A 57,671-nucleotide genomic window follows, 5' to 3' on the forward strand; every position below is an offset into this window, starting at 1 on the left:
AAGCCGCCTTTAACCTTGCCATTGATAACACCAGTAACTGTTTCGTTTTCTTCACACGCTTTTTCAAGGCGAATCCACGCTTCGTGGCGCTTCGCTTTTTCACGAGAAAGAATAGTTTCACCGAAGCCGTCTTCGATAGCGTCTAGTGCTACATCTACTTCGTCACCAACGGCAACTTCTAGTTCACCAGCAGTATTTTTGAACTGCTCTGCAGGAATGGCACTTTCTGACTTTAGGCCAGCATCTACAAGAACGATGTTGTTCTCGATAGAAATTACGGTACCTTTTACGATTGAGCCCTGTTGAGCTTCAAAATCCTGTAGGCTTTCTTCAAATAACTGCGCAAAATTTTCTGACATACTTAATACGTCTCTATAAGTTAAATTCTCCACATCGCGTCACTGCTCAGCGGGGTTATTAGTAAAACATCAGCATCCTGCCAATGTGAAATAAATTAGTCTTTTATACTCGTATGCGGGAGTTTGCCGGCTAAGACCGCATCTTCTAAGATCTTATTAACCTGAGCGAACACCTGTTCGGCATTGAGCTGCGTTGTATCAACAGTGATAGCATCATCCGCTGGCACAAGGGGTGCCACGCTGCGATTCATATCACGTTCGTCACGTGCTTTAATGTCCTCGAGTAGACCACCTAGTGTAACATCCAGGCCACGCTCCTTCAACTCTTTAAAACGGCGCTCGGCGCGCTCTTCGGCACTGGCAGTGAGGTAAATTTTCACCTCGGCATCGGGGAATACCACCGTCCCCATATCTCGGCCATCGGCAATTAAGCCGTTTTCGCTGCGAAATGCGCGCTGACGGCGCAGTAATGCTTCGCGTACACGCGGCAACGCGGCAACTTTAGACGCCGCAGCGCCGACTTCTTCGTTGCGAATGCCATGGGTGACTTCTTCACCCTCAAGGATAATCTTGCTCGAGTCGGTCTCGTTATCAAATTCGAATTGCACATCCAAATTCGCCGCCAGAGGAACAAGAGCCTCTTCGCTATCTAGGGCTATTTGGTGGTGTAACGCGGCGAGCGCTAACACCCGGTAAATTGCACCACTATCAAGCACGTCCCAGCCTAATTTTTGTGCAAGTAAGCGACACACCGTACCCTTGCCTGAGCCACTTGGCCCATCAATGGTGATCACCGGCATTGATGCCTGCATTCAAACCTCCTGCATGCACAGCAAACATTAAAATCGGCGGTATTATACGCGAACTTTTCTGCAAATTCGCGTCATTACAGTAGTTTTTTAATATTGTTTTGTAACAGATCAAGTATCAGCCTGCTTGCGAAAAAGCGTAAACAGGCTGCAAAGGCTAGTACTGACTGACGTGTGACAGTGTATCAAAATAGGTAGGGAAAGTTTTCGCGGTGCAATTCGGGTCGTTAATAGTGACAGGCCACCCGCCCACAGCAACCAATGAAAAGCACATCGCGATACGATGGTCGTTGTAAGTATCGATGGCAACATCATTAATCTCTGCTACCGGGGTGATTTCGATATAGTCTTCGCCCTCTATGACCTCAGCGCCCAACTTTTTCAACTCGGTTGCCATTGCATGTAACCGGTCGGTTTCTTTGACTCGCCAATTATAGATATTACGAATTGCCGTTTTACCCTTTGCAAACAGTGCGACTGTTGCCAGGGTCATTGCTGCATCAGGGATCGCATTGGCGTCAATGTCCACGCCTTTGAGTGTACCTTTGCGCACAACCAACTTGGTATCATACCAATCAATGTCAGCCCCCACCTGCTGCATGACCTTCGCAAAGCCGATATCTCCTTGTACACTTTGCGAGCCAACACCATGAATGGTGATTTCACCGCCAGCAATGGCTGCCGCCGCAACAAAGTAAGATGCTGAGGAAGCGTCGCCTTCAACCATAATGCGTCCAGGGCTTTGGTATGTTTGTCCGCCTTTGACATAGAACCGCTGATAATTGTCATGTTCAACATGGACACCGAATTTCGCCATCACCCCAAGGGTGATATCTATATAGGGCTTAGAAACCAACTCGCCTTTAATGCTGATGTTGGTATCCCCCTGAAACAGCGGAGCGGCCATCAATAAAGCGGTCAGAAACTGACTGGAAATGCTGCCATCAATGCTTACTTCACCCCCACTGAGTCCTTGACCGTGAATCTCCAACGGCGGATAGTGGCGCTGTTTGCTGTAGTGAATATCGGCTCCCAGTGACTGTAGTGCATCCACTAAGTGACCAATCGGACGCTCTTCCATGCGCGGCTCGCCTGTGAGTGTGAAAGAGCCCGAAGTGGCTGCCAGCACCGCAGTCAGTGGTCGAAATGCGGTACCCGCGTTACCGAGAAACAAAGCATCATCTGGGGTATCCAGTTCACCGCCCCGCCCGTGCACCACAGCCTGTGTTTTATCATCGCTCAATTCAACCTTAACCCCTAAGGCCGAGAGCGCTGCAAGCATATGACGAATATCATCGCTGTCGAGCAGATTGGTCACTGTGGTGTTGCCCTGTGCGAGCGCAGCAAGCAATAAGATGCGGTTAGAAAGGCTTTTTGAGCCTGGGAGGGTGACCTCGCCATTGACGCCTTTAATTGGCGTTAATCGTAATGACTCCATCACCCATGCTCCTTGGCAAACTCATCCATAAAGGTCACTAGCGCTTCAATACCAGCGACCGGCATGGCGTTATAGATGCTCGCGCGCATTCCGCCAACAAAACGATGCCCTTCTAACGCCAGTAAGCCCGCTTGTTTAGACAGCGCTAAAAAGCGCTCGTTATGGCGCTCATCGTTCAACCAAAATGGTACATTCATCAATGAGCGGCAGGCTTTGTCCACTTTATTATTGTAAAACGATGAGCTATCGATGTAATCGTACAAGATTGCCGCTTTATTTTTATTATGGCGCTGCATGGCTGGAACACCACCATGCTCTTCAAGGTACTTAAACACCTCATCAGCCAGATACCAAGCGAAGGTCGGCGGCGTGTTATACATACTGCCCTGCTTGGCCTCCACCGCGTAATCCAATATTCCTGGGCGCGGCAAACCTTGACGTTCAAGCAGCGTCTTACGGACAATCACAATAGCAAGCCCTGACGGACCAATATTTTTTTGCGCACCAGCGTAAATAACATCAAAGTCATCAACATTGATTTCCCGCGATAGAATCATCGACGACATATCGGCCACGATAGGCGCACTAGGGTGGCGAGGCACATCAAATAATTCAACACCATCAATGGTTTCATTAGGGCAATAATGAATGTAGCTGGCTTTCTCAGGCAATGGCCATTGCGCCACCGGTGTGACGCCAAACTGACCATCACGGTCATCACGTACATTCAGCTCAACCACATCGGTGTACTTACGCGCTTCTGTCGCCGCGCCGTCAGACCAAATACCGGTATTAACATACACCGCTGGTGCATCGTCCAAATGCAGATTCATTGGCACAGCGGCAAATTGACCACGACCGCCACCATGCATAAAGAGCACAGCAAAATCATCGCTAATGTTCATTAACCGGCGCAAACGCGCCTCGCACTGTTGCGCCATAGTTAAGAACGGTTCAGCTCGGTGACTCACTTCCATCACCGATACTCCGAGATTTTGCCAATCTAAAAATTCACTCTGTGCCTTTTTCATAACCTCGGGTGGCAACATGGCAGGGCCTGCACAAAAGTTGTATACGCTCATTACTTCTATTTCCTCATTCCATATGCGTATGGATAACACCTAGGACGCTATGCACCACGATTAGGTGCTCGAGAGGTGTTATCAACAAATAAAAAAAGCGGCCGAAGCCGCTTTCATATACTAAGAGATTTACTCAGGCGTGTCATCGCCTGCAGTGGGTGCCTGTGAATTTTCTGGCACCTCATTTTGCTCTATGTCGACTAGGTCTTCATCATCGATTTCTTCGATACGTTGTAACCCAACCACAGCCTCACCGTCAATGGTGCGGATCAAAATGACCCCCTGCGTGTTACGGCCAACGCGAGACACTTCATTAACACGGGTACGTACTAAGGTGCCGCGATTAGAAATGATCATGATTTCATCATTGTCATCGACCTGCACCGCGCCGACCACCGGGCCATTACGCTCGCTCACTTTAATTGAGACCACGCCTTGTGTCGCTCGACTCTTAGCAGGATACTCTTCTAATGGTGTGCGTTTACCATAGCCATTTTCAGTCACGGTCAGGATAGCGCCGTCCCCTTGCGGTACAATTAACGATACCACTTTGACGTCGTCTGGCATCTTAATGCCACGAACACCTGTCGCAGTACGGCCCATAGGACGCAGAGCGAGCAGTTCTTCGCCCGTTTCAGGGTCACGTTTAACTTCACCCGTTTCAGCATCGCGTTGTTTCTCATTGAAACGCACTACTTTGCCGTGCTCGGTAAATAGCATGATGTCGTCTTCACCAGTGGTGATACGTGCACCGATTAGGCTATCCCCTTCATTCAGGTTAATCGCGATGATGCCGCTGGCGCGTTGACGGCTGTAGGCCGTCAGTGGCGTTTTCTTAACAACACCACTGGCGGTCGCCATAACAATAAACTTGTCTTCTTCGTATTCACGCACAGGTAATATCGTGGTGATACGTTCATCAGCTTCGAGCGGTAGCAAGTTAACAATCGGCTTACCACGCGCTGCGCGGCTGGCAAGTGGCAACTGATAGACTTTCAGCCAATACAAACGCCCTGCGCTGGAGAAGCATAAAATGGTGTCGTGGGTATTGGCAACCAGTAAGCGCTCGATGAAATCTTCATCTTTCATCTTCGTTGCCGACTTACCCTTACCGCCGCGACGCTGGGCCTCATAATCACTCAAAGGCTGGTACTTAACATAGCCTTCATGTGACAAGGTCACCACCACATCTTCTTCGTTGATTAAATCTTCTAAGCTGATGTCGTGCGCCGCAGCACTGATTTCAGTACGACGTTCATCGCCATAGGTGTCTTTAATCAATACTAACTCGTCACGGATCACTTCCATCAACCGTTCAGGTGAACCGAGGATATGTAACAACTCAGCGATAAGCTCAAGTAGCTCTTGGTATTCATCAAGGATCTTACCGTGCTCTAGGCCTGTCAGCTTATGTAAGCGCAGCTCCAAAATAGCCTGAGCTTGGGGCTCTGATAGATAGTATTGACCATCGCGAATACCTAGGCCATCAGCAAGCCAGTCTGGGCGCGCAGCATCATCACCGGCTTTTTCCAGCATGGCTTTTACATTGCCGAGCTCCCACGGGCGAGATACTAACGCTTCTTTCGCCTCGGCCGGTGTTGGCGACTTTCGGATCAGCTCAATGACCGGGTCGATATTCGCCAAAGCAATAGCAAGACCTTCAAGGGTGTGTGCACGGTCACGGGCTTTACGTAAATCGTATACAGTCCGGCGAGTGACCACCTCGCGACGATGCAGAATAAAGGCTTCGAGCATCTCTTTGAGGTTGAAACAACGCGGCTGATTGCCATCTAGGGCAACCATATTCATGCCAAACACTGTTTGCATTTGCGTTTGTGCGTACAGGTTATTGAGGATGACTTCGCCGACTTCGCCTCGTTTTACCTCGATAACAATGCGCATGCCGTCTTTATCAGACTCATCGCGCAGCGCACTGATCCCTTCAATCTTCTTGTCTTTAACCAGTTCGGCGATTTTTTCAATCAAGCGCGCTTTGTTAACCTGGTACGGGATTTCATGGACAACGATGGTTTCGCGACCGGTTTTTTCATCCACTTCGACATCAGCACGAGCGCGGATATAAATCTTACCACGGCCGGTTTTGTAGGCCTGCTCAATGCCCTTTTTACCATTGATAATGGCTGCAGTAGGGAAATCAGGACCAGGAATGTAGTCCATCAATTCTTCAATCGTGGTTTCCGGCTCTTTAATAAGCGCCAAACAACCATTGATCACTTCGGTGAGGTTGTGCGGCGGAATGTTAGTGGCCATACCGACGGCAATACCCGAAGAGCCGTTGACCAGTAAGTTAGGCACTTTAGTCGGCAACACATCTGGGATTTGCTCGGTGCCGTCGTAGTTCGGAACGAAGTCTACAGTCTCTTTTTCTAAATCAGCCAGTAGTTCTTGTGATAGCTTTGCCATACGTACTTCGGTGTAACGCATCGCCGCCGCTGAGTCACCATCTACCGAGCCAAAGTTACCTTGACCATCAACAAGCATGTAACGCAAGGAGAATGGCTGCGCCATACGTACGATGGTGTCGTACACTGCACTGTCGCCATGGGGGTGGTATTTACCAATTACATCACCGACTACACGAGCCGATTTTTTATAGGGTTTATTCCAGTCATTGCGGAGTTCATTCATGGCGAACAACACACGACGGTGAACAGGCTTAAGCCCATCACGCACATCGGGAAGCGCACGCCCTACGATTACACTCATGGCGTAATCGAGGTAGGAATTTTTTAACTCATCTTCAATATTAACCGGAAGGACTTCGTTGGCGAGATCAGTCATTGATTCCACTTTCCTTCTTCATTGACAGCCTCCGTCCCCAACAAAGTGAAGGAGAATCAGCGACTGTCATTTGTCGTTATTATCTGCGTTCATGCTATCACATTATTTTTGATTTTACAGGCGCTAAATCTTTGCGATTTGCGAAAATCCCCCCGTATAATGGCCTCATAAACACGAGGAAGTTTTATATGACCGAACATCAAAATGTAGACCACAGTGAAATAGCTAAATTTGAAGCCATTGCCGAACGTTGGTGGGATTTCGACGGCGAATTCAAACCACTGCACGATATCAACCCTCTGCGACTGGATTTCATCGCCCAGCACGCACAAGGACTGGCGCAGAAGCGGGCCGTGGATATAGGCTGCGGAGGCGGAATTTTAGCTGAGAGCATGGCCAAGCTTGGCGCCCAAGTCACGGGAATTGATATGGGCCAAGAGCCGCTAAATGTCGCCAAGCTGCACGCGCTGGAGTCTGGGGTAAAAGTGGATTATCAGTTAAGCACTGCCGAGGCATTTAGCGAGCACCACAGTGAACAGTTTGATGTGGTCACTTGTATGGAAATGCTTGAGCATGTGCCTGAGCCCGAGTCGGCTATTGCCGCCGCCGCCCGCCTCGCTAAACCAGGAGCAAACGTGTATTTCTCTACGCTCAATAAAACCACTAAAGCCTATTTGCTGGCAATAGTGGGCGCGGAGAAGGTGCTAAAAATGGTTCCTGAAGGCACGCACGACCATAGTAAGTTTATTCGCCCCTCGCAACTTATAACGTGGGCTGAGCAACAGGGACTCAAAGTGCGTCACAGCGCCGGCTTAAGTTATAACCCGCTGACAAAACAATTTACCCTTAATAACGACGTTAGCGTTAACTATTTATTGCACTTCGAAAAATTGCTGTGATCGAAAATGATCCGCGCATTGTATTGGCAAATTCGCGGATGACGAATACACTATATCTGGTGGCTTGTTAATTTTTGAACACCAGATATAGTGATTTAAAATGATCGTCACGAATACAATTTAAGCGTATTGATGATAAAAAAATCAGTCGCTATCGGTACAAAAATTTCGTTTAAATTGTTTTTTTTGGCGTTGATTTTCATCTAAATACAGCTTTAAAAATGCTATAAGGTTAACGATCACTAACCCCTTGTAGTTATCCACAGATTGTCAAGGTATGCGCCTCTTGCAAAAGCATCGCTACCCCACTATCTTGTGAGTCGCTGTGATGAAAACACCATATATAGTGTTTAAATCTTGGCCAATTAGGCCGTGCTTTAATCTGCTGTACTCATAAATAGGTGATAGCGAAGCACTATCCTGGCAGTAAAGTAACATCCGCTGATGTAAATACGGGCGGCAACACGTATTTCTCAGCCGTGCGCTAAGACAACTAATTATAAATACGGGCAATAACTATGAACCAACAGCTATCTGTTAGTAAACGCGACGGACGTAAGGAAGCGCTGGATTTAGATAAAATCCATCGCGTTATTACTTGGGCGGCAGAAGGTCTGAATAATGTATCTGTCTCACAAGTTGAACTTAAGTCCCATATTCAGTTCTATGACGGTATCCGCACCGAAGACATTCATGAGACAATCATTAAGTCAGCAGCAGATCTGATCTCAAAAGACACTCCTGACTATCAGTTTTTGGCAGCTCGCCTTGCTATCTTCCATCTAAGAAAGAAAGCTTATGGCCAATTTGAGCCACCGAAGCTGTATGACCACGTAGTTAAGCTCGTTGAAGATAAACGCTACGATCAACATTTACTCACTGATTACACTCAGTCTGAGTTCGAGCAAATGGATGCCTTTATTGATCATAGCCGAGACTTAAACTTCAGCTACGCCGCAGTAAAGCAGTTGGAAGGTAAATACCTAGTCCAAAACCGTGTGACTGGCGACATTTACGAGAGCGCGCAATTTTTATATGTATTAGTGGCTGCCAGCTTATTCTCTGAATACCCAAAAGAAACGCGTCTTGACTATGTTAAGCGCTTTTACGATGCCGTTTCTACATTCAAAATTTCGTTGCCAACACCGATTATGTCGGGTGTGCGCACACCGACTCGTCAATTTAGCTCATGCGTACTGATTGAGTGTGACGATAGCCTAGATTCCATTAACGCGACCTCTTCTGCAATCGTTAAATACGTATCACAGCGGGCCGGTATTGGTATTAACGCCGGACGCATTCGTGCCCTAGGCAGCCCAATCCGTAACGGTGAAGCCTACCATACAGGTTGTATCCCATTTTATAAGCACTTCCAAACGGCAGTAAAAAGCTGCTCTCAAGGTGGGGTGCGCGGCGGCGCAGCCACACTCTTCTACCCACTGTGGCACTTGGAAGTGGAAAATCTGCTGGTCTTGAAGAATAACCGAGGTGTCGATGACAACCGGGTACGCCATCTAGATTATGGTGTGCAGTTTAATAAACTGATGTATACCCGACTCATTAAAGACGGCCACATTACCTTGTTCAGTCCATCGGATGTGCCAGGCTTGTACGATGCCTTTTTCGAAGACCAAGAAAAGTTCGAACAGCTATATGTGCAGTACGAACAAGACGAGAGTATTCGCAAAAAACGTATCAAGGCCATTGAGCTGTTTTCGATGTTTTTGCAAGAGCGTGCCAGCACTGGGCGCATCTATCTGCAAAACGTGGATCACTGTAATACTCACAGCCCGTTCGATGCGAAAGTCGCGCCTATTCGCCAATCTAATTTATGTTTAGAAATCGCGCTGCCGACTAAGCCGATGAATAATGTTATGGACGAAGAAGGCGAAATTGCCTTGTGTACGCTATCGGCATTTAACCTCGGTGCTATCAATTCACTCGACGAGCTCGAAGAGCTGGCCGAACTAGGTGTCCGCGCCCTTGATAGCCTGTTGGATTACCAAGAGTACCCTGTTCCTGCTGCGTATAACGCCACCATGGGCCGTCGTACTTTGGGTATTGGCGTCATTAACTTTGCCTATTACTTAGCTAAAAATGGCAAACGTTATTCCGATGGCAGTGCCAACGCGCTAACACACAAAACTTTTGAGGCGATTCAATATTACTTAATGAAAGCGTCAAATGAGTTAGCGAAAGAAAAAGGCGCTTGTCCTAAGTTTAACGAAACAACCTATGCTCAAGGCATTATGCCTATCGATACTTATAAGAAGGATCTCGATAGTGTATGTGACGAGCCGTTACACCTTGATTGGGATGGTCTACGCGAAAGCATTAAAACCCATGGTATGCGTAACTCGACGCTATCAGCGTTAATGCCTTCTGAGACATCATCGCAGATTTCTAATGCCACGAACGGCATCGAGCCGCCGCGTGGGCACATCAGCGTTAAAGCATCCAAAGACGGTATTTTGAAGCAGGTAGTGCCTGAATATGAGCGTTTGAAAGAGCAGTACGAGTTACTTTGGGATATCCCTTCTAACGATGGCTACCTGCAACTTGTTGGCATTATGCAGAAGTTCGTTGATCAAACGATTTCAGCCAATACCAACTATGATCCAAACAAGTTCGAAGGCGGTAAAGTACCTATGAAGTTACTGCTTAAAGACTTATTGACCGCGTACAAGCTGGGTGTCAAAACGTTGTACTACCATAACACTCGTGATGGTGCAGCTGACTCGCAAGACGAGCTTAAGCCAGAACAAGCCGATGACGGCTGTGAAGGCGGCGCGTGTAAAATATAATTACAGCATGCGGCTGTGTACAGCCGCATTCCTTTGTTGTTCTACCAAGTAGATTGAGACCCCACGACTATGTCATACACCACTTTTAGCCGTAATCATAACGACCAATTAAAAGAACCGATGTTTTTTGGGCAAACGGTGAATGTGTCACGTTACGACCAGCAGAAGTACCCTATTTTTGAGAAGTTAATTGAAAAGCAACTGTCTTTCTTTTGGCGCCCGGAAGAAGTGGATGTCAGCAAAGACCGTGTTGATTTTCAATCCTTGCCCGATCATGAACGTCACATTTTCTTGAGTAACCTGAAATACCAAACCCTGCTAGACAGTGTTCAAGGACGCTCACCCAACGTTGCCTTGCTACCTATCGTGTCGCTGCCTGAGTTGGAAACCTGGATAGAAACATGGGCGTTCAGTGAAACCATCCACAGCCGCTCATACACTCATATCATTCGCAATGTAACGCAATCCCCTGAGCTTATTTTTGATGACATTGTCACCAATGAAAAAATCAATGAACGTGCCGACGCGGTGACTCGTTACTATGATGACTTAATCCACTTAACATCAATTTATAACCTGTACGGCGAAGGTCAGCACACCGTTAACGGCGATGTCATTGATGTGAGCCTGTACGAGCTTAAAAAACGTTTGTACTTAGCGATGATGTCGGTGAATATTCTTGAAGCCATTCGCTTCTATGTGTCGTTTGCATGCTCGTTTGCGTTTGCAGAGCGTGAGCTGATGGAAGGCAATGCAAAAATCATTAAGCTTATCGCTCGTGATGAAGCCTTGCACCTCTCTGGTACGCAGCACATGCTCAATATTATGCAAGAAGGTAAGGACGACCCGCAAATGGCAGAGGTAGCAGCCGAGTGCCGCGAACAAGCCATTGCGATGTTCGTCGATGCCGCGCAACAAGAGAAAGAGTGGGCTGAATATCTCTTCAAAGATGGCTCTATGATAGGCCTCAACAAAGACATTCTCTGTCAGTACGTTGAGTACATTACCAATGTGCGTATGAGCGCGGTGGGCTTGCCAACTCAATTTGAAACTCAAAGCAATCCGATCCCATGGATCAATGCTTGGTTGGTATCTGATAACGTGCAAGTCGCTCCGCAAGAAGCGGAAATCAGCTCTTACTTAGTTGGCCAAATCGATTCGCAAGTGGATGCTAACGATTTTGGTGACTTTGACCTTTAATATAAGTGGGGCCTCTTTGGCCCCTACTCTTCCTCATCGTGTCTAACAAACCCGCTATCATCACACTTAATGGCCAGGCCTTGCTTCACCCAGAGCAGAGCCCCAGCTTGTTACATAGCCTAGAAAGCCAAGGTGTCGATGCGCCATATCAATGCCGTGAAGGGTTTTGCGGCGCTTGTCGAGCCAAGCTATGTCAAGGCAGCGTGGTGTATCGCCACGAGCCGCTTGCTTTTATTCGTGATGGTGAAATATTACTGTGTTGCTCCACCCCTGAAGGCGACATTGCAATCAGTTTTGACGACTAAAACCAACTCACCTGCAGAGCTGAACGAACAAATACATCATTGGCAGTAATGCTGATTTCATCACTGTCAACACTCACATGCCATGCCAAAGAGCGCGCCAACATGGCCTCTAAGCGCGCAATAAAAGCGTTTTCGATAGCAATTAGCTCAACTCGCTGATGTGCTAGTAACCAGTGCTGTAGCTCACTATCAACTGGCATTACGGTGATCACATATAATTGTTGAGCCTCACGATACAGTTTATTTAAGACCTTAATATCACCTGTAAACACTTCGATAACCAGCTCATAATCATCGAAATCATTTTTGGCATAAACATCACGCTGTGGTTTTTCACGGGCGTCACATAACCTAAGGTCATGGCGATAAGCAAATAAGCAAAATCCAAGCAGTCGTAGGATAAAGTGATGTAGGGATTCGTTATCTCGCCGCGCGGTTGTAAAATGCTCATTCAATTGGCAGTGATGAACGTTGTCATTAATTGTAAAGTGTGCTTTAAACACCCTTCCTTTATCGCTCATAAGTCCCGCTTCCTGATCCTTGATACTTAGTAAGTATAGAGCAAGGCGCAGGGTAACAAGGAATAAACTCGAGGTTATAGTATAACATTGTTGAGTTTATTGATTTGCTAATGTTATATTATAGCCAATGTCAGTAACTGGAAGTATTCTTATGTTCAAACCTGCGCCTCTTTCTCTCACTATTGCCGCGCTATTGAGTGCGCCCAATGCGCTCGCGGGCACTGTGACCGGAACCGTTATCGACCCTCAACAACAACCAATCGAGAACGTTATTGTCCACTACCATGGTAAACAGCAAAGCGTTCGTACCAATGCCAATGGTGAGTTTTCAATCACCCTAGATGCAGCGGGCGAGCTACATTTCAGTAAAGACGACTATATTGATAAGCGCGTGGCGGTCAATGAGCAAGACCAGACTGTTCAAGTCAACCTCACCCCCTCCGCAATTGAAACCGTTGTTGTTTACGCTTCGGGACTGGATAAAAATAACCTCGATATGGTATCGCCAGTATCTGTGCTGAGCGGCGATGCACTGCGTGATAGCGCGCAACCAACATTGGGTGAGACCCTCAAAGGGATCCCGGGCATTAACGCCAGTTATTTCGGCCCTGTTGCATCGAGCCCTATCATTCGCGGTTTAGATGGCCCGCGTGTAAAGATCACTCAAAATGGTTTAGACAGCAGTGATGCCTCTCGCGTCGGTCCGGATCATGCTGTGACTACCGAGTCTATTGCTGCTGAGCAAATAGAAGTACTTCGTGGCCCAGCGACTTTGTTGTATGGCTCTGGTGCTATCGGTGGTGTAGTGAACGTCGTTGATAACCGTATCCCCACCGATCGTATTGAAGGTTACGAAGGAGCTGCTGAATACAGCCATGATACCGTATCGACTACCAACACCTATGCGGGTATGTTTGCAGCGGGTCACGATGGTTTTAATGTGCATGTCGATGGCACTGACCGTGTTGGTCATGATTATGAAACTCCACGTTTTTATACCCAAGAGCATGAGGGCGAATTAGAGGCCCACGATAAAGTGGATAATACCTTTATCGATAGTGCGACGGTAAATTTAGGCACCAGTTACGTTGCTGATCATTGGACCCTTGGTTTGTCTTATGGCCGTATTGAGAGCGACTACGGAATTCCAGCCCACTCTCATGACCATCACGCTCATGAAGAGCACGGACACGATGAACATGGCCATGAAGACCATGGACACGATGAACATGGCCATGAAGACCATGGACACGAAGATGAGCATGACGGTCACGATGAACATGCCGGCGAAGAGCAAGCCCACAATGTATTTGCGCGCGTTGAGCAAGACCGCTGGCAAGCGTTAGCAAGTTACTCATTCCACGACAGTATCATAGAAACACTGAGCGTTCGCGCAGGTTACACAGACTACCGACACGCTGAAGTGGAAGAGCAGACAATCGGTACCTTATTCGAAAATACCACCCATGAAGCACGCATCAATGCCAAGCATCGCGTTGGTCAATGGCACGGTACATTGGGCTATCACTACACAGACTCTGACTATGCAGCTTCGGGTGCCGAAGCCTTTACACCTGCGACAGAAACGCAAGTACACGCCCTGTACTTGCTGGAAGAGCGTGAATTTGGTGACTGGACATTAGAGCTTGGTGCTCGCGTCGAAGATTACCGTTTGTCTAGCGACATAGCTGGTACATCAGAGCATGAAGATGAACATGAAGATCATGGCCATGAACAAGAGCATCATGATGAGCATCTTGAAGACGCAGAGCTTATCGCTTACGAGTATGATGAAACCAACCTAAGTTTTTCATTAGGTGGGATTTGGCAGTACCAAGAAGGTTACAGTTTAGCTGTCAGTTTATCTCATTCTGAGCGTGCTCCGCTCACGGCTGAGCTGCTATCTAATGGTGAGCATATCGCAACATCAACTTACGAGTTAGGTCTTGCTTATGATATAGAAGACGGTGAAGCACACTTTAACGGCCAAAATGTGCAACAAGAAGTGGCAAACAACATCGATGTCAGCTGGCGTAAATACATCGGTGATTTTGGCGTTAACCTCAGTGTATTCTATAACGACGTTGAAAACTTCTATTATCAACAAGATACTGGCTTGGTATATGAGCATGATGAAGGCTTCATTGCTGCACAGCTTGGCGATGAAGACGCCATGACAGTGTATCAATATCAGTCTCAAGACGCCGAACTTTATGGCTTCGAGTTAGATATGCACTACCAAATTAGCCAGCAATGGCGTATCAAGGGCTTTGCCGACTCGGTCAGCGCAAAACTCGATAACGGAGAGTATATTCCTCGTATTCCTGCCGCCAAGCTTGGCACCCAGCTTGATTACACGCTACAAAATTGGGACTTAGCACTTAAAGCCACGCACTATCTCGAGCAAGATGATATTGCCGCCTCTGAGACGGTCACCGACGCTTATACCTTAGTTGATTTCACCGTTGACTATAACTTCGCTGTGGGGTCGTTTGATGGCGTGGCTTACATGCAATTAAATAACCTGACTGATGAGCTTGGCTTTGTTCATAGCTCCTTTATAAAAGAGCAAGCCCCGTTACCTGGCCGTAATCTGCGTCTCGGTATTCGCGCTTACTTCTAATTCGGTTAGACATAAAAAAGCCCGCAAATGCGGGCTTTTTTATGTTTGTAACCTTAACCGTGTTTACGGCGCCAGCCTAGCAGTGGTAACGCCAATAAAGCGAGCCAACCTAGACTTCCACTTTGACGCTCGTAGGTTTCTGCAGCCTCAGGTGGACACTCTTCAACCTCACCGCCGGCGATAGGAGTGAGTTTCACTGGTTTGGCTACACTCTCGTATAGCGTCTCTCCATCACTATCGACCTCCACTTCACCGAAAGAATTCAACTTAGGTTCGGTTTTAGTAGCAACACCATAAATGATGTTGTCATCATCAATGGCCGTTGCTTCAGCGAAGGTATATGGATAATTGCTTTCACCATCCACGTCGTAGCATGGCAATAAATCGTTAATATTGGCGATTTTGTCATCACCTAAGGTGTAGATGAAGCCTTCACGACGACGACTGCCTGAGTTAACAACATCGACTTCACCTTCGCCGACAATGACGCCCTGCTCGTTTATGTCACGGCCCACTGAGCTTGAACTGGTAAAGTAGTCTGTAGGGAACACTGTGGTGCCCGTTTCAATGTTATGGTAGAAGAACTTGGTCGTGCGTCGCCCTTCGATGTTTTTGGTGGCATAGCCGGTGACGATGCCATTATCAGTAATCGCCGTTGCCTTACCAGAGTACCAATCATCTTCTTGGTCGATGATTTCTAGTACTTCACCATCTTTAAACAGGGCTGGCAGGGTATTAATGCGATTATCGTTGTTATTATCACGAATATGTGAATAACCAACGGCAATTCCTTGAGCATTAACGGCCAACGCCGTAGAGACGAATGCACTGTTTTCGTCTTCTTCAATGCTCAACCCTAAACCAAGGTTCTTCGTATCAACCACATTTAAATCTGCATCCAAGGTCCACAGCGTGGCTCGTCGGTCATACAAACCGTTGCGGGTATTGCTGGCGCTGCGATTTTCGATTTCCCAAACGCACACCGCAACCGGCTCATCTTCACCGTCGCAGCGATCGTCATAGTTCTCTTGGCGATCTTCAGGCACCCCAGTTGAACTGTCACCAACCACATAGTAACCGCCATCAGGGCGCATAACGATATCATTCGCAGTCCCTTGACCGCCGTATAAATCACTGATCACTGGCAAGGTGACAACAGTGCCATCGACACCGACAACCACCCCGCGAGAGCGAAAATCGCGCACAAAATAGGTTTGCGCCTCATCATCGCCACTCGGCGTGAATTCTATTTGCTCATAAGGTGCTGATGACCACCCTGCGCGCACCCCATCTTCACTAATAGCGTTATATAAGTTAGCGACGCTGCGCGTCAAACCGTCGTAATGATCGCTTTGCTGGTCTAATAACACCTGCTCTGTTGCTGGGCTCGGTGTAAAGTTTACAGCCACGCTATCAGCAATTTTCTGCCAGTTGGCATCGCTGTTAACACTCGACGTTGATAGGAAGCTGAGCATAAAACGATGCGCATCAGCATTGAGGTTACCTGCTTCGATATCGTCCAAAGTAAAGGTAATTTCTTTATCAATGGCTTCGAACTGACTACGCTCCCAATCATCGTATGCGTTGGTGATCTGGCTATCTCTAAAGTCTATGTAACTAACATCGATTGGAAGATTGTATACGCCACGAGCTTGGCCAATAACCTCGCCATTATTATTAGCATCAGTAACATAATGGTGTTTCGCAATATCTAAGGTACTCAGCTCCTCCACCTGATAAACGGCACCATGGACATGGGCGCTCAAGCCGGTAAGGATGCTCAATGCGACTAAGGATTTTTTCATGTTCTTCCCTACTACTGATTTTGTAATTCTTCGAGTTCTTCCCAACGGGCGAACGCAGCTTCAAGCTTCGACTCAAGCTCGGCTAATTGGTTCAATTTAGCGCTGGTAGTTTCGTTATCTTGCTTAAAAAAGTCACTACTATTGACCTCTTGTTGCAATGTGTCAATAGCTTGCTCAAACTGTTCCACCTGCTCAGGTAAAGTTTCGAGTTCGCGCTTATGCTTATAAGACAGCTTATTACTGGATTTAGGCTTGCTAGTTTTGCTCTGCCCTTGTTGCTGCTCGGCCTCGGCACTGGCTTTACGCTGCGCCTCTAATGCCGCCAACTGTTGGGCGCGATAAGCTTCATAATCGCTGTAACCGCCCACCACTTCGGTAATTTTACCATTGCCGTCAAATCCCCATACGCTGGAGCAGGTGTTATCGATAAACTCCCGGTCGTGACTAACAATCAACACCGTGCCTTGATATTGGTTAACAATATCTTCTAATAGCTCGAGTGTTTCAATATCAAGGTCGTTAGTTGGCTCATCGAGCACTAATACATTCGATGGCTGCAAGAAAATTTTCGCTAGTAACAGGCGGTTCTTTTCTCCTCCAGAGAGGGCCTTCACTGGCGTGCGAGCGCGCTTAGGGGGGAATAGAAAATCTTGCAAGTAACCCAGAACATGGCGTGAGCGCCCGCCTACATTGACTTCCTGCTTACCGTCCGCGACGTTGTCTTGCACGCTTGCCTCTTCATCAAGCTTGGCACGGTATTGGTCAAAATAAGCTATTTCTAAATTAACGCCTTGTTTAAGTTGTCCTTTGGTGCTTTGCAACTGCCCAAACAGTAGCTTCAACAAGGTCGTTTTGCCGACCCCATTAGGGCCGACGAGGCCAACACGGTCACCACGCATCAATAACGTGGAAAAGTCATCGACGATGACTTTATCACCAAAGGCATGGCATAAATGCTTTGCCTCGGCAACTAACTTGCCTGAACGTGCTGCGGTTTCGATATTTAAATCAACTTTGCCGACTTGCTCTACCCGTTGTTTACGCTCTTGTCGCAGTGCTTTAAGCGCGCGTACGCGGCCTTCGTTACGGGTGCGTCGCGCCTTAATGCCTTGGCGGATCCACGCTTCTTCTTCTGCCAGCTTTTTATCAAACTCGGCGTTTTGCTGTTCTTGCACTTTTAAATCGTGGGCTTTGCGCTCTAGGTAAGTTGCATAATCCCCTGGGTATGAGACCAACTGGCCACGATCAAGATCTAGAATGCGGGTTGCTAAGGCACGGATAAAGGCACGGTCATGCGAGATAAAGATAATCGCGCCTTTAAACTCTTTCAAAAATTGCTCTAGCCACTTAACCGATGCGACATCCAGGTGGTTCGTAGGCTCATCCAATAGCAGTAAATCGGGTTCACCAACCAGGGCCTTCGCCAGCGCCACTTTTCGCAGCCACCCTCCTGAAAGAGTGGCTAATTGCGCATCTGCATCTAATTCTAATTGCCCCAGTACGAGCTTAATCTTGGAATCAAATCGCCAGCCATCTTGGGCTTCAATATCGGCAGAAATACTTGCCAGACGCGACAATGCTTTTTCATCATCGGCATGCTCAGCAAGCTGTGCGTTTAAGGCATGAAACTCTTTAAGTAATTTAGCTACGGTGGGCAGGCCATCGGCCACATAGTCGAATACGCTGCCCTCACTATCACGGGGTGGATCTTGCTCTAGGCGCGCGATTTTAAGCTCACCGACCTGATTAATGTCACCATCATCAAGGATTACATCACCGCTCAGGACTTTTAAAAAAGTCGATTTTCCCGCGCCGTTACGGCCAACGACACACACACGCTCGCCCTGCTCAATAACGGCATTGGCACCGTCAAGTAACGGGTGGGTTCCATAGGCCAACTGGCCGTTTGTTATTCTAATAAGGTCCATACTGCTCTATTAATTGATTGATTGCCTGCTGGTCAAAAGGCCACCCCAGCTCGGCCTCGGGTCGATGTGCCAACGCCATAACGGGAATACGCACTTGGTAGGCGCTCAGCCATTCGGGATCATCGATGATGTCACGCAATTCAATAGCACTGACTTGTGGATGCTGCGCCAACATTGCTTGCGCCTGCTCACACAGGTGACACCCCTCGGTGTGATATAACACCACCTTAGCCACGGCGAATAACCCAGGCATTGTGAATATGTTTGTTACGAGCAAAATCTGCAGACTGCGTCTGCGCGGTGATATTTTCAACACGCAAGCCTTGTAAAGCCAAGGCGTCTTCGTCCATCTTAAAACCACGTTTATTGTTCGAAAACACTAGGGTGCCATTTTTAGCCAATAACTTAGCTGTGTCTACCAATAGGCTGACATGGTCACGCTGTACATCAAAACTTTCCTTCATGCGTTTTGAGTTTGAAAAGGTTGGCGGGTCGAGAAAAATCACATCGTACTCACCGCGCGTACGTTTTATCCACTCTAAACAATTGCCATGCTCAAAACGATAGCGCGGGCTCTTTAATTTATTCAATGCGAAGTTACGCTGCGCCCATTGTAGATAGGTTTTCGACATATCCACGGTGGTCACTGATTTAGCTCCGCCCAGCGCCGCTTGCACCGAGGCAGTGCCTGTATAGGCAAATAGGTTCAGTACCCGTTGATCTTTGGCGATATCGCGAATGTACTTACGTGCTAAACGGTGATCGAGGAAAATACCGGTATCAAGATAGTCATATAAATTCACCTCAAATAGCGCGCCATACTCGCTGATCACTTGGGTGCGACCTTGATTCGCTTGCGCTTGGTATTGACTGTCACCTTTTTGCCGCTGTCGCACTTTCAAGGCAACATTAGCTGGCGCCAGCGACAGCGTCTCACAGGTTAACATCAATACATCCTGCAGACGTTTCTGGGCGACGCCCTCATCGATATTCTTCGGCGCAGCATACTCGTAGATCACCGCGCTGTCTGGATAGACGTCCACGGCAACATTGTATTCAGGAATATCGGCATCATAAATACGATAAGCTGTGATTTTCTCTTGCTTGAGCCACTTTTTCAGACCTTGGCGGTTCTTTTTCAGGCGATTGGCAAAGGCCACCGACTGCTCAAAATGCAACGGTGTTTTATCGCCTTTGTGCCCTTGGGTCTGTTCTTCGGTAATGTCGTACAGTGCCAATACCGTATCGATGGGGCCATTTTTAAACTTGTATTGCTTGTGCTTAACTAATTTAAACAGCTTGAATAGTTCTGCATCACTCACTAGCAAAGCGCTGCGCCAGTGGCAAAAGCCCTGTTTGAGTTGATGACCCAGCTGGCGATACAGGGCCAAAATTTCGGCCATCGATCCCAAGCGTTCACCGTAAGGTAAGTTCGCAATGACCACACCAGGGCGTTTACACGGCGCCTTCATATTGGCCAAGTCACCGGTGTCAAAATCGATATACTCAGCGACTTCGGCGCGCGCAGCATTGTCTTTAGCCTTAGCAATGACGTTGGAATTAATATCATGACCAATCAGCCAAGGTTTAGCGCTGTCGTTAATCTCATCGCGCAGCGATTGCTTTAATTCTTTAAATTTGACCGCTCGGTGACTGGGTAAACGTTCAAAGGCAAACTGCTCACGTTGCAAACCCGGAGCAATGTTTTTTGCCATTAGCGCCGCTTCAATGAGTAAGGTGCCAGAGCCACAGGTGGGATCAAACAGCGGTTGCGTGGTGTCATCTAGCCAGCCACTGCGCATAATCAACGCGGCCGCTAGGTTTTCCTTTAAGGGAGCTTTACCCTGAGCGCTACGGTATCCACGCTGTGAAAGACGAGGACCTGAATAATCAATGTGCAAAGTCAGCTTATCACGATTAAGCTTTGCCACCACGCGCACGTCAGGGTGCTCTTTGCTGACATTTGGGCGGCGCTCATATAAGTCATGGAAGTAATCACAAATTGCGTCTTTAATAACAAGGCCACCAAACTGACTATTTTTCAGCTGGCGGTTAGTGCCATTAAACTCCACGGCAAAAGACTGATCCGGCCCAAAATACTCTTGCCAAGGCTGAAAGCGGGCAAAATTATATAACGCGGTTTTGTCTTCAACACCACTGCCCTGTTGCAATTGCAGCATGACCCGAGTAGCAAGGCGCGTCGTTAAACAAATGCGTTGAGCAGTAAGGCTATCAGCACTGAACTCCACCGCGCCAACACGCTGTTTTTGTACTTCGGCGCCAAGCGCGCTGAGCTCTTGCTCGAGTAACTGTTCAATGCCTATGGAAGTAAGGGCAACAAATTGCAAAGTGACTATCCTATCTCGTAAATTCGCCGAGATTGTATCATAGCCGAGGAAGGTTAAGCGCGCTTTTGTTGGTTCTGAGCGGATAAAATAGGATGAATTCGGTTGTTCAGTACCTTGATAACCTCAAACTGTTTGAGGCTAAGATTTTCATCAAGTGCGAAGTGTGGTTCCAAGCACAAACAAACACTGGCGCCATCGGCACAATCAACAATGAGAAACTGGCCGCTTTGGCACTGAGAAGTCAGGCTAACAATGGCTTCTTGATTGATATCTCGCCCGGTGTATGGCGCAAAAAACCAACTTTTAGCGAGCACAGGCTTGAGATAGTGTTTTACCGCTGTGGCGTTAAGTGCTATCTGACAAATCTGCGCATCGCTCCACAGATTAAAAGTACTCAAATACTCACCCACTTGCTTATAAAAGTCGGCGTCAAGGAGGTTAAATTGGGGCTCACTCAAGGCTTCATCTGTCAGTTGGCGCGGCTTATAGGGCGTGCAAAACTGCATCTCTCCCATATCGAGCACTAAGCGATTTTGCTCACTCGAGATTTGCCATTGCCAATGTCGTTGTGCCTGTAACATGTTGCCCTCTAAATCCGTAAAAGCCTTTGTACACCTACCTTATAACTTTGGATTATAGCGTTAGTTGATCCCATGTAAAATAGATTCTAAGAATATTTTATGAGGGATCAAACACTAACATAACTGATCCTTATAAGGCGCGAACGATCCTTTTCACTAAAGCCGGGCCTTCATAGATAAAGCCAGTATACACTTGCAGTAGATCAGCACCGCCATCAAGCTTTTCTTTAGCGGCTTCGGCACTGTCAATGCCACCGACACCGATAATAGGTAAACGCCCTTGCGACAACCGTTTGATCTCTTTAATAACCTCTAGAGACTTAGCCCGCACCGGGCGTCCTGATAGGCCGCCAGCCTCATCGGCATATTGTAAACCCGCAACAGCGCTGCGCTCTAAGGTGGTATTAGTCGCAATCACCCCGTCAATGTGGTTGTTCAATAATGATTGGGTGACCTGCTCGACTTGAACACTGTCTAAATCCGGTGCAACTTTGACCAGCATCGGGACTTGTTTATGATGTTTGGCTGCCAAGTCTAGCTGTTCATTTTTCAAACTCGATAACAAGTCATCGAGCGCTTCGCCGTATTGTAAGTCACGCAGCCCTGGGGTATTTGGCGAAGAAATGTTAACGGTTATGTACGAGGCATGTTCAAAGACTTTACGCATGCAATGGATATAGTCGTCCTTGCCCTGCTCATTAGGCGTGTCTTTGTTTTTACCTATGTTGATCCCTAAGATGCCATCATAATTGGCGGCTTTGACATTCGCCACTAAGTTATCAACGCCTTTATTGTTGAACCCCATACGGTTGATCACCGCATGTTGCTCTGGCAAACGGAAAATGCGCGGCTTGTCATTTCCTTGCTGAGGTCGCGGGGTTACCGTCCCCACCTCAATAAAACCAAATCCCATCTGGGCGAAGGCTTCAATGCATTCGGCATTTTTATCTAATCCAGCCGCCAACCCCACGGGATTTTTAAATTCAAGACCAAGGAAATTAACCGGTTTGTCTGGAACTGACTGGGACCACGCCATGGATAAGGGCGTGTTGGCATAGCGGCTTAAATTAGACAATGCGAAGTCATGCGCCCACTCAGCGTCTTTAGTGAACATAAACCGACGCGCTAAATCATAAAACATGGAACCCCCAAAAAAATACCCCAGACAAAAGCTGGGGTATTCTACAGAGTTTTACTGCTTTTTAACAGCGGCGCTTACGCCCGTTGATCACAGTTGTGTGCAAGCAACATCAATTCCCGTAGTGCTACTGAGAACTTAGCAAAGTCATGGCTTTGCGACGTTTTAAATTCGCTAAGCATTTGCTGCCAGCGATGCAATACAGCATTATTTGCTTCCATCCACGCGTCAATTTGCGCATCCACATCTTGCTCTTTGTCATCGAAACTACGCAGTACCACATCGGTTAATGTGCGTTGCTGCCAATCGAGCTCTTCGCGATAAGAAGCACGCGCCAAGGCTTGCCAATGGTTTTGCACTGGCTGATGAGTGATTTGCGTTAAGAACCAGTGCAAGCCCATGCGCGCACCCAGCTTGAAGTAGGTGTTTGACACCAAGGCTGTGTTGCGCTCGGTTTGCGCGGCCACTTCGGCCAGGTCCATGGTGGAGAACAAGCTCGATAGTGACACAATACGCATCGCCAATTGAGCGGGTACGCCTTGATCGGCCAGACTCTTGGCGTTTTCGCGGATTTGCTCGCTCTCATCACTTACCATGTAGCTGTGTAAGTTATCCGTCAAGTCTTTAAAACAAGGGGCAAAATGAGCGATGGTTTGCTCAATAGTCCATGCCTTATTACGGTGACGTAAGAACCAGCGTGTTACTCGACGTACAGTACGACGTAGCTGGTACAGCATTTCTGTTTGCACTTCAGCATCTATCTTATTGTCGAGCGCTTCGATTTCCGACCAGGTCTGCGGCATATCGAAAATCTCGCGAGCGATGGAATAACATAAGGCGATTTCAGCGTCTGATGCGCCCGTTTCTTCGTGCATACGCACCATGAAGTTTAAGCCCATGTCGTTGACGATGTTATTGGCCAATTTAGTAGCAATAATTTCGCCACGCAACGGGTGGTTATCCATGGCTGAATTGAACCGCTCACGCAGTGGTACAGGGAACGACTGGACCAGCAGCTGACGGTAGTACGGGTTCTCAGTGATCTCGTCGGTGACTAAGGTCTCTTTGAGCACCATTTTCGCATAAGACACCAACACTGACAGTTCTGGACGAGTCAAATCTTTACCCGCTGCAGCGCGCTCAGCAAGCTCTTCGTCAGTAGGTAAGAACTCAATAGCACGATCGAGCTTACCGTCTTTTTCAAGCGCGTGGATAAAGCGGATCTTCTCTTTTAATGTCGATGCGCCCTTAGATTGCGTCACTGAGATAGTGTGAGTCTGACGATAACAATCTTGTAGTACTAGCTCTGACACCTCATCGGTCATCGCGTACAACAGCTCATCACGTTGCTTTTTAGTGAGCTCTCCTTCACCCACTAAGGAGTTCAGTAGGATCTTGATGTTCACTTCGTTATCAGAACACGCCACACCGCCTACGTTATCGATAAAGTCGGTATTAATACGCCCACCTTTGGCCGCAAATTCAATACGACCAAGTTGAGTAGCGCCTAAGTTACCGCCCTCACCGAAGATTTTCGCGCCCAGTTCACCGCCGTTGATACGCAATGCATCATTTGCACGGTCGCCAACATCTGAGTCTGTCTCAGACTTAGCCTTGACATAGGTGCCAATGCCGCCATTCCACAACAGGTCGACTGGCATCTTCAGTAGCGCCTTGATTAACTCATTAGGCGTCATCGCCGCTTTCTTAGTACCCACCATCTTCTTGATTTCAGGCGTTAAGGTAATCGACTTAGCACTGCGGGCAAAGATACCACCGCCTTTGGAGATGAGCTCACTGTTATAGTCTTCCCAGCTCGAGCGCGGTAATTCAAACAAGCGCTTACGCTCGTCCCAAGATGTAGCAGCATCTGGGTTCGGGTCGATGAAAATGTGCATGTGGTTAAAAGCCGCCTGCAGACGTGTATGCTTCGATAGCAACATGCCGTTGCCGAATACGTCACCGGCCATATCACCAATGGCAACTGCTGTGAAATCGTTGTTCTGGCAATCAATACCAATTTCGCGGAAATGACGTTTCACAGACTCCCACGCGCCTTTTGCGGTAATCCCCATCTTCTTGTGGTCATAACCAATCGAGCCGCCCGAAGCAAAGGCATCACCTAGCCAGAAGTTATATTCACCAGCGATCCCGTTGGCAATATCAGAGAAAGTGGCGGTGCCTTTATCGGCGGCAACCACTAAGTACGGGTCATCTTCGTCATGACGTGTGACGTTCTCTGGCGGAACAATGTCGCCATGTACGATGTTATCGGTGATATCAAGCAAACCACGGATAAAGATTTTGTAGCACTCTTGCCCTTCTTTAAAGAAGGCTTCACGCTCACTAGGCAGTTGCTTACAAACAAAACCACCTTTTGAGCCAACAGGCACAATAACGGTGTTCTTAACCTGCTGCGCTTTTACAAGGCCCAAAACCTCGGTACGGAAGTCTTCACGGCGGTCTGACCAACGCAATCCGCCCCGCGCTACTTTACCGCCGCGAAGGTGAACACCTTCAACACGTGGTGAGTAGACGAAAATTTCAAACGCCGGCAATGGCAATGGCATCTCTGGAATCAAGCTTGGCTTGACCTTGAAAGAGATATACGACTTGAATACGCCGGTGTCGTCTTTCTGATAATAGTTAGTGCGCAGCGTGGCGTTGATCATATCAACGTACAAGCGAATAATGCGGTCATCATCAAGGTTGGCAACATTCTCAAGCGATTCATACACCTGAGCAACGAGCTTCTCCAAGGCTTTTTCGCTGCCTGGTGCTTTCACTGAGAACTTTTTCGCAAACAGCTTCACGATTTGTGTCGCAATATTTGGGTAGTTAGCGAAAGTGCTCTCAATGTAAGTCTGCGAGAACGTCACTCCGATTTGGCGCATGTACTTGGCATAAGCACGCAAAATCGACGCTTCGCGGCCCGTTAAGCCACCATTGAGCACTAAACGGTTAAAGCCGTCGTTCTCTAGGCGATTATTCCAAACATCGGTAAGCGCTTTTTGGAAACGCGCAGATACTTTGTCAAAGTCAGCGATCTCTTTGTTGTCGAGCAACATTGAGAAGTCCATAATCCAGTTCACTTGGCCGTCAGAGGTTTTTACCGCATACGGCGTTTCACCTATAACGCGTAAGCCAAAGTTTTCTAACATCGGCATCACGTCAGACAAATGGATAGGCTCGTCTTTGTGGAACAACGACAAACGAACAATATTCGAGCTCACTTCTTCTTGTGGGCGGTAGAACAACATCTCTAGTTTGTTGTCGTCATTGAGCAGCTCAAGTTTTTCAATATCAACCACAGCGGCACTTGGCAACACTTGGTCTTTATACGAGCTGGCGAAGGCATTGGCATATTTACGGTTTAATTCATTACCGCGCGCTTCGCCATTGCTGCCTAATAGCGCTGATTGTAGTTTGTCTTCCCAAGTACGGGCTGCTTCTACTAAATTATTTTCGATTTCTTTCACGTCGTAATCTACGTCACTGTTGTTAACTCGCACAATATAGTGGGTACGAGCAAGGCTGGACTCGGAGAAATAGGTGGTAAAGCTGACTTTCTCATCGGAGCCAAAGGCATCAGCAAGAATTTGCTGCGTTTCACGGCGCAGTGCAGTGTTATAACGCTCACGTGGCACATACACCATGCACGAGAAAAAGCGTCCGTAAGTGTCTTTGCGCACAAACAGGCGACACATGTCGCGCTCTTGAATATGTAAAACCCCCATGGCCACATCCAGTAGCTCTTGTTCACGGGCTTGGACTAGCTCATCACGAGGATAGGTTTCGAGAATATTAAGGACCGCTTTGTAGGCGTGGGTGCCCTCGGCAAAGTCGCTCATCTCTAGAACACGACGAATTTTCGATTTTAACACGGGTACATCGGCCGCACTGTTGTTGTAGAAACTGGATGAGAACAAGCCAATAAAGCGGTCCTCGCCAATAACGTTGCCGTCTTTATCAAAGCGCTTCACACCGATGTAATCAATGTGTGCAGGGCGATGCACTCGCGATACCGAATTGGTTTTCGTTAATACCAATAAATTATTGCTGCGTGCTTCTTTGCGTGCGATTTCTGGCATGTTAGAGAGTAACCGCACTTGCTCTTCGTCAGAGTTCTTCATTAACCCTAAGCTTGTGCCTTTCACACCGCTGAGCTGATGATCACCTTTTACCGGCTTAAGTTCGTATTGACGATAGCCCATCAAGGTAAAGTTATCGCTGGCCAGCCACTCTAGAAATTCAACCGTTTCGTTTAATTCGGTTTTATCGACATTATGTGGACGCTTAGGGAGATCGTTAATCACATCCAGCAACTGCTGACGAATGGGTTGCCAGTCTTCAACAGCCACCGACACATCATTAAGCACAGAATCAAGCTCTTCTTTAAACGCTTTAATTTCCGCGTCATCGGTCTGGCGATCGATTTCAATAAAGAACACGGTTTTGGTCGAGCTCGACTCTTGTTCCGCTTTTAAGTTTGAGAGATTAGTAATCGTGCCATCTTTATCGCGCTGAATTTTCAATGGCGTATGCAGTAATAAGTGAGAAGCGATGTTCGCGCGGTTAAGTGCCATGCGAACTGAGTCAACGAGAAACGGCATATCTTTAGCAATGATCTCGACAATGGTATGCGAGGACTGCCAGCCGTGCTTAGCAACTTCGGGATTGAATACGCGGATAACAGCATCATCGCCTTTTTTACTCTCTAACGAGTTCCAAAGGCTCAACGCTGCGCCGTAGAGGTCACTGTCGTTTCGGTGTGTCAGATCTTCATTCGACATGTTGCGATAAAGCGCCTTGGCGAATTTGTCGACCAGTGACACTTTGTCTGCGTGAACTTTGCTTTGAATAAGCTTGCTGACGTTATTAAGAATAACAGAAGCGTGACCATCATTTTGTGTCATTGTGTGTTCCTTAATCTATACCGCCTTGTGAACGGGTGACTGAATAGCGTGGAGTCAGTTAAATTCTAACGCTTTTGCAGCTAATAAAAAGCCTTTTCGATGAAATCAGACCAATGATTTCAGCATGTTGGCATTCTATTCACAAAATATAGATAGAAATGGCCGGTTAAGGCCATTTCTGTACACAAGTATTCACATTATTTTTTCTGGTCAGACCAGAGGAAGGCGCCGATTGCTGGCAAAATGAGCACTGCACCGAGCATATTCACCAAGAACATGAAGGTCAGCAAGATGCCCATATCAACTTGGAACTTCAATGCAGAGAAGATCCAAGTGCTCACTCCCACTGCCAAGGTGATACCAGTGAAGAGCACGGCACTGCCCCGCTCTGCTAGGGCATTTCGATACGCTTCACTTAAGTGCACGCCTTGTTTGAGCTGAGTCATCATTGACGAGAGTATGTAAATACCATAGTCGACACCGATACCCACTCCCAATGCAATGACGGGTAAGGTCGACACCGTTAGGCCTATTTCCAGCCCCACCATCAGTGCCTGCGCCAACGTTGAAACAATGTATAGCGGCAACACCACGGCGATAGTGGCGCGCAGCGAGCGGAAGCTCAATAAACACAATACGATCACCGCCCCGTAAACGTACAGCATCATCGGCGTTTGCGCTTTAGATACCGACTCATTCGTTGCCGCCATCACCCCAATTGGTCCGGATGCCAGTCGGAATGACACTTTGTCTGTGCCAAATTCAGCACCGTATTCTTTCACTGCGGCCACTACGCGCTCTATGCTCTCAGCCTTGTGGTCTTCCATAAAGATGATCACTGGCATCACCGAGCAATCGCCATTGAGAAGACCTGAACTGGTTTCCACCCGTGAAGTCGCTTGCACGAGAGAAGCGCTATTGCGTGGCAGCGTTTGCCACTTCAAATTGCCTTCGTTGTAACCAGCATTCACGGCTTTAGCGACACTGGCTAGGGAAACACTGCTTTGCACCCCAGGGATATTATCCATACGCCATTGGAATTGGCTGATACGGTCCATCACTTCGTGCTCGGTACACGCTGCTGGGTAGGCTTCCACAATCACTTTTAAAATATCGACAGATATACTGTAGCGATCGGAGATAAGGAAGGTGTCTTGGTTGTAACGCGCCTCTTCGTGTAGCGCTGGTGCCCCAGCGTGTAAATCGCCTATGCGCATGTTTTGTGACTGCCAGTAGCCAAATGCAAACAACACAGCGGTGCAAATTAAAATAGCCGTCGCATTTTTCTTGTTAGTGGTGGCAACCAACAATTCACGGAGCTTAAATAGCGCGTTCTTATTGGCATTATCGGCTTCTAGTACCGCGAGCTTCGAAAAGGTCAGATAAGACGCTATCACAGGCAACAGAAGCAAGTTGGTGAAGATGATCACCGCCACACCTAAACTGGCTGTAATCGCCAACTCGCGAATAATACCGATGTCTATCGCCAGCAGCGTTAAGAAGCCCACCGTATCCGATAGCAAAGCAATGCCGCCGGGGATCAGTAAGGCCTTAAAGCTTGATTGCGCAGCGGTTTTGGCATCGCTGCCTAACTGCACTTTCTTGGCAATGCCGTTGATCATCTGCACACCGTGGCTCACGCCAATAGCAAATACCAAGAACGGCACTAAAATCGACATTGGATCTAGGCCAAAGCCAAGTGTTGATAGCAGCCCCATTTGCCAAACCACAGCAATAATCGAGCAGCCTATTGGCAGCAGTGTGAGCTTGAAGCTTTTACAAAACAGCCAGACCATCACCAAGGTAATTGCGATGGCGATAGCGAAGAAAAGCACCACGTCTTTGGCACCTTCAGCAATATCACCAGCCATTTTTGCAAAGCCGATAATATGGATGCTGACGTTGTCAGTGCTTAAAGGTGTGCGAATTTTACTCTCTAATTGCTCTGCAATATCAAGAGTGTCGAGCTTTTCACCAGTTTGTGGGTCAAACTCCATAAGCTGAGCGCTGACCATGGCACAGGAGTAGTCCGAGGCCACCATGCGCCCTACAACTTTGGCCTTTTCAATATTTTCTTTTACTCGTGCAAGGCCTGCTTTGTCGGCACTGAAGTTTGCAGGAATAATAGGGCCACCGCTGAATCCATCTTCAACCACCTCAACAAAGCGCGCGCTTGGAGAGTAAATTGAGTTAACCAGGGGGCGGTTAACCCCGGGAATGAAATACAGCTGGTCGTGGACTGCTTTTAATTGGGTAAAAAATTCCGGGTTAAAAATATCACCGCGCGCATCACACACGGAAATGAGGATGCCGTTGGCACCACCAAACTGCTTCTCATGTTTGGTATACACCTTCATATATTGGTGATTAAGCGGGATATTCTTATTGAACGACGCATCTAATTGCAGTTTAGTCGCCTGCCACGCCAAGGCCACGGTGGCGATAATAAAGGCCAAGATCACCCACATGCGATGGCGGAATAAACTGCGCTCTAATAATTCCACTAAAGTTTGCATGATTAGTTTAACTCCTTGGTTTGAATGCCCGCTTCCGTTGCTAGAATCAACTTACCAGCAAACTCCGCACCATCCATCACGGCTTTACCATCAGCGCGTTGACGCGCCTTGAGCTGGTTTTGTTGCATGTTTTCTAAGCGGTAAATCACAGCGGAGTTACCAAAAATATACACCCCACCCTTGTTGCTCTCGACGATGCTGTTCATGGTTGCTTGCTCTTGCGTGCGCAGTGCTTGCCACTGGCCGCTATCGCCTTGTTTAAATGCATTGCCGCGTAACCCGGCAACCAGTATTTCGCCTTCGACCTCAGCAATATCGAAAAAGGAGCCATGATATATCTCCTGTTCCCGTTGCCAGCTTTGACCCTGGCTGCTGCTGTGCGCTATCAGTCCCATTTCACCTGCAATGTAAAGCCCTTTGGAAGTCTCAGCAATGCGGTTAAAGTGCGGCAAGATGGAGCTAGTTTCTATCTCATAACCTTCTGGATCGTTGACCTTCAAATCATTGAGGTAGTCCCTATCTTCGGGGTAAAGAAGGCTATCTAAAAAGCGTTTAGTCCAGTTTTGGCCACCATTTTTGGTCTCGAAGTACATTCCATAGGCACCCACAGCAACGCCGTTTTGCTTATCGAAAAAGTGAATGTCCAAGCACGGTTTATCAAGATCAGGACGATACTGCAGTAACTGCCAGCTGGCGCCGCCATCGGTGGTGCCTAAGATGCTGGCATCGTGGCCACATGCCCAGCCTTGTTGATTATCAATAAAGAACACCGCTGTCAGCAGAGTATCAATAGGGCTGGTGGCCTGCTGCCATTGCTCGCCATCATCGCTGTATACAATGGTGCCATGTTGGCCAACGGCGATAACGCGTGATTCTGTGGTGGTGATATCGGTAAATAACGTGCGCGTGGCACTGTCAGCCTGATAAGCCGGTTGTGGTGTCTCTTGTTGCGCGCTGACGCCAAGGGGCAAAAGCAACACCGCCCAAAGCAAGTACTTCATATCTAATTGAGCCTATAGAGGGTTAACGTGAGAGCCTCAGGCCTGCGCCAGCAGACCTGAGGAGTTCCGAGGAGATTAACGGCGCCCTTCGCGACGAAGTGCATTAGATGTAAACTCGTTGTCTTGGAACGACTCAGAGAAGTCGTACATTTTCTCTTGGTTATCCAAGCCAATAGCCAAATAACGACGTGAGTTTAGGTCGTGATAAACATCCAACGTACTCCAGTGCGTTGGTACTTCGTAATAGTTCACACCGTGAGCCATGGCTACACGATACATTTGGTCGCGGTTATCGTATAAATCGGCGACCGAAATCTGCCAGCTGTCCTCATCGATGTAAAACACGCGTTTCTTATAAATGTGGCGAGTGCCTTCTTTAAGCGTCGCTTCAACCACCCAGACGCGGTGTTTTTCATAACGCACATGTTCTGGATTAACGTGGCCAGGCTTAAGAATGTCATCGTACTCTAGCTCATCGCTATGCAATTTATAGCTGTTATACGGAATGTACATTTCTTTTTTACCTTTGAGCTCCCAGTTATAACGGTTCGGTGAGCCGTTGAACATGTCGAAGTCATCGGTAGTACGCAAGTTATCGGACGCTGTTCCCGGTGCATCGTATGCAACATTAGGGGCACGGCGAACACGGCGTTGGCCGGTGTTATACGTCCATGCTTGGCGTGGTGTTAGGATTTGGTCCATGGTTTCGTGCACTAACAACGCGGTGCCTGCAAGGCGCGCAGGCTCGGTGACACGCTGTTTAAATTTAAACAGAATATTCGACTCTTGCAGCTGCTCCGGTGTGGCCTCTGGATCCGAGTATTTCACTAACAACTGCTCATCAAAACCAATCAGGTTGTACGAACCCGAGGCTGTTGGCATGGCTTGACCACCATAACGAGCAATCGATAAACCACGGTAGCGCAACAAGTGGTTCCACACCGCCTCTAAGCCGTTTTCCGGAATTGGAAATGGCACACCGATAGCGGTGTTTTTGATGCCGTTACCGCCTTCAATCAACTCCGCTTCAGTGGCGTACTTCTTCGTTGCATCGTAATAAAACTGCGGGAAAGAGGCACTACGGCGAGTCGGATAGATATGCATTTTGAAGGTGTCAGGGTACGCCTCAAATAAGGCTATCTGACCCGGGCTCAAGAATTCCTTGTGCTGTTCCAAGTTCGACTTATCAATGGTGACAAGGACCTGATCATCTGCATAAGGGTCAGGGTGATGCATCCCTTGCTCATAATTCTCTGGTGCTTTAGTAATACCACCATCCCAAGCAGGGATAGAGCCATCTTCATTACCTGCTTTAAGTGCACCAATAGGTGTCAAATCCGCGCCCAGGCGTTCGGCCTGCTCGGGTGTTATTTTTGCCTGTACTGCAGAAGTAGCAAAGATGCCACAAAAGGCTGCTGCAATGAGGGTAGGTTTAGTTAACATGCGTGTACCCTTTTAAATTGAATATTTAATATTAAACGACACAAAGTCTCGGTCTGAGAAGTTATTCGTCGCACCACCGCCCCAGAAAGAGCTATAGCCTACGTCGAAAGACCAAGTATTTTGATAATTAAAGTTCAGGTTAATCCCCAACGATTTTCTATCTTCAATAAACAAGTACATTGGGTCAGGTGTAATGCCATTGACGTCGTGGGAGAATACGAACTTAGGTGAAAAGTTTACGCCTGAGAAGAGATTGAAGTAATCCCCCTTGGCAATAAGACGATATCCCCACGCCGAAGCCGTTGGGAATGGATTTGTTTCAGGGCCATTGGAAAGCGCCATTTGCAACGCGGTATAATCAGCCGCTGGTCCTTGAATGACGCCACTGCGTCCAGTCCCCGCCACATTCAAACGCAGCTCATCGTACTCTGGCATGTTATTAACACGCACCCCGCCGACTTCACCAACAACGGCCCAGCTGTCAGCACCTAGATGAGGGCCAAACAGGTGTGTGGCGGTAAATTGTAGCTGTGCCGTGTTGCGCAAGATATAACCCTGTGCCGTTTCACCTGGGCCTACAACCGACGTCGCATCGCCTGGGCTCAACTGTGAAATACCCGCAAATTCTGGACGTAACCCGGCAACAGCTAGTTGCTCAGGCATACCAGCATACAGAAGCTCTACGTCATCCACTTGCAGTGGTTCATCCTGACGAAACGCAAATTCGCCAGAGAACGCGGTCTCGCCTAACGCCGTGTTAAAGCTCAAACCATACAGTTTAATGTCTTCTGGATAAGCTAATACCGCTTTGGTAAACGCTTGCAGATCGGTGACGTTGTCTTCTGTGATTTCCGTCGTCGCCAACATCGCTAAATCATCGCCAATGGCGGTAAAGTCCGATACTTGTCCAGAGATAACTGGGCGGCGGCTATGATAATTGATGTAGTAAAGCGCTACTTCAGTATCATTAAAGTCAGGCATAAACATACCTAGGCGCAAACCATACTGGCCGCCATCATCGGGCTCAGTCTTACCTTTGTGACCTTTGCCTTTAAGTGCCACCTTAGTAGGGTATGCCAGGTACATATTAGCCAGTAACTGTTGCCCCGCTGCTGAATTAGGGTCAATACCCTGCGCCGCTGCGGCCATCTGCCAATCACTGCCAAGGTTGTTGAGGCTCTCGGTTAAAAAGGCAAGGTCAATATCTGGGTTGGAGGTGAAACCTAACTGTACGTTTTGGTTAAAACCGTTTTCCGAGGCAAAATCGTTGGTCGAGAAATAACTTCCCGATGCTGGTAGACGAGTTTCATGCCACTCGTACTGATAGAAACCTTCCAGATAGATGTTATCGGTAATACCTAGTGAGGCCCATAACATGCCGACAGGAATAAAGGCTTCTTTTACTTCAGCACCCGGAGCCTTCAGGCGGTCGATATCTACAGGGTTAACATTGATACCATGTGATATCAGGGTACTTTCACCCCAGTTTACAACTTGTTGACCTAAACGCACAGAGAGCGGGTTGCGACCTTCGTTGAAATCGAAATCGGCCCAAATAAAGGCATCAAGCAAACGAAAATCGGCACAAACTTGCTCTTTGGTTTCGTCATAGTCACAGGGATCAACCTGCTCCCCTGAGGTAGGGTTGGTGTAAGCAAAGTCACCATCCATCAAAGCGAAATCATAAAAATACATGAAGCGCGAGAAGAAGCCGTACATGTCGCCATTGATGGCTAACTCATGTGTGCCTTTTAGCTGCTGTGAAAAGGTATCGCCACTATCAAAGTTTAAGTTACCCGCATCACCGTTATTAGAGTAAGCGCCTGGCTGGGCCCACACATCTGCAGATGAATAGATTGGATTCAAAGCGGCGTTATAACCGGTCCAGTCAAAGCGTGGATGGTTACTTTTACCTATGTTGGCGTCGAAGTTTCTATCTTCCGTACGAATGCTTTGTCCGTATGAAAAAGTCGAGTCGAAGTTAACGTCGAAGTCCCCGACTGTAAAACTGGCACTGTGTGCGGCGCTACTCATGCCGAGCATCGCTCCCCCTACACAGAGCGCTAAACGATGCTTAGCAAATAGTGGCTGTCTTATCATTGTTGCTTCCCCCCTTTGCGCGGGTAATTAAGATCAAGTTATTGTTTTTAGTGTAGTCTTATACATTAGAAAGGATACGCGAAATTTACAAACAATCTAGATTAATGGCCTGTAATAAGCGTTAATTTTCCTTTATCTGCGCTAATGGTATGACATCCTACCACTATTTTTATACATGACAATAACGTTAACGACAAATGCAATTTACAACTGTTTAAAAATAGCGCACATAAGCAGGTTGAATTAGTGAACGCGCTCTAAGCGAATAAACTTATTATTCGCATCCAATAACAAGCGAAAACGCCCACGGATGCCGATTTGTGACATATAGGGAAGCAGTTTGTTAGCCGGGAAACGAATTTTTCGCCCGGCGTCATCAATGACTTGTACAGCAGAAATCCGGCCTTTGTAATAGGCCAGACACTGGCTGTAACTCATAGAAAGCGTGAAATAAAATTCTTTAATCTCATTCACTGAGGGCTTTATCTACCTTTTCAAATAAATCTTTGCTGAGTTTTGGCAATACCTTTAAACGCTCTAGTTGCTCTTTCATCAACTGCTGACGCGTACTATCAAAACGTCGCCATGCCAACAACGGCGTGATCAAGCGCGAAGCGTTCTGTGGATTGATATCATTGAGCTTCACTAAAGCATCACCCAATAGCGCGTAGCCCTGCCCATCTTTGGCATGAAATTGCGTTGGGTTACTCATCGCAAAGGCACCAATAAGAGCACGCACTCGATTGGGGTTACGCCAACTAAAGTGAGGGTGTTGGTATAAACGAGTCAGATTGGCGAAGCTGTCCGAGCCTTTGCGCAGGGCCTGAAGATTAAACCATTTATCCATCACAAGAGTATCATGCTGCCAACGCGCCGCGAACTCGTCTAACATAGCGCCACTGCGGGGGTGTTGAGCAAGGATCAACGCTTTTATCGCCGCCAAAGATAAAGTCATTGAGCCCTGATGTGCCTGAGTCTCAATAAATTCAAGCTGCGTATCTACGCGCGCTAAATATCCCATACAGGTCGCGAGTAACGCTCGCTTGGCAACGCTTTTTTGCGATTGCTGCTTATCGTCGCTGAGTTGGGTCACGACTTTGCTCAGCAGCACGTGCAAGTGCTCGGCAATTTGTTGCGCAAATGCCTCAGTCACCGCCGTTATGGCATCAACAGGAACTGGCTCAAATTGAGCGCTCAAGGTATCAAAGCTAGGCAGCTGTAATAGCTCTGCGACTAAGGCCAGATCATGTTCTTGACCGGCTAATGCAGCATTAAGTAAGTCACTCAACGTGGCTAATACTGCTTCATCAAGCTGAGCTTTTTCGCCCTGTCCAAGCTCGTCTAGGATACACCCGCTTAATGCACTTTGCTGCGCATCCCAGCGGGAGAAGTCGCTGCTCGCATGGCGCACTATATGCAATTGATCGTTAAGGCTCTGCTCAAACTGAACTTTAACCGGCGCGGAGAAGTCCTCAAACAGCACCGCGACAGGTCGCTCGGTGATATTGTCAAACACGAACTGCTGTTCTCTTTGGTGTAACTGCAATACGTTGTCAGCGACGCCATGCGCATTTAAGCTCAATGCCTTACCTTGGCTATCAAGCAGTTCAATCGCCACAGGGATGAGCAAATTATCTTTGCTTGGTTGATCTGCTGTCGGGCTATGATGCTGACTCAGGGTGAGTACATATTGCTGCTGTTGTGCGTCGAACTGTTCCTGAACATGCACTTGTGGCGTACCCGATTGGCTGTACCAGCGTTTAAACTGTGAGGCATCAAAGCCATTCGCATCACTCATAGCGCTAATGAAATCATCACAAGTCACCGCTTGGCCGTCATGACGCTCAATGTAGCACTGCATGCCTTTTTGGAAGCCTTGCTCACCCAGCAATGTATGCAGCATACGGATCACTTCGGCGCCCTTATCATACACTGTCACGGTATAAAAATTATTCATTTCTAATACCTTCTCAGGGCGAATAGGATGAGCCATTGGCCCGGCATCTTCAGCGAACTGATGTGTGCGCATCACCTTAACCGCATCAATTCGGTTGAGGGCTCGTGAGCCTAGATCACTGCTGAACTCCTGATCTCGAAACACCGTCAACCCCTCTTTCAAAGAGAGCTGAAACCAATCCCGACAAGTCACCCGGTTACCGGTCCAATTATGGAAGTATTCGTGACCGACAATAGATTCAATCAAATGGAAATCGCGATCCGTTGAGGTTTCTGCATTGGCGAGCACACATTTCGAGTTAAAGACATTTAATCCTTTGTTTTCCATCGCTCCCATATTGAAAAAGTCGACCGCGACTATCATGTACACATCGAGGTCGTATTCAAGATTAAAGCGCTGTTCATCCCATTGCATTGCCCGCTTGAGCGACGCCATCGCATGCGGGGCTTTACTTAAATTACCCTTATCTACATAGAGCTCTAATGCCACTTCACGACCCGAGACGGTCGTGTAGCTATCACGTAACACGTCGAAGTCCCCTGCCACCAAGGCAAATAAGTAGCTCGGCTTTTTAAAGGGGTCTTGCCAAGTTGCAAAGTGGCGGCCATCGGCTAAGTCACCGCTAGCAATCTTGTTGCCATTTGAGAGTAGATAGGGGAACTGGGCTTTATCCGCTTTGATGGTGACCTCATACTCGGCCATAACATCGGGTCTATCAAGGAAGTAGGTAATTTTACGAAACCCCTCAGCTTCACATTGGGTGCAATAAGCACCGTCTGATAAATACAGACCTTCTAATGAGCTATTGGTTTGTGGCGAACAGGCCGTTGTTATCTCTAGTACAAAGTGTTGTGGCACACCGCGCAGCAGTAATTGCTCATCGTTAATGTCGTAATTGGTGAACGGATGGCCATCAACTTTTACCTCTTTAAGAGTTAAATCTACACCATCTAGCACTAAGTCGTTTGCCGGGTTTGCCTCATTGCGACGCACCTTGGAGCGGGCATACACTGTGGTTTGCGTCGGCTTTAAATCAACGTCCAAGGTGAGGGTTTCAATAAAAAAGTGAGGGGGTTGATAGTCTTTTAAATACTTCGCATTGCCATGCTGGGAGGTCATATAGGACAGTCCTCTGTTACTCAGAGTGGGCATCAGGTGATGCCCACATTATAGGTTATTCGCTACGTTGCGCTTGTGTTTCAGGCTGTAAGTGTTTTGGCTCTAGCTTTAAAATCTTAATACCGAAATAAGCATAGATCACTGCTAACACTGGATTAATCAAATTAAAGAAGGCGTATAGAGCGTAATCAAATGGGTTAATTAGCAGTACACTTTGCATGTAGGCACCACAGGTATTCCAGGGGATAAGTGGGCTGGTTATCGTGCCGCCATCTTCTAACGTACGTGACAAATTCACTGGCCGTAAGCCCCGTTTTTTGTACTCTTCTTTAAACATTCGACCCGGCACGACAATAGCAATGTACTGATCAGCAGCGACTAAATTGGTGCCGATACATGTGGCGATTGTGGATGCGATAAGCGAACCTGTGGATTTCGCTATTTTTAAGATGCTGCGCACAAACACATCTAGCAGGCCGGTCTTTTCCATGATAGCGCCGAACATCAACGCCATCATAATGAGCCAAGTAGTAGTCAACATCCCCGACATGCCGCCGCCAGAGAGCAAGCTATCCATTTTGGCATTGCCAGTTTGAATAGCAAACCCATCAAAAAAGGTTGCCCAAACTAGCTTAAAATAGCCAACTAATTGGCCTTGGGAAACATCAACTTGGCTGGCTAATAATTCGCCTTGGAACAACAGCGCCCACACCGCGCCTAATACTGCCCCAATAGAAATTGCCGGGAATGCCGGCATTTTGCGAATAGCCAGTGCCAACAACACCACTAAAGGCACCAAGTTGACGATGCTAATGTTAAAGTTGTCCTGCAACAGAGCGACCATGTTATCTATACCTGCGGTATCGCTGCTCACATCAGCGTTAAAGCCCATAAAGATGAAAATGATCACGGCTATCACAAAACTCGGAACCGTGGTCCAGAGCATGTGGTGGATATGAGTAAATAAGTCGGCCCCTGCCACTGCTGGCGCTAAGTTAGTGGTTTCCGACAGTGGGCTGAGCTTGTCACCAAAGTAAGCACCGGATATAACCGCACCGGCGGTGACCACAGGATCTAAGTCTAACCCATTGGCTACCCCGAGTAAGGCCACACCTATGGTGGCTGCGGTAGTCCAAGAACTGCCGATACTCATCGCCACAATTCCGCATATAACGCAGCTTGCGGCATAAAACCAATGCGGGTTAATAATTTGTAGGCCGTAATAGATGAGCGTCGGCACGGTGCCCGATAGCAGCCAGGTGCCAATCAAGGCACCGACCATCAACAGTATTAATATAGCGCCCAAGGAGATGGTGATGCCTTTAATCATCGCTTCTTCTAGGGTTTTCCAGGTATAGCCGTTTTTTAAACCGATCAATGCTGCGGTGAACGTCGCAAACAGTAAGGCTATTTGATTGGGGCCTGACGACGAGCTGTCACCATAGAGATACACCGCTGCGCCGAGCAAACAAATAAGCACGACGATGGGGATCAATGCATCAAGAAACTTGGCTTCTTTGGTGGTTGTCACAATGATTCTCCTGCCCTCGCCTTAAGCACGACACACGAGGGTTATTGTTATTATCAGCGCAAAGAGTACCAGAGGAAAACATTTTTAACACCGTCTAAACGACAAAAAGGGCGCTCAAAGCGCCCTTTTTCGTGGTTTTTGGTTACTTATTGTTCTTCGCCAAGCGCCCTTGTTTAATATAATCTTGGGTGATCAACGCCGCCTCTTCTAAGAATGGGTCGAATTCATCTAATACCTCAGGGGCATCATCAACGTCTTCCACTTTTTCCAATCCTAGACGCGCAAGCCGCTCGTTGGTGCGTTTCAAAGCAAGCTCTTTGCGTTCATCACGTTGGTCTAGACGCTCTTTCTCATTCAAAGAGATGAATTTACGATCTTTCTCTTCTTTGTACTTTTTGATGTCTTGCATCACGTAATTGAACTCAGGCTCACTGGCAACACGCTTATCGTGCTCCTTCGCCAAATAATTGATGGTGTCATCAAGGGTATCGACCATCGCGTAATTAGCACGGACAATGCTATCCCATGGCAACGCGTTGTCTTCTTGGCTCTCTCCCCACTCTGCAGGGTCTATCGGAGAAGGCAACTCAATATCAGGGACCACGCCTTTGTGCTGGGTACTGCCACCATCAATACGGTAGAACTTAGCGATGGTGTATTGCACGCTACCCAGTGGGTTGTCGTACAAGTCGTAGTTGCGTCCCAAGCCTCGGTGTTGCTGCACCGTGCCCTTACCAAAGGTTTGCTCACCAATGATCACCGCACGACCGTAATCTTGCATAGCCGCCGCGAAAATTTCCGATGCCGATGCACTGTAACGGTCCACTAGCACAGTCAATGGGCCATCGTAATAGGTCACGCCATCTCGGTCTTTTTGCTGCTCAATTCGCCCGTTAAGAGTATGAATTTGCACCACCGGCCCTTGATCGATAAACAAGCCTGTTAGCTTGGTGGCTTCGTACAAGGAGCCGCCACCATTTTGGCGTAAATCAATAACTACGCCATCTACTTTTTGCTCTTTTAACTTGACCAGCTCGCCTTTAACATCCTCAGAGAGGTTGTTATAGAAGCCTGGAATTTCAATCACGCCAATTTTGCTGGTCAGTTCAGAATAGCTGGCTTCGAACACACTCGATTTCGCAGCACGGTCTTCAAGACGCACTTTATCACGCGTGATCTCTACTACTTTGGGCATGCCGTGGTCGTCTTTTCCCTCTAGGTACTGCAACCGCACCACAGTGCCTTTAGGGCCTTTAATGAGATCAACGACATCATCTAAACGCCAACCGATGACATCAACAAAATCGTCTTCCCCTTGAGCAACACCGACAATGCGGTCTTCGGGGCTGATTTCACCGGTTTTATCCGCTGGGCCGCCGGGCACTAGAGAGCGAATAACGGTGTAGTCTTCATCGTAACTGAGGACCGCGCCAATGCCTTCGAGTTCAAGATCCATGTCCATCTTGAACTGCTCAGCACGTCGGGGTGATAAATAGGAAGTATGAGCTTCAATAGAACGCGCGAACGCGTTCATAATAATTTGGAAAGCGTCTTCGCTTTTTGTTTGCACTAAGCGTTTTAAGGTGTAGGTATAGCGTTTTTCCAATACCTCTTTGATGCCTTCCCAGTCTTTGCCGGTCAGCTTCAAACGCAGCGCATCGTATTTGACCTTTTGTCGCCATAACTCATTGAGTTCTTCCTGCGTTTTCGCATAGGGCGCCTGTTCACGGTCAAAGTAATATTTGTCGTCCTTAGTGAAGTCAAATTCATTCTCAAGTAAAGACAATGAATAGTCGTAGCGCTCGAAACGGCGCTTCATACTAAGGTTAAATAAATCATAGGCAAAATCGAGTTTGCCGGATTTCAACGCATTATCAAACTTATCACGATATTGCTCGTACTTATCAATATCCTGCTCTAGAAAGATAGTGCGATTGAAATCCAACGATTCAATGTAACGGTCGTACATTTGCTCCGACAGTTCATCATTGAATCGTATTGGCTTGTAGTGTGCACGTGTGAAGAGATTCGTCACTCGTTTACTTGCTGTACTGTGTTGCGACTCCTGCTGTAGGGTCGGCAAATCAGCCATGGTGACCTTATCCAGTGAGGCTAAGGCCGGTGCTGCTACAAGGGCAGCGACCAGTGGGATGAGTGAAAACGACTTACTCATGCACAACTCCTTCTTTTTATACTAGGTATAAGCTATCTGCTTTAGTTTTTACCTGCATGCCGGTGACTAATTCAACGTGGATATCATCTTTGTTGACTTCAGTGATAGTACCGTTGACTAGCGCCTGACCTAGTTTAACTTTAACTTTGGTATTAGCCTTGACCTTGTCGCTTGGCAAAGGTTCAACTTTGTTACTACGACGCGGTGCAGGTTCTGCATTCTTTTTGACTTTAGCGCCTTTAGGGTGAGGCTTACCAGGTCCGCTTGGACGTTTTTTGTAACCCTTTGTATCACCGTCTTTAGCACCACGAACAGGCTTTTTACGTTTAGCCATTTTTGCGCGGCTTTGCTCAAGCGCAGTTTTTGCATGCTCAACGTGCTCTTGCTCTACTTTTTCTGCTTGGTTGCCATCTAAATCAACGCGGTATTCATTGTTAACAACCGCTTCAAGGTAGCGCCAGTGTGAAGTGTACTTTCTCAACGCTTGACGAACTTGCGTTTTGCTGACCTTTTCACTGCCTTCAATACGCTCAGCAATGTCTTTAAATATACCAACTTTAAGTGGCTTAATGCCTTCTTTTTGTTTAAAACAATTGGGAAATTCCTGGTATAGGAATTCCAATACTTCGTTTATGTCTTTTAGCTTGTTTGTGGTTTCCATTTCTAAACCTTAAATTTACATCTGCTCGTCTTGCGCCGAGTCGACATAGTGTTCAACCCAGTCCATTAATTCTTCGTGTTCAGCATCGAGAAGCGCGGTGTCTCCGCGTAATTGCTCCCAAATACCGTTAATTATTTCATCTATGCGTTCGCAGCTTAGATCATCATCCAAGCATTCCCATGCATGGTGGATTAGTTCGTTGTAACGCTCAGTAACGAATTCCTCTTCCCCTTCCCAGTCGCCAATATCGGACTGTGCGAAAAGGTAGTCATGTACACTAAGTAAGTCTTTCATTACAGGTATTGTTCGATGCTGTGAACTAGCTTCTCAAGGCCCTGCTTATCTTGCTCATCGAACCGTCCCACTGTAGGGCTGTCGATGTCAAGAACGGCAATGGCATTTCCTTGCTTTTTCACCACCACCACAACCTCAGAGTTTGACGCCGCATCGCAGGCGATATGCCCGGGGAATTGATGAACGTCAGTTACCAGTTGAGTGGTGTCTTCAGCAACAGCAGTACCACACACACCTTTTCCAACTTCAATGCGTACACACGCAGGTTTCCCTTGGAACGGCCCTAACACCATTTGTTGTGGCGACTCCAAAATGTAAAACCCTGCCCAGTTTATATCCTCTAAAGACATAAATAACAGCGCACTAATGTTCGCCATATTAGCAATTTGATTGGTTTCATCACTGACCAGCGCGAGTGCTTGCTGTGTCAGGGATTCATAAAAGGCTTCTTTACTCATTCACACTACTACTTCACATAGAATACGCAGTGTTTAAGGTACTCTTTGTGGCGCGCAAATGAAACCTTTTATCATGAAAAAAGTGATGCAGTCGCTTGAAAAAACGCTGATTGATTATTTTTACGCCATGAAGATAGGTAAGATTAAGCTTCGCGGGCGCTGCCCCGGCGCAGGGCAAACAAGAACAGTCCACTCCCAAGTGCTGCCATCAGTGCGTTGACAATGAGTAAAAACCCCGCCTGCGCGCCAAAAGCATAACTGAACAACGCCCCTCCTAGTAGACCTAATGTGAGTACGCCGCTGTAATGCACTTTATTGTACTTATACATCAGCAAATAGCCCGGGACCACGAACACAGCCATCGCCAATCCCAAGATATGGGCATTAGCAATAGCAGATAGCAATACGGCAAAAAATAATTGCGCACCGTTTTGCTGTGCCCCTAAGGCGTAATAAATGCCTAACACCACACCAATCAATACCGGTGCTAATAAGGAATATAAAACTGCTTTTGCGAGGGTGTGTTTCATAATAGTGACTGCTGAACATGGTTTATGAAAGCATTGCAGATCTGCAAAACCCTGCCAATAGCGACGTTAGTCGTAGAAAGTAAAAAGGCCTCAGCATATGCTGAGGCCTTTAATAGTGGCGGAGAGATAGGGATTCGAACCCTAGATGGGCTATTAACCCATGCCGGTTTTCAAGACCGGTGCATTCAACCGCTCTGCCATCTCTCCTGAAGCGGTACTTAGATAACTGCGTCACCTAAATAAAAATTAAGTGGCGGAGAGATAGGGATTCGAACCCTAGATGGGCTATTAACCCATGCCGGTTTTCAAGACCGGTGCATTCAACCGCTCTGCCATCTCTCCGCAGCGGCGTGCATATTAGTGAAATGCCTGACGTTTGTGAAGTGTTATTTTAAAATAATGTTCTAAATGGCTATTTTTTATCACAATCGCACAGCAATCGAACAATTTGCGAATTTTGCAGTCTATTGAAAGGTAAAGGTTTGCCCATATATAGAAGACTTGGTAATCTTTAACTCAGGTGCCCTCGGGTACTTCGAGGATCGATTTCAATTTAAGGAGTTTCACAATGGCGTTTAATAACTCGTACAGCTCGGCTAAGCCGATGATGTCGACCATTGAGACAAATAAGGTTTTAAAAAACACTTACTTTTTACTCGCGATGACGTTGGCATTTAGTGCTGTGACAGCGGGTATTTCAATGGCGCTTAACCCACCGTTCTTTACCGGTATCGTTTGTTCACTGATTGCCCTAGGCATGTTGTTCATTATCAACAAAAAAGCAGACTCTTCAGCGGGTGTGCTACTGACCTTTGCCTTTACCGGTATTCTTGGTTTCGGCCTCGGTCCGATGTTGAACCACTATGCTGCGATGGCAAACGGCCCAATGTTGATCATGCAAGCACTTGGCTCAACGGCGCTGATCTTCTTTGGTCTTTCTGCTTATGCACTCACGACTAAGAAAGACTTCTCCTTTATGGGCGGTTTTTTGATGGTTGGCTTGGTTGTTGTGATTATCACCAGCATCGTAAATATCTTTATCGGTAGCTCGATGGTATTCATGGTCACTAATGCAGCCGTTGTTCTTATCATGTCAGGTCTCATCCTGTTTGATACCAGCCGCATCATTAACGGTGGTGAAACTAACTACGTGCGTGCAACTGTGGCGTTGTACCTAAACGTATATAACTTATTCACTTCGTTACTGCACCTCCTCGGCGCAGCTGATGACTAATTAGCAATATTTGCTAAAATGAGCCCCATTCATTGGGGCTTTTTTGTGGATGTAATTTGGCCAGCTTCGTATTATCACTGCATAGCGCACCGAGTGATACCATCACTTTGGTGGCGCTCAAACGCTTTGTTGACAATGCCCTTTCGCTTGGGCATCAAATAAAAACGATTTTTCTCTATCAAGATGGGGTTTATCATGCGCTGGATCAGTTCGATGTCAGTAGCGATGAGTTCGATGTCGCAGCGCTGTGGCAGCAGCTCTTTGATAGCGGAATTGAATTGAGCCTGTGTATCACCGCAGCCAATAAGCGCGGCATTGACACCGAGCAGGTTAAACTATTTACCGTCTCGGGACTTGCAGAGTTTGCCATGCTCGCCACTGACGCCGACAGGTGGATACAATTTAAATGAATAACATCTTAGTCATCTCTAAACACGGGCCCTATCATCAGCAAAGTCTGCGAGAGTCCTTAGATATGGTCCTTATTTTTGCCGCTATTGATCAGCATGTTACCTGGTTACTAGAAGGCGCAGCGGTACTCTCACTAGTGAAAAATCAACGCCCCAGCGCGCAGCAACAAAAAGACTTCACTAAAGCCATCGGCATGTTGGAAATCTATGATATTGAATCTGTCTATGTGTGCGCCGATGCGCTGAACGAGCATGGCTTGAGCACCGATGACTTGGCGATAGACGTGCAAATCGCCCATGACAATGACAAGCGTGCACTAATCAAGCAAGTGGATAAGGTAGTGACTTTATGAGCAAAGGTACATTATTCATGGTGCGTAGCGCACTTAGCGAGCACCCTGCTCTGAGCAGCATCATTAGCAAGGAAGACGGCGTGTTACTGCGCGCTGAGGCCTGTTACAATGCGTCGGCGTTTGTAGGGCTGGGTGTGGCCACTTATGCCCTTGAACAAGATGTGAATGCCTGTGGCGGGCACCATCGCACAACAGGTGTCACCGTGATTAACGATGCGCAATGGGTCGAATTGACCTTACAATACCAACGAACAATCAGTGAGTAAATCAGTGAGTAACATGATTGAATTCAACGGCCAAGAAATAGCAACAGACAAACAAGGCTATCTGCTCGATAGTAGCCAGTGGCATAAAGAGTTAGCTCCAGTTATCGCCGCGAAAGAGAATATTGAACTCACAGAGGCGCATTGGGAAGTGGTGATGTTTGTCCGTGACTTTTATCAGGAATTTGATACCAGCCCAGCGATTCGTATGCTGGTAAAGGCCATGGCAAAGAAGTTGGGTGAGGACAAGGGTAATAGCAAATACTTGTATAAACTCTTTCCCAAGGGGCCGGCAAAACAAGCGACTAAAATAGCCGGTTTACCCAAACCGGCTCGATGTATTTAGCCTTACCACCAACAAGCTATGCTGAGCTTGTCAGGATCATCTGGCAGGCTCAGAAACTTTTCTTTTGAGCCAACATACCACCTTTTAAAGTTTCTTCGCTTTGCGCCGAAAGGGAATAGTCCAAGCACCAAACTTATACCTTCCTGAATATCTTCGTTTCCGTAATCGGCCCCACCCTTAAGCTCCTTCTTAATTCGGGGAACTACCACACGATAGGTTTTCTCTGCTTCTTCTTTAGCAAATATCTGCTCCACACCCATTGTTATTAAGGTGGTAAGGGGCGATGCAGTTCTCAAGTCCTTTAGGAAGGCAGCGAAGCGTCCCTATTCGGTACTTTTAAGTTCCATTTTGAGTTCTCCATTATCACATAAAAAATGATTAGGTCCGTCAAGGTGAAAACGATGATATCTATCGTTATGTTTGCCTCCTGCTCCCAATAAATAATAACGGGCGCAAAAATCAAACAAATACTGGAGGCAAGATAACAACACCCTATTAGCTTCAGCTTACCCCCAGTGAAGATTTTGCGTTCATAGCCTATACTGTATAAAGCAATGACCGCAAAAAATGTCGCTACTGTAGATGCAGTATTAACAGCCATAGAAAAGTAAGACTGCTCCATTCCTTGGTAAGCTGAAAACGGTACTGCGGTAGCCAATGAATTTCCAATTATGAGTAACCAAAAAAATAGCTTCGCTAAAAATTTGAACCTCATAGAGCCCTACTCTAGCTTAATCTAAGCCATTAAGGGCGCCACGCACACTGCGATACAGGGCTCCCATGGTCGAGTCAAAGACCCACTTAATCATTTTATAAGTTAGCTCAAACGCTTTGCCCACAACCTTGCCCGCGAAAACCAGCATATGCCCTAATAAACCCAAGGTTTGCTCGGCAAAACGCGCAGACGCCTTCGCTACTTGTTCTAAGGTACGCGCGACCATATCGTAAAATGTCAACGAGCTGCTGATCGCCGCTTGCGTTACCACTGCCGTGTAATACCCGGAGTCTTTCAACAAGGTAATCAATGCTGAGCTTATTTTATCCGCCCAATGGCTTGAGAATGACGCCTGAGCTCTGTCTTCAAAACGAAGGCGCACAGGCTGGCTCAAGAAATTATCTGAGCGCTGCTTTAAGGTGGACCAGTCGCTGGCACTAGCGGTATTTAAGTAACCTGGAGTGCCATCGAGCTTATGGGCCGACACGTTAAGGCCTTGGCCATCGTCGAGGCGGAATTCACTGCCATTAAACGGCGCGTGAATAAAAGGCCAAAGCGGCACTTTAGGAACCGGATCGGCACCATGAGTAGAGCGGTATATATTCTCTAGCTTCGTAGTAGTTGAGCGGGCAAAATCGGTCTTGCCTACACGCGGTGCGCCAAACGTATATAGTTTAGTTGGCAAAGAGTACTCGGTATTCACCCAATCAGCGGTCAATTGTGCCAACGCCCCGCCTAAACTGTGGCCAACGCAATGCACAACTCCTGTGTTGCCAGCTTTGCGGTTACTATCAACAAACTGAGCAAATGCCTGCTTCATGGAGTTGAAGGTTTTATTAAATCCGGCGTGCACCATTTTATTACTGCTGCTGGCGCTGAGACCACAGTTTAAGTCTGTCAGTCCATCACGTAATGAGGCAGTACCTCGAATCGCAATAACGCTATCGCCGGCAAACTCGTTGATGCCTTTACCAACAAAAGCAAAGCCCGTGCTTAAGCCGAACAGATGAGAGAAAAAACCACCTGAGACACCGTCAACAACACTGTCACCGGTGACAAACTCAAATGAGTTACGTAGATTAGGACCAACGATAGAGCGCACATCTAGCACCTTACTTGCACCTTTAGCACGGTACGCCATGGCGGCGAGTTCAGAGGCCTGACGCGGGGAAAGAGTGTTCATAATTACTTAATTCCTTGTATGAGTATTTTTTTGCGTCGCTAAACCGCAGCGATCAGTCTAAGTTGCAGACACCATAAATAGTTTGATATCTGCCCGGTACATCTTTAAATTCAAAGTCGTATATTTTTTCTTCACGCCCTATATCGCAGTGCAAATCTTTAAGTTTGGCGGCAACAATGTCATTTCCTTCAACTTGACCAATCAACGTGCCCCAGAGCGTGTATTTCTTATCGTCAACAATGACATAAATTGCTTGCGCGATGCCTTCGTTGTCGAACATATTGCCCGGCTTTGACGATTCAATATTCTTTTCTTCAAAGTGAAAACGGCCCTGCTCGTCAGTGGTCACACTGTCACTGTAAACGTCGCCATAACTAATATCACGGTGAATGGTCATGTGCGCCAGCGCGTCGCCGTTGTGTTGCACTTGGCCATACACTTCGGGTGATAACTGTACGGTGTGTTTTTTAAAAATTCCGAACATAGCGAATACCTTTATAGAAAGTACTAACAGTGATATACCAACGAGTACAGTGGCAGAGAGCTTAAGCTGTCGGTACCACGACCCAGATTCAACATTGGAATTATCTATCAAAGCGAAGCTCCACATAGTGAAGCGCAACGAGGAAGGGGAACATACCTATGCAGTATGGCGATTCTTCCCTGAGCGCAATTCATTCCTTGGCTAAATGCAAACAACGCATATAACCTGTTTGAGTATGTTCACATATTGTAAACAACACAGTGAGCAAAACTCAATCACTATTTGGCATAAAAAAAGGCGCTCTTATAGCGCCTTTCAATACTTTTCATACTAATGACTTATTTGGTGTAAGCCCTTGGCATCTCGCTGTCCGTGGTATAACGCTCACGTAATTTATCATGACGCGACTGAGTTGAGACCTCAGTACCGTTTATCCACACTTTGTCAATGCGTGTACTGAACTCGAACGGATCAGCACTCCAAAGTACCAAATCAGCGGGTTTACCCGGCGCAATTTGCCCTACATCTAAATTAAATGCCGAGGCAACATTACTGGTGATCGCTGCCAGTGCTCCTTGCGATGTCATGCCATATGACACGGCATTACCCGCATCAAAGCGCAATTGATACAAGTTGTGAGCACTATCTCCAGCAATGGTCAGGATCACGGTGACGCCTGCTTGCTCTAACTTAGCAGCGTTCTCTAAATGAGCGTGCATCGAGTCAAAACTACCTGGCAGGTTATCCATGGCACTGATCACCACAGGTGTATCACTGTCAGCTAGCTGCTCGGTAATCAATACCGCATCTTGCGCACCCGCAAAAACCATGTCGACATCAAAGCGTGCTTTTACTTTGAGCAGCTCTAACATATCCGATGCCCGCGACACATCGATCACTAGCGGGATCTCTTTGGCAAAGACTGCATCGAGGATTTCTACCTCTTTACCTTTGGACTTATCATCGTCTTCATCGCGTTCACTGTGCTTTTCTAGTGTATCAATCAGTGTTTGCAACGACAGCGCACGTGAGCCTTCATGTTTAGCTCCAAGCTTTACATATAAAGCCACGCCTTGGCGGGTCACACTGTCAAATTCGCCTGATAACGACACCAATGACGCCAGGCCTGCAAAAATATCATCGCCACCGTAGGGTGCAATGACATTGCTGGTAATACCGCCTTTGCGTGCATAAGGGATTAAGCTTGAACGCGGATTGAAGGCTAAGCTTGGGTCAAAAGTCATTGTCGCTTTTTTGTCACCGCCATCACGCGAGTCTGCAACAGCACTGACCTCCACAAGGCCTAAGCCGTTCAGCGAGCCAATAAAGCCCGGTGTGAGAATTTTATCCTCAGCATCAATAATGGTATCGGCGCTCACTTCACTGGGGTTCACAGCAACAATGTTACCGTTTTCTATTACCACTGTTGCGTCTTTTAATACGCCCTGCTGTGCTGCGGTATAGACCGTGGCATTGGTAATCGCCAGGCTTTCAGCGTAAGTTTGCGTGCTCATTACGAAGGCGGCGCTAATTGCTGTCAATTTAAATAAGTTCATCATACAACTCCTTAGCGTTGGCCTAACATAAAGTCACTTTGTGCTTGGTATTTTGCATCGTTACGGTCATACACTTTGGCACCGTCGATAAACACCTGCTCTGCTTTGGCATACACACTGAATGGGTTTTGATTCCAAAGTACCACATCGGCTTGCTTGCCTGCGCTTAAAGTACCCGTTTTATCTGCTACGCCCAATGATTTTGCAGCATTTGAGGTGATCCACTTAATCGCATGCGCTTCATCAATGTCGAAGCCATTATCATTGGCGCGATACATCACTTTCGCCGCTTCTTGGTTTAGGCGCTGAATTGTGGTGTCAGAGTCTGAATGCACAATAGCGCAGGAATTTTTAACCGCATCTACGATGGCAACATTCTCTTGTACCATGTCATAGGCTTCCATTTTGAATCCCCACCAATCTGGCCACAATGCGGCACAGTTGCCATTTTCAGCGAGTAAATCAGCGATTTTGTACGCCTCGATACCATGGTGGAACGTGCCTGAGTGGTAGCCAAACTCTTTACCTAAGTCGATCATCATCGCCATTTCTTCAGCTTTATAGCAATGATTGTGAATGAGAATGTCACCGTCCAATACCGCACTGAGCGTATCTAACGTAATATCACGCTCAGGCGCTTCTACGTTTTTACCCGCATCGTAATCCGCTTCATACTTCTCCCAAGCACGCTTGTACTCAGTTGCGTCAATCCACGCCTTTCGGTAACCCGCCATGTTGCCCATTCGCGTTGATGGCAACACACCTTTACTGCCATAAACGCGCTTAGGGTTCTCACCACAAGCCATTTTTAAGCCATAGGGTGCCTCAGGAAACTTCATTCCCTGCATGGTGTGCGACGGTACATTTTTTAGCGTCACGCTACGCCCACCGAATAAGTTCGCTGAGCCTGGCAAAATCTGCAAAGTGGTGATCCCGCCTTCACGGGCACGATTAAATCCAGGGTCTTGCGGCCACACTGAATGCTCTACCCACACCGCTGCGGTGTTAGGGCTGGTCATTTCATTACCATCTTGGTGTGATTCTACGGCTGGACTTGGATAAGCACCCAGGTGGGAGTGGACATCAATGATACCAGGTGTCACCCATTTGCCTTGTGCGTTGATGGTGACATCGGCTTGCACGTCCAGGTCTTCGCCTACCTGCTTAATTTGTCCATCAACCATGTACACATCGCCGGCATCGATGCGCTGACCGTCACCCGTTAATACTGTGGCATTGGTGATCAACGTCGATTGACGTGGCATAGGCTGATAAGTGCTTGGATAGGGGTTCTTTTCGATAGATATTTTTTCGCCTTGCGGACCGTCACTTTGCTGGCAACCGGCTACTGCCAGCGCCACTGCAACAGCGCTTAGGCTTGCTGTGTATTTACGCATTGTTTTCATCACTCCGTTTTTTGCGTAACTTTAACCAATCATTGCGCAAAATGCGAAAATTTAAGGTTAATGAACAGTAAACTGAGATAAAAAAGAGAGGGTTATGGGTACACGCTTGGCAAAAATGATTAAATAAAAAACAACAGTGCCGACGCCTTGAGGTGGGTTATCCTGACATCCGCAGTCACATCTGCGGTGACACAATCCCAGCGGCTAATGGGAGTGAGCCATTAAACTCGAATAAGTGTCACCCTTTTCAACAAAAAAAGTAAAAAAAAGTGTGTCCAAAGAGGGTCGCCAATACCTTGAAAAATAGTGCGCTTTGCGCCCTTCGACACACTTGACACAGATGCTTACATTCGGAGACACCTTATTCATGCTATGAACAATTATGTGGCGCATACTTACATTGCACCCGACGAATGTACTAAGGAGAATACAATGAAACGCACCGCATTATTAACCAGCGCCTTGGCCCTTGGCCTACTTTCAACTATAGCCTCTGCAGATAACTCGAAATTTGTAGCTGCCGATAACAGCGCTGGCACCGAGTTGTGTATGGCAATTACTAAAAACAGCCCACTGAAACTGCGCCGCTCTATGAAAGAGCATTACGTTAATACCTACACCATGGAAAACAAATTAGCGTGTAATGATTTAACTGTTCGCCAATTTGCTAGCCTTTACGGCTTCGATCGCAGCCTCAAAGTACTCAACATAGAGCGCTTAACTGAAACCTCTATTCGCGATTTAGCAGCCAAAAACGACACCGATTCTTTTATGGTGTACGGCTCAAAGTAATATCACCTTTGATTCCATCCCTGGAAGTAAAGCCCGCCAATGCGGGCTTTTTTTACAGCCAATAAGCGAGCGCACCGAACGCACCGCCAAAGACCCCTCCCCATACGACTAACCAGCCTAAGTGAGCGCGGATCATCGTTTGAATAATCTCTTTGACCATTGCTGGGGTTAACTCATCTAAGCGCTGGCTTACCAGTTGCTTAACCTGAGCCTGCAAATCGCTACCACCGCCTATTTGCGCAATAATTTGCTCGCGTGTTTGTTCATCTTGTAGCATTTCTGTGATGGCCTCACGCATTTTATCAGCAAACGGCTCACGCATCGGCTCAAGCGCTGCTCGGCCACCAAACATCCCTAGCATGGAGCCAAACTGTGACTGCTCTATCACCTGTACTAACTTATCAAAAGCCAGCGACATATCCAGATGGTTAATTAGTGCATCCATTTGCGGCGCTGGCATCTGCGCTGAGGCCTTTTTAAGGTTCTCAGGAGATAGAAACTGCTCTTCAATGAGCTCATGTATTCCTTGCTTAAACGCATTAAATTTAATCTGCACCACACCTGAACCGTACAATAATGGCACTTTTTCGAACAGCATATGCACAGCAAGCCAATTGGTTAGTGCGCCTGATAACGCAAATAACCCCATGCTCAACAACAATGGCTGCGCTAGGTGCCAACCGACTAATGTAACAATGAGGGCAATCAATGACGTTACACTGCTTTTATTCACGCGTTCACTCCTTCTAAAATCGCTGCACGCTATTTTAACGTGGGATTAGACTTTGCGGAAAATTTTTGCATCAATCAACAACTTTGCCATACTCATATCACCGCACTCTAAATTTGCTAACTTGCCATGTGGAACGCCGTCGCCCAAGTAATTAGTGATACCTTAGCTACTCCTTTCGAAATCACGCAAAAACAGCAATTAAGTAACTCCTCGGCCGATATGCTATTTCGTATCAGCGATGGGCAACATACATTTTTTGTTAAAGTTGCCCCGCTCAATGCGCTGGAGCGTCTTGAGTGCGAGGCGCAAAGCTTGTCGCTATTGACACAAGAGTCGTTGTTTTTGGTGCCGGATTGCTTAGCCACAGACACCACACTGGAGTTTGCTTTTAATATTATAGAGTGGCTGGATTTTAGTGACCCTACCCCTCCCAACTGGGCAAAAATGGGTGAATATCTGGCGATGATGCATCAAAAGCACGAACAGGCCATGTTTGGCAATGAACAAGACAATTTCATTGGCGTTACTGCGCAGCCCAACCGATGGCACAAAAAGTGGGATGTATTCTTTAGTGAAGAACGTATCGGCTGGCAAATGCAGTTACTGGCGGAAAAAGGGTTTCACTTTTGTGATATCGATACGTTAGTGGATTGTGTTAAAGCGCGCTTACACAGCCACAACGTGCAACCGTCATTATTACATGGGGATCTGTGGCGTGGTAATGTCGGCTTTGTTAACTCCGTCCCATGTCTATACGATCCAGCCTGTTATTACGGTGATAGAGAAGCGGATATTGCCATGACACGGTTATTTGGCCCTTTCCCAGACGCCTTCTATACCGCTTATAACGCACACTACCCGTTGGCGCACGATCACCGCTCCCGCGAAGGAATATACAACCTCTATCACCTGCTCAATCATGCCAATATCTTTGCCGGTCATTATTTGACGCAGGCACGTGACAGTATCGAAACCATTATTCATCAACAAAACGGGGGCGATTAGTAGCGCAGTTACGCCTTTTCACTGCGTCAAATTAGTCGGAATTCGTAGCAAAAACACACTATACTCAAAGTATGTCATCAGACTGTCATACGAGGCGGCTATGAAAGACTACAGCCTACAGCGCATTCGCTGTCCCCATTGCGGCAATCATATTTTTGTCGATGTCGATACATCTTCAGGGGATCAAGACTACTACGAGGATTGCTCAGCCTGCTGTAACCCTATTCACCTTAATATGCACATCGACTACGCCTTAAACAAAGTGCAGTTAAGGGTCGACGCCGACGACGAGCAAATTTTTTAACCTTTGTTTTGTTAGGGTTTGTGTTGCTGCAGGTAACGCTGCACCGTATTAACTATGGTGTAGGTCTGCTGGTCTACCTCAATATTGAATACACTGCCAGTGACTGCCTCGCCAATATTGGTAATGCTTAAGGTTTCAGGAATCAGATGCAGCCAAAAGCCCTGTTCACTGAGCTCGCCCACGGTAAGGCTTGCGCCATTAACGCACACAAACCCTTTATATAAGACATAGTCGCGCCACTTCTGATCCAAGGATAAATGCAAGCGGCAGTTATCTTCACTGTCTATACGCTCAAGTACCTCACTGGTCGTGTGAATGTGCCCAGAGACAATGTGCCCGCCTAACTCAGTGCCAAAGGTGACTGACCGTTCAAAATTAACTGCGTGGCCTGGTCGCAACTGGCCTAAGTTGGTGAGAGCCAAAGTTTCACCAATTACATCGAAATGCACTTGGCCGACAACATCACCGGCGGGGCTTTCTACTTTTACAACAGTAAGACAACAGCCGTTGACGGCAATACTGGCCCCTAAGTCTAGATGCCGTAAGTAATTTTTATTCACAGAAAGTACTAACCGCAGAACCGCGTCTTCGAGCTTTGCAGCAACGACATGAGCTTGGCACTGCACTATTCCGGTAAACATCGCTATTCCTTTTTTTCATATCACACACAGGATACACTTACCTTTTATCTTATCTGATGTTTTCTCTCTTATGAAGTTTTGTACATGGGAGGCTGGGCGTTTGTTGCGTTTGGCCGCACCGGTGTTTTTTGCACAAGTTACTTTGGTATTAATGTCGGTCGTCGACACCATTATGGCTGGCCAAGTAAGTGCCGTTGACCTAGCCGCTCTTTCAATTGCGACCGGATTGTGGAACCCAATGGTACTGGCACTGTTAGGCGTTTTATTGGCACTCACTTCGTTAGTTGCGCATAGCTTTGGGGCAAATGACGAGCCGGCCATTCGTGGTCATTTTCAGCAAGGCTGTTACTTAGCCGTGTTGCTCTGTTTAGCCGGCGTCGCGATTGCGCAATTGGCTCCGGTGCTCATTGCACAACTCGATACTCAAGCCAGCGTAAAAGTACTGGCTCAAGATTATATCGACTATATCCAATGGGGCCTGCCTGGGTTCTTTGTTTACTCGCTGTTTCGCAATGTGGCTGAGGGGAAGGCCTACACCGCACCTGCATTTTATATTTCAATTATCGGTTTGCTGGTGAATATTCCCGCCAATTATATATTTATACACGGCCATTTCGGCGCACCTGCGCTCGGAGGTGCTGGCTGTGGTGTCGCAACGGCCCTTGTCTTTGCGGCCATGGGCAGTGCTCAGTTTATTTATAGTTTAATAAGTAAACGCATCGATGGACCGGGTTTGTTTCGTCATTTTGCCAAGCCTGACGGCAGTGCCATATGGGCAATGTTTAAGCTCGGCGTGCCGCTGTCGTTAGCGACCTTTTTTGAGGTGACGTTATTTGCTTGTATTCCTTTATTTATTGCCTCGCTGGGGGCCATCGCCGTCGCCGGTCATCAGGTCGCCGCTTCGGTCACTACCTTATTATTTATGCTGCCGATGAGCCTATCGATGGCGGTGGCCATTCGCTTTGGCAATCTATACGGACAGCAGGACTTTGTTGCACTTAAACGCTGCATGAGTACGAGCTTTGTGTTGTCTATCGCCATCGCGGCATTAGTTGCCTTAGTGACTTATCTGCTACGTTTTGATATCAGCGCCATATACAGTGATAACCCCGAGGTAATAGCACTTGCCGCAAGCATTATGGTGCTCGCCTGTTTTTATCAACTACCGGACGCACTGCAAGTGGTTAGCAGCGGTATGCTCAGAGGGATCAAGCATACCAGCCCAATTTCATACATTACCTTCATCTCTTACTGGCTGATCGGCTTTGCTCTAGGCTACGTACTAGGTCGTACTGATTACATCGTGTCAGCGATGGGACCGCAAGGGTTCTGGTTAGGGATCATTGTCGGCTTATCTTGCGCTGCGGTACTGCTTATTTGGACACTCAGGAGGCGACTTGCTCAGGCTCCTTTTAATTTTTAGTTTGGTTGTGCTCGCTGGCTGCGCCGAGGGGCCCGAGCAGGTCCACGAAGAATATCGTGCGCGGCTCGCTAAATTTTTACCCGTTAATGAAGCACATACCCTAGCCGTTGAACGCTTGCCCGAGTTTAGCGCACAGCCTCTGGACAGCGGCGTACGCATGGGCATTTTGGAGCTTGGCCAACTGGGCCATTGCCAACTTGCCACTGACATTGCCGGGCGCAACAATCAACTGGGTAAAGTTGCTACGGCGAGTGAACGTTTTAAGTATCACCTGCGTTTTTTACAACAAGTGGATGCCTGCCTAAATCACCCCGATAGCGAGGCATTAAGCCCATCGCTTATCGCTGCTCTTGAGCGGGAAAAACAATTTAAAACACGCACTCTGGGCCAAGCTTTTAATAACTTGCTGGCCCAAGAAAAAGAGCTTAAACATCTGTTTACCTTCTCGCGCAACGCGCTCGATTTTGACGAGCAAGCGGGTCGCGTAAATAGCCAAAGTGCGCTGACCCAACTTGCCAATATTGCCGATAACCTTGCCCAGCACAATGTTGAAGATGTTGATACCGAGCAACTGACGCATGCGCTCGAGCAGCTAAACCGCAGTGATTACACAGCCAAGTTACTGCGCGCAACGCGCGAGCAAATTGCCCTAAACAATGCCCTAAGCGCTGAGCTTGAGCGCATCAAGTTACCTGGGGATATTTGCGCTGCCCATAAAAACAACCGTAACAGCATGATAGTCCATAATATCTTTAACAAGTTCTACATTGGCCAACTGCAAGGTTTTCAAAGCCACCTCGCCGGCAGGTTACAGCAATTACAGCCTCTTTTTAGCCGCATACTGCAATTTCAGCCAGATGAAAGCCATATCAAGGCACAGTTGCTAGGCACTCATGGCGAGCCGAGCTTGCTTGCGGAGCTTAAAACATCGAGCCGCCGCCATGTAACCTGGTGGCAAGCGTTTTACAAACACTGCGATTTAACACCAGGTGAGTAAAATAACAGCAAACAAACAATAATTCCTTGAAAGTTGCTTGATTAGCTTCGTCTCTCGCTATATATTACACCGCGTTGTCAACGCCGTAACGTTTTGCCTTGATAACAAAAATTGTACGACCGTAGCTCAGTTGGTTAGAGCACTACCTTGACATGGTAGGGGTCGGTGGTTCGAATCCACTCGGTCGTACCAATTCTCAAATATACATCTCGTATACTGTACGACCGTAGCTCAGTTGGTTAGAGCACTACCTTGACATGGTAGGGGTCGGTGGTTCGAATCCACTCGGTCGTACCAATTTATTTTTCAGCCTTTATTAATAGATTCAGAAAAATTTATTTCTGATATTGCATATTCCAGTGCCTATACACAGTAACACGAATAGAGATTATGCCTGTAGGTGAATTTGCCAATAGCCCACATCCAGCCATTGCTCAAATTTGTACCCCACTTTTTCAAAATGCGCGACTTTATGCATGCCTAAC

Annotated in this window: 49 protein-coding genes and 4 tRNA genes (2 of these 53 cut by a window edge); 17 read left to right on the forward strand and 36 right to left on the reverse strand. The window is 47.4% G+C overall.

Annotation, left to right across the window (positions count from 1 at the left end; genetic code table 11):
* The 5 genes from rpsA to gyrA all read right to left on the reverse strand — a co-directional run.
* On the reverse strand, positions 1-359 hold the 5' end (the start) of the coding sequence (gene rpsA / locus W04_RS14500; protein ID WP_022943836.1) for a 30S ribosomal protein S1. Its footprint begins 1,309 nt before the window's first position; 359 of the gene's 1,668 nt are visible here — the first part of the coding sequence; the start codon lies at positions 357-359; its stop codon lies beyond the left edge, outside the window.
* A 95-nt stretch (positions 360-454) separates the two neighbouring features.
* Entirely contained in the window at positions 455-1,171 is a 717-nt protein-coding gene (gene cmk, locus W04_RS14505; protein WP_045978732.1) for a (d)CMP kinase, read from the reverse strand.
* Between the two features lie 154 nt (positions 1,172-1,325).
* Positions 1,326-2,606 carry a 3-phosphoshikimate 1-carboxyvinyltransferase gene (gene aroA, locus W04_RS14510; protein ID WP_053911323.1) on the reverse strand — a complete coding sequence of 427 codons (1,281 nt, stop codon included), beginning with the start codon at positions 2,604-2,606 and terminating at the stop codon, positions 1,326-1,328.
* Positions 2,606-3,688: a 3-phosphoserine/phosphohydroxythreonine transaminase gene (serC, locus tag W04_RS14515; RefSeq protein ID WP_045978730.1), complete on the reverse strand. Its 1,083-nt coding sequence runs from the start codon at positions 3,686-3,688 to the stop codon at positions 2,606-2,608. Before serC ends, aroA begins: the two co-directional genes overlap by 1 nt.
* A 129-nt stretch (positions 3,689-3,817) precedes the next feature.
* On the reverse strand, positions 3,818-6,490 hold the full coding sequence (gene gyrA / locus W04_RS14520; RefSeq protein ID WP_022943832.1) for a DNA gyrase subunit A: 2,673 nt from the start codon (positions 6,488-6,490) through the stop codon (positions 3,818-3,820).
* Positions 6,491-6,678: 188 nt separating this feature from the next.
* Here gyrA and ubiG point away from each other — a divergent pair, with 188 nt between their 5' ends.
* From ubiG to yfaE, 4 genes are all read left to right on the forward strand, one after another.
* Entirely contained in the window at positions 6,679-7,389 is a 711-nt protein-coding gene (ubiG, locus tag W04_RS14525; RefSeq protein WP_053911324.1) for a bifunctional 2-polyprenyl-6-hydroxyphenol methylase/3-demethylubiquinol 3-O-methyltransferase UbiG, read from the forward strand.
* Positions 7,390-7,907: 518 nt separating this feature from the next.
* On the forward strand, positions 7,908-10,193 hold the full coding sequence (gene nrdA / locus W04_RS14530) for a class 1a ribonucleoside-diphosphate reductase subunit alpha (protein WP_053911325.1): 2,286 nt from the start codon (positions 7,908-7,910) through the stop codon (positions 10,191-10,193).
* Between the two features lie 69 nt (positions 10,194-10,262).
* Positions 10,263-11,393: a class Ia ribonucleoside-diphosphate reductase subunit beta gene (nrdB, locus tag W04_RS14535; RefSeq protein ID WP_053911326.1), complete on the forward strand. Its 1,131-nt coding sequence runs from the start codon at positions 10,263-10,265 to the stop codon at positions 11,391-11,393.
* 38 nt (positions 11,394-11,431) lie between these two features.
* On the forward strand, positions 11,432-11,698 hold the full coding sequence (gene yfaE, locus W04_RS14540; protein WP_082342253.1) for a class I ribonucleotide reductase maintenance protein YfaE: 267 nt from the start codon (positions 11,432-11,434) through the stop codon (positions 11,696-11,698).
* Here the strand turns inward: yfaE and W04_RS14545 are convergent.
* Positions 11,695-12,219: a YaeQ family protein gene (locus W04_RS14545; RefSeq protein WP_053911327.1), complete on the reverse strand. Its 525-nt coding sequence runs from the start codon at positions 12,217-12,219 to the stop codon at positions 11,695-11,697. The two genes, yfaE and W04_RS14545, sit on opposite strands and share 4 nt — an antisense overlap.
* A gap of 151 nt (positions 12,220-12,370) precedes the next feature.
* Between W04_RS14545 and W04_RS14550 the strand changes: the two genes are divergently transcribed.
* Positions 12,371-14,842 carry a TonB-dependent receptor domain-containing protein gene (locus W04_RS14550; protein ID WP_053911328.1) on the forward strand — a complete coding sequence of 824 codons (2,472 nt, stop codon included), beginning with the start codon at positions 12,371-12,373 and terminating at the stop codon, positions 14,840-14,842.
* A gap of 53 nt (positions 14,843-14,895) precedes the next feature.
* Here the strand turns inward: W04_RS14550 and W04_RS14555 are convergent, their stop codons facing one another.
* From W04_RS14555 to W04_RS14655, 21 genes are all read right to left on the reverse strand, one after another.
* Entirely contained in the window at positions 14,896-16,647 is a 1,752-nt protein-coding gene (locus tag W04_RS14555; protein WP_053911329.1) for a DUF3466 family protein, read from the reverse strand.
* An 11-nt stretch (positions 16,648-16,658) separates the two neighbouring features.
* Entirely contained in the window at positions 16,659-18,575 is a 1,917-nt protein-coding gene (locus W04_RS14560) for an ABC transporter ATP-binding protein (protein ID WP_053911330.1), read from the reverse strand.
* The gene (locus W04_RS14565; RefSeq protein WP_053911331.1) at positions 18,562-18,828 is read right to left on the reverse strand and encodes a glutaredoxin family protein; all 267 of its coding nucleotides are present in this window, start codon (positions 18,826-18,828) and stop codon (positions 18,562-18,564) included. Before W04_RS14565 ends, W04_RS14560 begins: the two co-directional genes overlap by 14 nt.
* On the reverse strand, positions 18,803-20,923 hold the full coding sequence (gene rlmKL, locus W04_RS14570) for a bifunctional 23S rRNA (guanine(2069)-N(7))-methyltransferase RlmK/23S rRNA (guanine(2445)-N(2))-methyltransferase RlmL (protein ID WP_053911334.1): 2,121 nt from the start codon (positions 20,921-20,923) through the stop codon (positions 18,803-18,805). The genes W04_RS14565 and rlmKL overlap by 26 nt, the downstream gene beginning before the upstream one ends.
* A gap of 53 nt (positions 20,924-20,976) precedes the next feature.
* Positions 20,977-21,504 (reverse strand): cell division protein ZapC domain-containing protein, encoded by a 528-nt coding sequence (locus W04_RS14575; RefSeq protein WP_053911335.1) that lies wholly within the window; start codon positions 21,502-21,504, stop codon positions 20,977-20,979.
* Positions 21,505-21,634: 130 nt separating this feature from the next.
* Positions 21,635-22,645 carry a quinone-dependent dihydroorotate dehydrogenase gene (pyrD, locus tag W04_RS14580; protein WP_022943965.1) on the reverse strand — a complete coding sequence of 337 codons (1,011 nt, stop codon included), beginning with the start codon at positions 22,643-22,645 and terminating at the stop codon, positions 21,635-21,637.
* Positions 22,646-22,719: 74 nt separating this feature from the next.
* Positions 22,720-27,558 (reverse strand): NAD-glutamate dehydrogenase, encoded by a 4,839-nt coding sequence (locus W04_RS14585; RefSeq protein ID WP_053911337.1) that lies wholly within the window; start codon positions 27,556-27,558, stop codon positions 22,720-22,722.
* Between the two features lie 197 nt (positions 27,559-27,755).
* Positions 27,756-30,074 carry an RND family transporter gene (locus W04_RS14590; protein WP_022943967.1) on the reverse strand — a complete coding sequence of 773 codons (2,319 nt, stop codon included), beginning with the start codon at positions 30,072-30,074 and terminating at the stop codon, positions 27,756-27,758.
* 2 nt (positions 30,075-30,076) lie between these two features.
* Positions 30,077-31,075, reverse strand: coding sequence for a YCF48-related protein (locus W04_RS14595; protein ID WP_053911339.1), 999 nt, complete (start codon positions 31,073-31,075; stop codon positions 30,077-30,079).
* 75 nt (positions 31,076-31,150) lie between these two features.
* Positions 31,151-32,518, reverse strand: a complete 1,368-nt coding sequence (locus tag W04_RS14600) for a DUF1329 domain-containing protein (protein WP_022943969.1) — start codon at positions 32,516-32,518, stop codon at positions 31,151-31,153.
* Positions 32,519-32,530: 12 nt separating this feature from the next.
* A complete protein-coding gene (locus W04_RS14605) occupies positions 32,531-34,618 on the reverse strand; it encodes a DUF1302 domain-containing protein (RefSeq protein WP_053911341.1) in 2,088 nt (695 codons plus the stop codon).
* Between the two features lie 243 nt (positions 34,619-34,861).
* Entirely contained in the window at positions 34,862-35,083 is a 222-nt protein-coding gene (locus tag W04_RS14610) for a DUF2835 domain-containing protein (protein ID WP_026110974.1), read from the reverse strand.
* Between the two features lies 1 nt (position 35,084).
* The gene (gene pepN / locus W04_RS14615) at positions 35,085-37,694 is read right to left on the reverse strand and encodes an aminopeptidase N (RefSeq protein ID WP_053911343.1); all 2,610 of its coding nucleotides are present in this window, start codon (positions 37,692-37,694) and stop codon (positions 35,085-35,087) included.
* 55 nt (positions 37,695-37,749) lie between these two features.
* Positions 37,750-39,225: a Na+/H+ antiporter NhaC gene (gene nhaC, locus W04_RS14620; RefSeq protein WP_053911344.1), complete on the reverse strand. Its 1,476-nt coding sequence runs from the start codon at positions 39,223-39,225 to the stop codon at positions 37,750-37,752.
* 142 nt (positions 39,226-39,367) lie between these two features.
* Complete coding sequence (gene prc, locus W04_RS14625) at positions 39,368-41,398, reverse strand: carboxy terminal-processing peptidase (RefSeq protein ID WP_053911346.1); 2,031 nt, start codon at positions 41,396-41,398, stop codon at positions 39,368-39,370.
* 16 nt (positions 41,399-41,414) lie between these two features.
* A complete protein-coding gene (gene proQ / locus W04_RS14630; protein ID WP_053911349.1) occupies positions 41,415-42,059 on the reverse strand; it encodes an RNA chaperone ProQ in 645 nt (214 codons plus the stop codon).
* Between the two features lie 15 nt (positions 42,060-42,074).
* Positions 42,075-42,353, reverse strand: a complete 279-nt coding sequence (locus tag W04_RS14635) for a hypothetical protein (protein WP_053911350.1) — start codon at positions 42,351-42,353, stop codon at positions 42,075-42,077.
* Entirely contained in the window at positions 42,353-42,811 is a 459-nt protein-coding gene (locus tag W04_RS14640) for a GAF domain-containing protein (protein ID WP_053911351.1), read from the reverse strand. The genes W04_RS14635 and W04_RS14640 overlap by 1 nt, the downstream gene beginning before the upstream one ends.
* A 143-nt stretch (positions 42,812-42,954) precedes the next feature.
* Positions 42,955-43,341 carry a hypothetical protein gene (locus W04_RS14645; RefSeq protein ID WP_022943978.1) on the reverse strand — a complete coding sequence of 129 codons (387 nt, stop codon included), beginning with the start codon at positions 43,339-43,341 and terminating at the stop codon, positions 42,955-42,957.
* Between the two features lie 116 nt (positions 43,342-43,457).
* Positions 43,458-43,548, reverse strand: a tRNA-Ser gene (locus tag W04_RS14650).
* Between the two features lie 44 nt (positions 43,549-43,592).
* Positions 43,593-43,683, reverse strand: a tRNA-Ser gene (locus W04_RS14655).
* Positions 43,684-43,909: 226 nt separating this feature from the next.
* Here W04_RS14655 and W04_RS14660 point away from each other — a divergent pair.
* The 5 genes from W04_RS14660 to W04_RS14680 are packed head-to-tail and all read left to right on the forward strand — an operon-like array spanning position 43,910 to position 45,947.
* Positions 43,910-44,575, forward strand: coding sequence for a Bax inhibitor-1/YccA family protein (locus W04_RS14660; RefSeq protein WP_053911352.1), 666 nt, complete (start codon positions 43,910-43,912; stop codon positions 44,573-44,575).
* Positions 44,576-44,631: 56 nt separating this feature from the next.
* A complete protein-coding gene (tusD, locus tag W04_RS14665; protein ID WP_053911353.1) occupies positions 44,632-44,985 on the forward strand; it encodes a sulfurtransferase complex subunit TusD in 354 nt (117 codons plus the stop codon).
* The gene (gene tusC, locus W04_RS14670) at positions 44,982-45,338 is read left to right on the forward strand and encodes a sulfurtransferase complex subunit TusC (RefSeq protein WP_053911354.1); all 357 of its coding nucleotides are present in this window, start codon (positions 44,982-44,984) and stop codon (positions 45,336-45,338) included. The genes tusD and tusC overlap by 4 nt, the downstream gene beginning before the upstream one ends.
* Positions 45,335-45,604, forward strand: a complete 270-nt coding sequence (locus W04_RS14675; protein WP_053911355.1) for a DsrH/TusB family sulfur metabolism protein — start codon at positions 45,335-45,337, stop codon at positions 45,602-45,604. Before tusC ends, W04_RS14675 begins: the two co-directional genes overlap by 4 nt.
* Positions 45,605-45,617: 13 nt before the next feature.
* Positions 45,618-45,947 carry a TusE/DsrC/DsvC family sulfur relay protein gene (locus tag W04_RS14680; RefSeq protein ID WP_053911356.1) on the forward strand — a complete coding sequence of 110 codons (330 nt, stop codon included), beginning with the start codon at positions 45,618-45,620 and terminating at the stop codon, positions 45,945-45,947.
* Positions 45,948-45,949: 2 nt separating this feature from the next.
* Here the strand turns inward: W04_RS14680 and W04_RS14685 are convergent, their stop codons facing one another.
* The 6 genes from W04_RS14685 to W04_RS14710 form a co-directional block, all read right to left on the reverse strand.
* Positions 45,950-46,201 carry a hypothetical protein gene (locus W04_RS14685; protein WP_053911357.1) on the reverse strand — a complete coding sequence of 84 codons (252 nt, stop codon included), beginning with the start codon at positions 46,199-46,201 and terminating at the stop codon, positions 45,950-45,952.
* Between the two features lie 47 nt (positions 46,202-46,248).
* Entirely contained in the window at positions 46,249-46,605 is a 357-nt protein-coding gene (locus W04_RS14690; protein ID WP_157576464.1) for a hypothetical protein, read from the reverse strand.
* Between the two features lie 73 nt (positions 46,606-46,678).
* The gene (locus tag W04_RS14695) at positions 46,679-47,845 is read right to left on the reverse strand and encodes a lipase family protein (RefSeq protein ID WP_053911359.1); all 1,167 of its coding nucleotides are present in this window, start codon (positions 47,843-47,845) and stop codon (positions 46,679-46,681) included.
* Positions 47,846-47,897: 52 nt separating this feature from the next.
* Positions 47,898-48,329 (reverse strand): DUF6795 domain-containing protein, encoded by a 432-nt coding sequence (locus W04_RS14700; protein WP_053911360.1) that lies wholly within the window; start codon positions 48,327-48,329, stop codon positions 47,898-47,900.
* 338 nt (positions 48,330-48,667) lie between these two features.
* The gene (locus W04_RS14705) at positions 48,668-49,888 is read right to left on the reverse strand and encodes an amidohydrolase family protein (RefSeq protein ID WP_053911361.1); all 1,221 of its coding nucleotides are present in this window, start codon (positions 49,886-49,888) and stop codon (positions 48,668-48,670) included.
* Between the two features lie 8 nt (positions 49,889-49,896).
* Positions 49,897-51,282: an amidohydrolase gene (locus tag W04_RS14710; RefSeq protein ID WP_053911377.1), complete on the reverse strand. Its 1,386-nt coding sequence runs from the start codon at positions 51,280-51,282 to the stop codon at positions 49,897-49,899.
* Between the two features lie 441 nt (positions 51,283-51,723).
* Between W04_RS14710 and W04_RS14715 the strand changes: the two genes are divergently transcribed.
* Positions 51,724-52,083 (forward strand): DUF3718 domain-containing protein, encoded by a 360-nt coding sequence (locus W04_RS14715; protein WP_053911362.1) that lies wholly within the window; start codon positions 51,724-51,726, stop codon positions 52,081-52,083.
* 52 nt (positions 52,084-52,135) lie between these two features.
* On the opposite strand, the gene W04_RS14720 is transcribed toward W04_RS14715, so the two are convergent.
* The gene (locus W04_RS14720) at positions 52,136-52,816 is read right to left on the reverse strand and encodes a hypothetical protein (protein ID WP_053911363.1); all 681 of its coding nucleotides are present in this window, start codon (positions 52,814-52,816) and stop codon (positions 52,136-52,138) included.
* Between the two features lie 126 nt (positions 52,817-52,942).
* Here W04_RS14720 and W04_RS14725 point away from each other — a divergent pair, with 126 nt between their 5' ends.
* Both W04_RS14725 and W04_RS14730 read left to right on the forward strand, forming a co-directional pair.
* The gene (locus W04_RS14725) at positions 52,943-53,821 is read left to right on the forward strand and encodes a fructosamine kinase family protein (protein ID WP_053911364.1); all 879 of its coding nucleotides are present in this window, start codon (positions 52,943-52,945) and stop codon (positions 53,819-53,821) included.
* Between the two features lie 100 nt (positions 53,822-53,921).
* Positions 53,922-54,125, forward strand: a complete 204-nt coding sequence (locus W04_RS14730) for a CPXCG motif-containing cysteine-rich protein (RefSeq protein WP_022943991.1) — start codon at positions 53,922-53,924, stop codon at positions 54,123-54,125.
* A gap of 11 nt (positions 54,126-54,136) precedes the next feature.
* On the opposite strand, the gene W04_RS14735 is transcribed toward W04_RS14730, so the two are convergent.
* Positions 54,137-54,766 carry a riboflavin synthase gene (locus tag W04_RS14735; RefSeq protein WP_053911365.1) on the reverse strand — a complete coding sequence of 210 codons (630 nt, stop codon included), beginning with the start codon at positions 54,764-54,766 and terminating at the stop codon, positions 54,137-54,139.
* A gap of 70 nt (positions 54,767-54,836) precedes the next feature.
* Between W04_RS14735 and W04_RS14740 the strand changes: the two genes are divergently transcribed.
* The 4 genes from W04_RS14740 to W04_RS14755 all read left to right on the forward strand — a co-directional run bounded on the left by W04_RS14740 (position 54,837) and on the right by W04_RS14755 (position 57,483).
* Complete coding sequence (locus W04_RS14740) at positions 54,837-56,189, forward strand: MATE family efflux transporter (RefSeq protein WP_053911366.1); 1,353 nt, start codon at positions 54,837-54,839, stop codon at positions 56,187-56,189.
* Complete coding sequence (locus tag W04_RS14745; protein WP_197275973.1) at positions 56,164-57,186, forward strand: DUF3080 family protein; 1,023 nt, start codon at positions 56,164-56,166, stop codon at positions 57,184-57,186. The genes W04_RS14740 and W04_RS14745 overlap by 26 nt, the downstream gene beginning before the upstream one ends.
* Positions 57,187-57,301: 115 nt before the next feature.
* Positions 57,302-57,378 (forward strand) — tRNA-Val (locus W04_RS14750).
* 28 nt (positions 57,379-57,406) lie between these two features.
* Positions 57,407-57,483 (forward strand) — tRNA-Val (locus W04_RS14755).
* A gap of 91 nt (positions 57,484-57,574) precedes the next feature.
* On the opposite strand, the gene W04_RS14760 is transcribed toward W04_RS14755, so the two are convergent.
* Positions 57,575-57,671, reverse strand: the 3' portion of a protein-coding gene (locus tag W04_RS14760; RefSeq protein WP_053911368.1) for an arsinothricin resistance N-acetyltransferase ArsN1 family B. 395 nt of this gene lie beyond the right edge of the window; only the last 97 of its 492 coding nucleotides appear in the window; its start codon lies off the right edge, out of view — the gene reads right to left on this strand; it ends in the stop codon at positions 57,575-57,577.

The organism is Pseudoalteromonas sp. SW0106-04 (assembly GCF_001293805.1).
In the GTDB taxonomy this organism is placed as follows: Bacteria; Pseudomonadota; Gammaproteobacteria; order Enterobacterales; family Alteromonadaceae; genus Pseudoalteromonas; species Pseudoalteromonas ruthenica.

What these genes read in the sequence shown, in the direction of transcription:
- nrdB (WP_053911326.1), top strand. Translation starts at nt 10,263, where the DNA reads ATGTCATACACCACTTTTAGCCGTAATCATAACGACCAATTAAAAGAA.
- W04_RS14585 (WP_053911337.1), bottom strand. Translation starts at nt 27,558, where the DNA reads ATGACACAAAATGATGGTCACGCTTCTGTTATTCTTAATAACGTCAGC.
- prc (WP_053911346.1), bottom strand. Translation starts at nt 41,398, where the DNA reads ATGAGTAAGTCGTTTTCACTCATCCCACTGGTCGCTGCCCTTGTAGCA.
- proQ (WP_053911349.1), bottom strand. Translation starts at nt 42,059, where the DNA reads ATGGAAACCACAAACAAGCTAAAAGACATAAACGAAGTATTGGAATTC.
- W04_RS14680 (WP_053911356.1), top strand. Translation starts at nt 45,618, where the DNA reads ATGATTGAATTCAACGGCCAAGAAATAGCAACAGACAAACAAGGCTAT.
- W04_RS14730 (WP_022943991.1), top strand. Translation starts at nt 53,922, where the DNA reads ATGAAAGACTACAGCCTACAGCGCATTCGCTGTCCCCATTGCGGCAAT.
- W04_RS14575 (WP_053911335.1), bottom strand. Translation starts at nt 21,504, where the DNA reads ATGTTACAGGCACAACGACATTGGCAATGGCAAATCTCGAGTGAGCAA.
- W04_RS14550 (WP_053911328.1), top strand. Translation starts at nt 12,371, where the DNA reads ATGTTCAAACCTGCGCCTCTTTCTCTCACTATTGCCGCGCTATTGAGT.
- W04_RS14560 (WP_053911330.1), bottom strand. Translation starts at nt 18,575, where the DNA reads ATGGACCTTATTAGAATAACAAACGGCCAGTTGGCCTATGGAACCCAC.
- pyrD (WP_022943965.1), bottom strand. Translation starts at nt 22,645, where the DNA reads ATGTTTTATGATTTAGCGCGTCGGTTTATGTTCACTAAAGACGCTGAG.
- gyrA (WP_022943832.1), bottom strand. Translation starts at nt 6,490, where the DNA reads ATGACTGATCTCGCCAACGAAGTCCTTCCGGTTAATATTGAAGATGAG.
- ubiG (WP_053911324.1), top strand. Translation starts at nt 6,679, where the DNA reads ATGACCGAACATCAAAATGTAGACCACAGTGAAATAGCTAAATTTGAA.
- W04_RS14595 (WP_053911339.1), bottom strand. Translation starts at nt 31,075, where the DNA reads ATGAAGTACTTGCTTTGGGCGGTGTTGCTTTTGCCCCTTGGCGTCAGC.
- W04_RS14590 (WP_022943967.1), bottom strand. Translation starts at nt 30,074, where the DNA reads ATGCAAACTTTAGTGGAATTATTAGAGCGCAGTTTATTCCGCCATCGC.
- W04_RS14555 (WP_053911329.1), bottom strand. Translation starts at nt 16,647, where the DNA reads ATGAAAAAATCCTTAGTCGCATTGAGCATCCTTACCGGCTTGAGCGCC.
- aroA (WP_053911323.1), bottom strand. Translation starts at nt 2,606, where the DNA reads ATGGAGTCATTACGATTAACGCCAATTAAAGGCGTCAATGGCGAGGTC.
- pepN (WP_053911343.1), bottom strand. Translation starts at nt 37,694, where the DNA reads ATGACCTCCCAGCATGGCAATGCGAAGTATTTAAAAGACTATCAACCC.
- W04_RS14740 (WP_053911366.1), top strand. Translation starts at nt 54,837, where the DNA reads ATGAAGTTTTGTACATGGGAGGCTGGGCGTTTGTTGCGTTTGGCCGCA.
- W04_RS14645 (WP_022943978.1), bottom strand. Translation starts at nt 43,341, where the DNA reads ATGAAACACACCCTCGCAAAAGCAGTTTTATATTCCTTATTAGCACCG.
- cmk (WP_045978732.1), bottom strand. Translation starts at nt 1,171, where the DNA reads ATGCAGGCATCAATGCCGGTGATCACCATTGATGGGCCAAGTGGCTCA.
- W04_RS14600 (WP_022943969.1), bottom strand. Translation starts at nt 32,518, where the DNA reads ATGTTAACTAAACCTACCCTCATTGCAGCAGCCTTTTGTGGCATCTTT.
- W04_RS14705 (WP_053911361.1), bottom strand. Translation starts at nt 49,888, where the DNA reads ATGATGAACTTATTTAAATTGACAGCAATTAGCGCCGCCTTCGTAATG.
- serC (WP_045978730.1), bottom strand. Translation starts at nt 3,688, where the DNA reads ATGAGCGTATACAACTTTTGTGCAGGCCCTGCCATGTTGCCACCCGAG.
- W04_RS14660 (WP_053911352.1), top strand. Translation starts at nt 43,910, where the DNA reads ATGGCGTTTAATAACTCGTACAGCTCGGCTAAGCCGATGATGTCGACC.
- W04_RS14605 (WP_053911341.1), bottom strand. Translation starts at nt 34,618, where the DNA reads ATGATAAGACAGCCACTATTTGCTAAGCATCGTTTAGCGCTCTGTGTA.
- W04_RS14545 (WP_053911327.1), bottom strand. Translation starts at nt 12,219, where the DNA reads ATGAGCGATAAAGGAAGGGTGTTTAAAGCACACTTTACAATTAATGAC.
- W04_RS14675 (WP_053911355.1), top strand. Translation starts at nt 45,335, where the DNA reads ATGAGCAAAGGTACATTATTCATGGTGCGTAGCGCACTTAGCGAGCAC.
- nrdA (WP_053911325.1), top strand. Translation starts at nt 7,908, where the DNA reads ATGAACCAACAGCTATCTGTTAGTAAACGCGACGGACGTAAGGAAGCG.
- W04_RS14635 (WP_053911350.1), bottom strand. Translation starts at nt 42,353, where the DNA reads ATGAAAGACTTACTTAGTGTACATGACTACCTTTTCGCACAGTCCGAT.
- W04_RS14695 (WP_053911359.1), bottom strand. Translation starts at nt 47,845, where the DNA reads ATGAACACTCTTTCCCCGCGTCAGGCCTCTGAACTCGCCGCCATGGCG.
- W04_RS14640 (WP_053911351.1), bottom strand. Translation starts at nt 42,811, where the DNA reads ATGAGTAAAGAAGCCTTTTATGAATCCCTGACACAGCAAGCACTCGCG.
- W04_RS14700 (WP_053911360.1), bottom strand. Translation starts at nt 48,329, where the DNA reads ATGTTCGGAATTTTTAAAAAACACACCGTACAGTTATCACCCGAAGTG.
- W04_RS14725 (WP_053911364.1), top strand. Translation starts at nt 52,943, where the DNA reads ATGTGGAACGCCGTCGCCCAAGTAATTAGTGATACCTTAGCTACTCCT.
- W04_RS14710 (WP_053911377.1), bottom strand. Translation starts at nt 51,282, where the DNA reads ATGCGTAAATACACAGCAAGCCTAAGCGCTGTTGCAGTGGCGCTGGCA.
- W04_RS14565 (WP_053911331.1), bottom strand. Translation starts at nt 18,828, where the DNA reads ATGCCTGGGTTATTCGCCGTGGCTAAGGTGGTGTTATATCACACCGAG.
- W04_RS14715 (WP_053911362.1), top strand. Translation starts at nt 51,724, where the DNA reads ATGAAACGCACCGCATTATTAACCAGCGCCTTGGCCCTTGGCCTACTT.
- tusC (WP_053911354.1), top strand. Translation starts at nt 44,982, where the DNA reads ATGAATAACATCTTAGTCATCTCTAAACACGGGCCCTATCATCAGCAA.
- W04_RS14735 (WP_053911365.1), bottom strand. Translation starts at nt 54,766, where the DNA reads ATGTTTACCGGAATAGTGCAGTGCCAAGCTCATGTCGTTGCTGCAAAG.